At 65.9% G+C, this 55920-nt stretch carries 52 protein-coding genes (1 of these 52 only partly in view); 30 read left to right on the top strand and 22 right to left on the bottom strand.

From position 1 onward, the window contains the following. A protein-coding gene (locus tag AC1DW9_RS29385; protein ID WP_162768114.1) for an extracellular solute-binding protein crosses the window boundary here: on the bottom strand, positions 1 to 784 show its 5' portion. It extends 518 nt beyond the left edge of the window; only the first 784 of its 1302 coding nucleotides appear in the window; the start codon lies at positions 782 to 784; its stop codon lies beyond the left edge, outside the window. Positions 785 to 932: 148 nt separating this feature from the next. On the opposite strand from AC1DW9_RS29385, the gene AC1DW9_RS29380 reads away from it, so the two are divergent. Next, positions 933 to 1985, top strand: coding sequence for a LacI family DNA-binding transcriptional regulator (locus tag AC1DW9_RS29380; protein WP_476770766.1), 1053 nt, complete (start codon positions 933 to 935; stop codon positions 1983 to 1985). Positions 1986 to 2878: 893 nt separating this feature from the next. On the opposite strand, the gene AC1DW9_RS29375 is transcribed toward AC1DW9_RS29380, so the two are convergent. After that, entirely contained in the window at positions 2879 to 3085 is a 207-nt protein-coding gene (locus AC1DW9_RS29375) for a hypothetical protein (RefSeq protein ID WP_476776728.1), read from the bottom strand. Then, positions 3082 to 3858, bottom strand: coding sequence for a COG4280 domain-containing protein (locus AC1DW9_RS29370; protein WP_476776727.1), 777 nt, complete (start codon positions 3856 to 3858; stop codon positions 3082 to 3084). The genes AC1DW9_RS29375 and AC1DW9_RS29370 overlap by 4 nt, the downstream gene beginning before the upstream one ends. 133 nt (positions 3859 to 3991) lie before the next feature. On the opposite strand from AC1DW9_RS29370, the gene AC1DW9_RS29365 reads away from it, so the two are divergent. The 5 genes from AC1DW9_RS29365 to AC1DW9_RS29345 all read left to right on the top strand — a co-directional run bounded on the left by AC1DW9_RS29365 (position 3992) and on the right by AC1DW9_RS29345 (position 7240). Next, positions 3992 to 4579, top strand: coding sequence for a Chromate resistance protein ChrB (locus tag AC1DW9_RS29365; RefSeq protein ID WP_441493397.1), 588 nt, complete (start codon positions 3992 to 3994; stop codon positions 4577 to 4579). 139 nt (positions 4580 to 4718) lie between these two features. After that, positions 4719 to 4937 (top strand): hypothetical protein, encoded by a 219-nt coding sequence (locus AC1DW9_RS29360; protein WP_441493396.1) that lies wholly within the window; start codon positions 4719 to 4721, stop codon positions 4935 to 4937. A 320-nt stretch (positions 4938 to 5257) separates the two neighbouring features. Then, positions 5258 to 5926: a hypothetical protein gene (locus tag AC1DW9_RS29355; protein WP_476776726.1), complete on the top strand. Its 669-nt coding sequence runs from the start codon at positions 5258 to 5260 to the stop codon at positions 5924 to 5926. Between the two features lie 372 nt (positions 5927 to 6298). Next, positions 6299 to 6724: a GNAT family N-acetyltransferase gene (locus AC1DW9_RS29350; protein ID WP_441493394.1), complete on the top strand. Its 426-nt coding sequence runs from the start codon at positions 6299 to 6301 to the stop codon at positions 6722 to 6724. A gap of 138 nt (positions 6725 to 6862) precedes the next feature. Then, on the top strand, positions 6863 to 7240 hold the full coding sequence (locus AC1DW9_RS29345) for a hypothetical protein (protein ID WP_441507553.1): 378 nt from the start codon (positions 6863 to 6865) through the stop codon (positions 7238 to 7240). On the opposite strand, the gene AC1DW9_RS29340 is transcribed toward AC1DW9_RS29345, so the two are convergent. Beyond that, the gene (locus tag AC1DW9_RS29340) at positions 7234 to 8154 is read right to left on the bottom strand and encodes a LysR family transcriptional regulator (protein WP_476776725.1); all 921 of its coding nucleotides are present in this window, start codon (positions 8152 to 8154) and stop codon (positions 7234 to 7236) included. The genes AC1DW9_RS29345 and AC1DW9_RS29340 overlap by 7 nt on opposite strands. A 180-nt stretch (positions 8155 to 8334) precedes the next feature. Here AC1DW9_RS29340 and AC1DW9_RS29335 point away from each other — a divergent pair, with 180 nt between their 5' ends. Further along, positions 8335 to 9885: an MFS transporter gene (locus tag AC1DW9_RS29335; protein ID WP_476776724.1), complete on the top strand. Its 1551-nt coding sequence runs from the start codon at positions 8335 to 8337 to the stop codon at positions 9883 to 9885. 600 nt (positions 9886 to 10485) lie between these two features. On the opposite strand, the gene AC1DW9_RS29330 is transcribed toward AC1DW9_RS29335, so the two are convergent. Beyond that, complete coding sequence (locus AC1DW9_RS29330; protein WP_441507556.1) at positions 10486 to 11379, bottom strand: LysR family transcriptional regulator; 894 nt, start codon at positions 11377 to 11379, stop codon at positions 10486 to 10488. A gap of 236 nt (positions 11380 to 11615) precedes the next feature. On the opposite strand from AC1DW9_RS29330, the gene AC1DW9_RS29325 reads away from it, so the two are divergent. After that, the gene (locus AC1DW9_RS29325; protein WP_441507619.1) at positions 11616 to 12602 is read left to right on the top strand and encodes an aldo/keto reductase; all 987 of its coding nucleotides are present in this window, start codon (positions 11616 to 11618) and stop codon (positions 12600 to 12602) included. A 331-nt stretch (positions 12603 to 12933) separates the two neighbouring features. Here the strand turns inward: AC1DW9_RS29325 and AC1DW9_RS29320 are convergent, their stop codons facing one another. Both AC1DW9_RS29320 and AC1DW9_RS29315 read right to left on the bottom strand, forming a co-directional pair. Further along, positions 12934 to 13326 (bottom strand): type II toxin-antitoxin system VapC family toxin, encoded by a 393-nt coding sequence (locus tag AC1DW9_RS29320; RefSeq protein WP_476776723.1) that lies wholly within the window; start codon positions 13324 to 13326, stop codon positions 12934 to 12936. After that, entirely contained in the window at positions 13323 to 13556 is a 234-nt protein-coding gene (locus AC1DW9_RS29315; protein WP_476769268.1) for a type II toxin-antitoxin system Phd/YefM family antitoxin, read from the bottom strand. Before AC1DW9_RS29315 ends, AC1DW9_RS29320 begins: the two co-directional genes overlap by 4 nt. A 297-nt stretch (positions 13557 to 13853) precedes the next feature. On the opposite strand from AC1DW9_RS29315, the gene AC1DW9_RS29310 reads away from it, so the two are divergent. Genes AC1DW9_RS29310 through AC1DW9_RS29300 form a run of 3 tightly spaced genes read left to right on the top strand, consistent with a single transcriptional unit; the run spans position 13854 to position 16946 of the window. After that, complete coding sequence (locus AC1DW9_RS29310) at positions 13854 to 14906, top strand: type III polyketide synthase (protein WP_476776722.1); 1053 nt, start codon at positions 13854 to 13856, stop codon at positions 14904 to 14906. Beyond that, entirely contained in the window at positions 14903 to 15409 is a 507-nt protein-coding gene (locus AC1DW9_RS29305) for an isoprenylcysteine carboxyl methyltransferase family protein (protein WP_476776721.1), read from the top strand. Before AC1DW9_RS29310 ends, AC1DW9_RS29305 begins: the two co-directional genes overlap by 4 nt. Continuing rightward, positions 15393 to 16946 (top strand): DHA2 family efflux MFS transporter permease subunit, encoded by a 1554-nt coding sequence (locus AC1DW9_RS29300; protein WP_476776720.1) that lies wholly within the window; start codon positions 15393 to 15395, stop codon positions 16944 to 16946. The genes AC1DW9_RS29305 and AC1DW9_RS29300 overlap by 17 nt, the downstream gene beginning before the upstream one ends. A 40-nt stretch (positions 16947 to 16986) precedes the next feature. On the opposite strand, the gene AC1DW9_RS29295 is transcribed toward AC1DW9_RS29300, so the two are convergent. Continuing rightward, positions 16987 to 17961: a PhzF family phenazine biosynthesis protein gene (locus AC1DW9_RS29295; protein ID WP_476776719.1), complete on the bottom strand. Its 975-nt coding sequence runs from the start codon at positions 17959 to 17961 to the stop codon at positions 16987 to 16989. Positions 17962 to 18101: 140 nt separating this feature from the next. Between AC1DW9_RS29295 and AC1DW9_RS29290 the strand changes: the two genes are divergently transcribed. Then, entirely contained in the window at positions 18102 to 18965 is an 864-nt protein-coding gene (locus tag AC1DW9_RS29290; protein ID WP_476776718.1) for a polysaccharide deacetylase family protein, read from the top strand. Continuing rightward, a complete protein-coding gene (locus AC1DW9_RS29285; RefSeq protein WP_476776717.1) occupies positions 18962 to 19726 on the top strand; it encodes a polysaccharide deacetylase family protein in 765 nt (254 codons plus the stop codon). The genes AC1DW9_RS29290 and AC1DW9_RS29285 overlap by 4 nt, the downstream gene beginning before the upstream one ends. Positions 19727 to 19882: 156 nt before the next feature. Here the strand turns inward: AC1DW9_RS29285 and AC1DW9_RS29280 are convergent, their stop codons facing one another. Continuing rightward, complete coding sequence (locus tag AC1DW9_RS29280; protein ID WP_476776716.1) at positions 19883 to 20506, bottom strand: FMN-binding negative transcriptional regulator; 624 nt, start codon at positions 20504 to 20506, stop codon at positions 19883 to 19885. A gap of 76 nt (positions 20507 to 20582) precedes the next feature. Between AC1DW9_RS29280 and pdxR the strand changes: the two genes are divergently transcribed. Next, positions 20583 to 22004 (top strand): MocR-like pyridoxine biosynthesis transcription factor PdxR, encoded by a 1422-nt coding sequence (pdxR, locus tag AC1DW9_RS29275; protein WP_476776715.1) that lies wholly within the window; start codon positions 20583 to 20585, stop codon positions 22002 to 22004. Positions 22005 to 22185: 181 nt separating this feature from the next. Here the strand turns inward: pdxR and AC1DW9_RS29270 are convergent, their stop codons facing one another. Next, positions 22186 to 22611: a two pore domain potassium channel family protein gene (locus AC1DW9_RS29270; protein ID WP_476776714.1), complete on the bottom strand. Its 426-nt coding sequence runs from the start codon at positions 22609 to 22611 to the stop codon at positions 22186 to 22188. A gap of 248 nt (positions 22612 to 22859) precedes the next feature. Continuing rightward, positions 22860 to 24287 (bottom strand): MFS transporter, encoded by a 1428-nt coding sequence (locus AC1DW9_RS29265; RefSeq protein ID WP_476776713.1) that lies wholly within the window; start codon positions 24285 to 24287, stop codon positions 22860 to 22862. Between the two features lie 92 nt (positions 24288 to 24379). Between AC1DW9_RS29265 and AC1DW9_RS29260 the strand changes: the two genes are divergently transcribed. From AC1DW9_RS29260 to AC1DW9_RS29230, 7 genes are all read left to right on the top strand, one after another. After that, positions 24380 to 25042, top strand: a complete 663-nt coding sequence (locus tag AC1DW9_RS29260) for a helix-turn-helix transcriptional regulator (RefSeq protein ID WP_476776712.1) — start codon at positions 24380 to 24382, stop codon at positions 25040 to 25042. A gap of 251 nt (positions 25043 to 25293) precedes the next feature. Next, the gene (locus AC1DW9_RS29255) at positions 25294 to 26949 is read left to right on the top strand and encodes an arylsulfatase (RefSeq protein WP_476776711.1); all 1656 of its coding nucleotides are present in this window, start codon (positions 25294 to 25296) and stop codon (positions 26947 to 26949) included. Positions 26950 to 27452: 503 nt separating this feature from the next. Continuing rightward, positions 27453 to 28343, top strand: coding sequence for an NAD-dependent epimerase/dehydratase family protein (locus AC1DW9_RS29250; protein WP_476776710.1), 891 nt, complete (start codon positions 27453 to 27455; stop codon positions 28341 to 28343). A gap of 417 nt (positions 28344 to 28760) precedes the next feature. Further along, positions 28761 to 29861 (top strand): ATP-binding protein, encoded by a 1101-nt coding sequence (locus AC1DW9_RS29245; protein ID WP_476776735.1) that lies wholly within the window; start codon positions 28761 to 28763, stop codon positions 29859 to 29861. 109 nt (positions 29862 to 29970) lie between these two features. After that, positions 29971 to 30462: a MarR family winged helix-turn-helix transcriptional regulator gene (locus AC1DW9_RS29240; protein ID WP_476776709.1), complete on the top strand. Its 492-nt coding sequence runs from the start codon at positions 29971 to 29973 to the stop codon at positions 30460 to 30462. After that, positions 30455 to 31705: an HlyD family secretion protein gene (locus AC1DW9_RS29235; RefSeq protein WP_476776708.1), complete on the top strand. Its 1251-nt coding sequence runs from the start codon at positions 30455 to 30457 to the stop codon at positions 31703 to 31705. The genes AC1DW9_RS29240 and AC1DW9_RS29235 overlap by 8 nt, the downstream gene beginning before the upstream one ends. Beyond that, positions 31698 to 33251, top strand: a complete 1554-nt coding sequence (locus AC1DW9_RS29230) for a DHA2 family efflux MFS transporter permease subunit (RefSeq protein ID WP_476776707.1) — start codon at positions 31698 to 31700, stop codon at positions 33249 to 33251. The genes AC1DW9_RS29235 and AC1DW9_RS29230 overlap by 8 nt, the downstream gene beginning before the upstream one ends. Here AC1DW9_RS29230 and AC1DW9_RS29225 read toward each other — a convergent pair. Further along, positions 33241 to 34233 (bottom strand): Ldh family oxidoreductase, encoded by a 993-nt coding sequence (locus tag AC1DW9_RS29225; RefSeq protein WP_476776706.1) that lies wholly within the window; start codon positions 34231 to 34233, stop codon positions 33241 to 33243. The genes AC1DW9_RS29230 and AC1DW9_RS29225 overlap by 11 nt on opposite strands. A 481-nt stretch (positions 34234 to 34714) precedes the next feature. Between AC1DW9_RS29225 and AC1DW9_RS29220 the strand changes: the two genes are divergently transcribed. From AC1DW9_RS29220 to AC1DW9_RS29200, 5 genes are all read left to right on the top strand, one after another. Next, positions 34715 to 35455 (top strand): class I SAM-dependent methyltransferase, encoded by a 741-nt coding sequence (locus AC1DW9_RS29220; RefSeq protein ID WP_476776705.1) that lies wholly within the window; start codon positions 34715 to 34717, stop codon positions 35453 to 35455. Between the two features lie 230 nt (positions 35456 to 35685). Further along, positions 35686 to 36192 (top strand): DUF305 domain-containing protein, encoded by a 507-nt coding sequence (locus AC1DW9_RS29215; protein WP_476776704.1) that lies wholly within the window; start codon positions 35686 to 35688, stop codon positions 36190 to 36192. Positions 36193 to 36198: 6 nt separating this feature from the next. Then, the gene (locus AC1DW9_RS29210; protein ID WP_476855253.1) at positions 36199 to 37659 is read left to right on the top strand and encodes a YncE family protein; all 1461 of its coding nucleotides are present in this window, start codon (positions 36199 to 36201) and stop codon (positions 37657 to 37659) included. 118 nt (positions 37660 to 37777) lie between these two features. Then, positions 37778 to 38305, top strand: a complete 528-nt coding sequence (locus AC1DW9_RS29205; RefSeq protein WP_476776702.1) for an RNA polymerase sigma factor — start codon at positions 37778 to 37780, stop codon at positions 38303 to 38305. Next, entirely contained in the window at positions 38302 to 39081 is a 780-nt protein-coding gene (locus tag AC1DW9_RS29200) for an anti-sigma factor family protein (RefSeq protein ID WP_476776701.1), read from the top strand. Before AC1DW9_RS29205 ends, AC1DW9_RS29200 begins: the two co-directional genes overlap by 4 nt. A 226-nt stretch (positions 39082 to 39307) precedes the next feature. Here AC1DW9_RS29200 and AC1DW9_RS29195 read toward each other — a convergent pair whose 3' ends face one another. The 6 genes from AC1DW9_RS29195 to AC1DW9_RS29170 all read right to left on the bottom strand — a co-directional run bounded on the left by AC1DW9_RS29195 (position 39308) and on the right by AC1DW9_RS29170 (position 46901). Then, positions 39308 to 39808: a DsrE family protein gene (locus AC1DW9_RS29195; RefSeq protein WP_476776700.1), complete on the bottom strand. Its 501-nt coding sequence runs from the start codon at positions 39806 to 39808 to the stop codon at positions 39308 to 39310. A gap of 160 nt (positions 39809 to 39968) precedes the next feature. Beyond that, a complete protein-coding gene (locus AC1DW9_RS29190; protein ID WP_476776699.1) occupies positions 39969 to 40610 on the bottom strand; it encodes a hypothetical protein in 642 nt (213 codons plus the stop codon). Then, a complete protein-coding gene (locus AC1DW9_RS29185) occupies positions 40607 to 41647 on the bottom strand; it encodes a TAXI family TRAP transporter solute-binding subunit (protein WP_476776698.1) in 1041 nt (346 codons plus the stop codon). Before AC1DW9_RS29185 ends, AC1DW9_RS29190 begins: the two co-directional genes overlap by 4 nt. 64 nt (positions 41648 to 41711) lie before the next feature. After that, positions 41712 to 44510: a coiled-coil domain-containing protein gene (locus AC1DW9_RS29180; RefSeq protein ID WP_476776697.1), complete on the bottom strand. Its 2799-nt coding sequence runs from the start codon at positions 44508 to 44510 to the stop codon at positions 41712 to 41714. Positions 44511 to 45119: 609 nt separating this feature from the next. Further along, positions 45120 to 45512: a hypothetical protein gene (locus AC1DW9_RS29175; RefSeq protein WP_476776696.1), complete on the bottom strand. Its 393-nt coding sequence runs from the start codon at positions 45510 to 45512 to the stop codon at positions 45120 to 45122. A 204-nt stretch (positions 45513 to 45716) separates the two neighbouring features. Continuing rightward, positions 45717 to 46901, bottom strand: coding sequence for a MalY/PatB family protein (locus AC1DW9_RS29170; RefSeq protein WP_476776695.1), 1185 nt, complete (start codon positions 46899 to 46901; stop codon positions 45717 to 45719). A gap of 587 nt (positions 46902 to 47488) precedes the next feature. Between AC1DW9_RS29170 and AC1DW9_RS29165 the strand changes: the two genes are divergently transcribed. The 4 genes from AC1DW9_RS29165 (at position 47489) to AC1DW9_RS29150 (ending at position 53653) form a co-directional block, all read left to right on the top strand. Next, on the top strand, positions 47489 to 49048 hold the full coding sequence (locus tag AC1DW9_RS29165; RefSeq protein ID WP_476776694.1) for a beta strand repeat-containing protein: 1560 nt from the start codon (positions 47489 to 47491) through the stop codon (positions 49046 to 49048). Further along, a complete protein-coding gene (locus tag AC1DW9_RS29160) occupies positions 49045 to 51489 on the top strand; it encodes an autotransporter family protein (protein ID WP_476776693.1) in 2445 nt (814 codons plus the stop codon). Before AC1DW9_RS29165 ends, AC1DW9_RS29160 begins: the two co-directional genes overlap by 4 nt. Before the next feature lie 105 nt (positions 51490 to 51594). Next, positions 51595 to 52668 carry an NAD(P)-dependent alcohol dehydrogenase gene (locus AC1DW9_RS29155; protein WP_476776692.1) on the top strand — a complete coding sequence of 358 codons (1074 nt, stop codon included), beginning with the start codon at positions 51595 to 51597 and terminating at the stop codon, positions 52666 to 52668. 184 nt (positions 52669 to 52852) lie between these two features. Further along, positions 52853 to 53653, top strand: coding sequence for a class I SAM-dependent methyltransferase (locus AC1DW9_RS29150; RefSeq protein ID WP_476776691.1), 801 nt, complete (start codon positions 52853 to 52855; stop codon positions 53651 to 53653). A gap of 157 nt (positions 53654 to 53810) precedes the next feature. On the opposite strand, the gene AC1DW9_RS29145 is transcribed toward AC1DW9_RS29150, so the two are convergent. The 4 genes from AC1DW9_RS29145 to AC1DW9_RS29130 all read right to left on the bottom strand — a co-directional run. After that, complete coding sequence (locus AC1DW9_RS29145) at positions 53811 to 54083, bottom strand: hypothetical protein (RefSeq protein ID WP_476776690.1); 273 nt, start codon at positions 54081 to 54083, stop codon at positions 53811 to 53813. Then, entirely contained in the window at positions 54080 to 54280 is a 201-nt protein-coding gene (locus tag AC1DW9_RS29140; RefSeq protein WP_476776689.1) for a hypothetical protein, read from the bottom strand. The genes AC1DW9_RS29145 and AC1DW9_RS29140 overlap by 4 nt, the downstream gene beginning before the upstream one ends. Before the next feature lie 174 nt (positions 54281 to 54454). Beyond that, positions 54455 to 55102 (bottom strand): lysozyme, encoded by a 648-nt coding sequence (locus tag AC1DW9_RS29135; RefSeq protein WP_476776688.1) that lies wholly within the window; start codon positions 55100 to 55102, stop codon positions 54455 to 54457. A gap of 583 nt (positions 55103 to 55685) precedes the next feature. After that, positions 55686 to 55920: transposase domain-containing protein (locus AC1DW9_RS29130; RefSeq protein ID WP_476855252.1), on the bottom strand; the 235-nt coding region annotated here is incomplete at its 5' end.

Below are 55920 nucleotides of genomic sequence, written 5' to 3'. Positions count from 1 at the left end.
TGATCTTGTCGGTCGCTGCGAGATCGGCGGGAACGATGGCGCCCCTGCCCCGCATCTCGGCACAGAGCGCCAGCCAGGACTCGGCATCGTCGCGGGTGAAGCCAAGACGACCGTCCTTGTCATAGAGCGTGCGGCCGCGCGTCAGCACCCAGTATTCGAGCTCGGGCTCCATCACGCTGGGATCGGCCGAACCGAAATAGCCGCGCCGGTTCGCCTTCTTGGTGATGTTCTCGCCGAGCGTCGCGAATTCGGCCCAGCTCATCTCCGGGTTTGGCGCGGCAAGGCCGAGCTTCTCCAGCATCGTCTTGTCATAGAGCAGGACGTCGCTGTTCATGCCCATGGGGATGCCATAGAGCTTGCCGTCGATCTTGCCGGCCTCGAGCACCGAGGGGACATAGTCGCTGGGGTCGATGACCGAAGGGACGAGATCGTCGAGCGCCCGCAGCGCGCCGCGACGCGCATATTCAGGCAGGTAGCGGTAGTCCATCTGAATGATGTCGGGCGCATTGCCGCCGGCGACCTGGGTTGCCAGCTTGGTCCAATAGGCATCCCAACCCACGGTCTCAGGGGCAATCTCGAGCCCGGAACGCCCGAGCTTGAAGGCATCGATCGCGGCCTGCGTCCGGCGCGCCCGGTCGGTTCCGCCCCACCAGGCGATACGCAGGCGGCCCGGCTCCGCGGCAGCGGCCGGCGAGGACAGCGCGCCTGCGCCAGTCAGCTTCAGAATGGCCGGCGACGCGATCAGCGCCCCGAAACGCAACACATCACGCCGTGATGCCTTCATGCCCATTTCGCTCTCCCTTGCTACCCTGCTTCGGCCCTTGATTCTCGTTCGTCCACGAGAGGGCCGCACAGTTGTTGTCGCGATTTGTTGCACGGTTCCAGCATCGGTGCAACGATGCACCAACACCAAAAAGGGGAGAAACCAAGGGGTGGCGACCATTCTCGATGTGGCGCGGATAGCCGGCGTCTCGGCTTCAAGTGTCTCGAATTTCCTGAACGATCGCCATGCGAAGATGACCCCCGCCACGCTTGAGCGCATCCGCAGCGCCGTCGCGGAACTCGGATACAAGCCGAGTTCGGCCGCGCGTCAGCTGAAGACCGGGCACTCGGCCGTGATCGGGCTTCTGGTGCCCTCGGTCGCAAACCCGTTCTTCGGCGAAATCGCCACCGCCATCCAGCATGCCGCCCAGGCGCGGGGGCATCAGGTGATCCTTTGCAACACGTACCGGGACCCGCACCGGGAGACCGAGTTTGCCGAGGAACTGGCGGCTTTCGGCGTTCGCGGCATCATCACCGGTTCGTCCCTGCTGAACCCCCGGCATCTCTCCGGCCTTGCCGCCAAGGGGCTCGCCATCGTCGCTTTCGAGGGCAATGCCGCCTTGTCGGCAGCTCAGGGCATTACCGTCGTGTCGACGGACAACGCGCTGGCCACGACGCTCGCGGTGGATCATCTGGTTGGCCTCGGACATCGGCATATCGCCTATGTCACGGGACCGCTTCAAACGGCGGCGCGCGCGGCGCGTCTGAACGGCTTCAGGACGGCAGCGCAGAGACATGGCCTGGACGGGTCTGTCCATGAGATTTCGCTGCCGCCGAACGAGTATGGCGACGACATGATCGCGGAACTCGGGATCGATGCCGGACTCGCCATCGCAAGACTGCAGCAGCGCCCGACCGGCGTGATCGCGATGAACGACCTGCTGGCGATCGGCCTCGCGGCGGGCTTGCGCGAACAGGGCCTGGTGATTCCCGACGACATCTCGCTGGTCGGCATCGACGACCTGTTCCTGGCCCGGCTGATGAACCCGCCGATGACCAGCGTCAGGCAGCCGCTCTCGGCAATGGCACATGCGGCGATCGACTGCCTCCTCGATGCGATGGGACAAGCGCAGCCCGTCCAAAGCCGGATCTTCCCGCCGGAGCTGATCGTCAGGCAGTCGACCGCGCCAGCCATGCCGCGCAAGCCGAACGGACGCGGCTAGCCCGGGGAGCGCAGATCGAGCGCGAGGCGGCTTGTTCCCGGGCGCCGGGCCCACCATCGGATCCAGCGCGGGCCACCTGAGCGACCGTCGCGATGGAGCCCTTCGGGCTTCGCCCGCCTGCCCTGGAGCGCCGGACGATCAATTAGACGCATATCCGGCGGGGCTGAAGAGGTTTCGGCATTCTGCAGGGGTGACGAGATCGCAGATGTCGCCGACGGCAAGGAAGAGGATTTTCAGCCTTTCGTGGCGCTACGCGACGGGGATCAGTTCGAAGGTCGCATCCGCGATGGCGTCCACTATGCCGACACGGCCGACATGATGCGGCGCCTGACGAAGGAGGAGCTACTGCCCCTTGACGCCGTTCAATGTGAATTGCTTACTTTTGCTTCCCGTGACTGCTGGGGCACTTTTAGTGCTCAGCCAACCAGAGGCCGCGCCAATCTCCAATAGCGTCAACTGCAGCGAATTTTGCCTCCGCAAAAGGAGCCTGACATGCATTTCCACCTTGCGCTTTCCGTCGCAGTTTTGGCTGTCTTCGCATTGCCGACGCAAGCCAGGCAGAGCGGCGATAGCGCTCGCGAGGCGTGTCGCGAGGAAGCCCGCAAGGCTACCAAGCCAGGACACACGTCTCGGCTCGATCGGGAGCAATTGAAGGAAATGCGCCGCGAATACGCCCGCGATTGCCGCCGGAGATCAAAGGCGATTTGATTACTGGCCACGGCAGGGACGATCGCGCTGAACACCATCACGGGCAAAGCCAACCCTTAGCGGTACTCCCGAATGATCTCGATCTTGCCGACGATGGCGTCGTTGAAGGCGTTCATGTCCGCTGCCGGGATCCACTATTCGAGATGCGCGCGTCCACCAGCGTCCTGCACCCGATACTGGTCGAGCTAGCGCCTCGCGCCCTGGACGACGCTGGCGAACAGGACGCCGATGCAGCCGAAGAGCAGCAACAAGCCGACCGTGATGGAGGCGCCCTGCTGGTAGCGGACAAGCAGCCCGCACGCCCCGACCACGGCCAGGATGGCCAGCGCCAGCTTCTCGTCATCGACGAACAGGGCGACGAGTTCGCGAAATATCAGACGCAGCAGGTTCATCGGGTCATCTCCTGGGGTTCGATTTTCTGGGGCTCGATTGTCCGGGGACGACGGGCGACCGGGACCAGGCTGAGCCCGACCGCCAGGAACACGGCGGCAAGAGCCGGGATCGCCAGATCATGCCCGGGCCAGGCGACGCCGAGCCCCTCCCCGGTCCAGTAGACGCCGAAGGCCGACAGCATCACGCCGACGCCGAATTTGAGGGTGTTCTCGGGCACGCGCGACAGCGGCTTGTGAACGGCGAAACCGATGATCAGGACAAGGAGGCAGGCCGCGACCGCCCCCAGCGCCGCCGGCCAGAGCAGCCCGCGCCCGGCGCCGACGGCGATGACGATGAACACGACCTCGACGCCCTCCAGCACCACCGCCTTGAAGGCGGCGAGACCCGCGATCCAGTTGCGCTGCGTCGCGTCCCGGCGCGCTGCCTCGGTCAGGCTCGCCGTCTCCCTGGCGAAGGCGAGCTCCTCGTCATGCAAGGCGATGATGCCCGCGGCCCGAAGGATCGCCTTGCGCAGCCAGCGCAGGCCGAAGAGCAGCAACAGCACGCCGATGACGAGTTGAAGCCCCTGGAGCGGGATGCGGTCGATCACGGGCCCGAGCGCCAGGACGAGAAGGCCGAGAACCCCGAGCCCTGCCACTGTCCCCGTCAGGGCCGGTCGCCAGCCCTGCACCGTTGCGACCGCAAGCACGATGGTGAAGGCTTCGACCACCTCGACGAGCGAGGCGAGGAACGTCGCGGAAATGGCGGGGGCGGCTGTTGCCCATGAGATCATGGCTGTCGCTTTCGTTTCGCAGGCCGCGCAGCAGGATGAGATCTTCGTGCGCGACCGTGGTATGATAGATACGCGATATTCCGTTCAGTATGATTGTAACGACCGTAACATTCAATAGGTTCCGAGAGGTTCGATGTCTGCATTGGAATGGTTGCTGCTGACCTACAAGGTCCCCGCCGAGCCGGCGCGGAAGCGGGTCTCGATCTGGCGCAAGCTGAAGGGGATGGGCGCGGTCTATCTGCAGGGCGGCGTCTGCGTGCTGCCCAAGACCGATGACCATCTGCGGCGCCTCAAGATGCTGGAGAACGAGATCGCCGAGGCCGAGGGCGAAGCGCTGCTGCTGGCGACGGTCGGCCTGGACCAGAAGCAGCAGGACAAGATCATCGCCCGGTTCAATGCCGACCGCGACGACGAGTACAAGGAGTTCATCGAGAAGTGCATCGCCTTCGAGGAGGAGATTGCAGAAGAGACCCGCGTCAAGCACTTCACCTTCGCTGAGCTCGAGGAGAACGAGCAGGAACTGACCAAGTTCAAGACCTGGATCGCCAAGATCCAGAAGCTCGATTTCTACAAGGCCGATCGCGCCGAAGAGGCGGCGGGCCGCCTGATCAAGTCGGAAGCTATTCTCGACGCTTACGCGCATAATGTCTTTTCGGCGCAGGAGGAGAACATGTCTCCCGAGGCGTCGAAGGAGCAGAGCAATTCCAGCAAAACTGCGTAGCGGTTTTGCGTCCGGAATTGCGTGAAGACAGAGCCATTCCGGCAGGCGGAGCGGTCCGGCGTACGAAATCACGTGAAGACAAGGCGATAAGGCATTGCAGGGGATTCCATTTTCACCAACTCTCTAGCGGAGAAGCATCATGACGGCCGCCCCGCGCCATGCCGGCCCGATCCCGGCTTCAGACTGCCTCTGGAGCGGATGGTATGCGTGGCGGCCCGTCTTCCCGAGCGACGACACCGGGCCGTTCTGGCTGGAGACGCTCTGGCATCGGCGCCACCCCGTTACCGGACGCCATGAATATCGAACCTTCCGCTCCGAGGCCGAGAAGCTGCGTGAGATGAGCGAGCGGCTGTTCTGAAGCATCGGCCCGAAAAGTGGATTGCGGCTTTCGGGGCAAAGCCTATTCAACACAAAGACTTAGATCATCGAACCGGATACGATATCCGGTCCGATGATCTGGTGGATGGTGTCCGCGGCTCGCGGCCGTTCCAGGAGCGTCGGCCCGGCCCCCGGCAGCCTATGGCGGACCCGCACGGAACAGACCAGACGCTCCCGACCACGTTCGAGCTGGATGGAAAGCCAGGCCCTGTCCTGTTACGGCATGGCTAATCTGCAGGAGCGATCCGATCCTGCCGTCGGACGCAGGCAGACAGCATGGTGGTTTCGGAGTTTCATCGCATGGCGGCGCTCGACAACGCCGCGCTGTGCACCGCCATGTGGCGCGCGCACGGCCTTGGCGTGGAGCGTGCCGACGGTTGCGCCGCGTGCTCGGGAACGCCGCCGCGCTTCTACCCCCATCTCGTCACGGTCGACCCAAAAATCGATCCTCAGGTTCAGCTGCACGCCATCGCAAAACGGACAGCGCGGGCGTCTGAGGCCTTCTTCGTCAAGGACAGTTACCGGGCGCTCGCGCTGGACGGTCTCGGCTTCGAGCCGCTGTTCGATGCTCGCTGGATTCATCGGCCCGCCGGCCTGGCCGCGGGACGAACGCGGCTCAGTTGGCGCGCGATCATGGACGCCGAGGAGCTGGGCGCATGGGAGGCGGCCTGGAGTGGACGTGCAGGTGAGCCGCCGCTTTTCCTGCCGGCATTCCTGACGACGCCCGGGATCACGATGCTGGCCGGGCGGGCGGATGGCGCGATCGTGGCCGGGTGCATCGTCACGGAGACGGGCGCCGTGGCCGGTCTCAGCAACGTCTTCGGCGACACCTCGGAGGTGATCAGCGCCACGACAATGACGATCCCCGGTCGCGACCTGGTGGGCTACGAGAGCGGCGACGCACTGGCAGCCGCACTGGAGGCCGGGTTCCGGACGGTGGGCGATCTCGCGATCTGGAAACGCCCATAGGGCTTAAAGCTTCGGCCCGAAAAGTGGATTGCGGTTTTCGGGGCAAAGCCGACGCAAACACAAAGGGTTAGATCATGGGAGCGGATAGGGTTTCCGGTCCGATGACATAAGCGGTTGATCCTTGCCCTCGCGCACCGGGATCTGCGGACACTTGTCTGATCCGCAGGATCGTGGCGGCGAAACGTGACGACGGCAAGGTCGTGTCTGGCCGTCTTTAGCTTCCCGTTCAGAACACCGTGACGTCACGGGTGAAGACCTCGGCAGGGTTCCGACTTTGCCTTGACGGCCGATCGTCCAATACAGTCCCGCACGCCCCACGAGAGTAAGGTCAGCATGAAAGTCAGACCGGCCACATCCGCTGATGCGCAAGGTATGAGCAGCGCCCTGGACGAGATCTTCACTGCGGGCCTGCGCAAGAGCGCTGGTGATCCCCAATGGGTCCTGGCTCACTATATCGAGCAGGAGCAGCGCATCGAATGCTCGGTTGCGGAGGGCGAACTGGGGCGGATTCTCGGGTTCCAGTCTCTGCGCCATGCCTCGGCCGACAATCCCTACGGGGTAGCCGAAGGCTGGGGGATCATCGGAACCCATGTCAGCCCCCACGCCGCTCGCCAAGGCGTCGGCTCGGCGCTGTTTCAAGCCACAGTGCAAGCCGCCAGAGCCTTTGGCCTGCAGAATATCGATGCGACCATCGGCGAGGGCAACGCGATGGGCCTGGCCTATTACGAGGCGATGGGCTTTCGGACCTACCGCACGCAAGAGGGTGTCATCTGCAAGGTCTATCGGCTCGATCCCTAGCGCACCCCCCCGCAATCAGACCGGGCGCCAGGCCGAACCGCCCCGACATCGACGAGGGCCGGCTCGCCCCGAGTTCCGACTTCGACGTGAAACGGCTAAGGAGGCCCCTGAGATCAGCAAATCCAGGGAATGCAGGGAATGACAGAGCCCGCCACGATCCTCTTGAGCCAGGTCAATGGCCACGGCGCCTCCACGAGCGGGCAGACCAGCTGCCTCGATCTGACGGACAGCAATGGACGCCGCTTCATCCTTCACATTCCGCGGCTGCTCGAGGGGGATTTCCTGTCGCGGTTCGAAGCGGCAGCCATGCACGCCGCCGAGATGCGCGGCTCCCCGTCGAATGCCGACGTCGTCAACGCCGTGCTCGCCGAACAGACCAGTTTCGTGATGGCCGATGATGGAACCTTGATCCTGAGGACGAAAACCCGCTCCGGCGTCGATATCGATATCAACTTCGACGAGACCACCGTGCGCGGGCTTCGCGCCTTGCTGGACAAGCGGCCATCGCCTCACTGAGAGGGCTGGGGAAACGCCTCGCAGCGGGTTGAAAACAGGCGCTCCCCGATAAAATCGACGAAGACCCGGACCTTCGGCGAGAGGTTGCGGTTGGAGGGCCAGATCAGGCTGAAATGGCCGGGAGCATCGATCCGGTCATCGAGCAGGGTGAGCAGCTCGCCCTTCCCGAGCGGATCGCGCACCAGGAAATCCGGCATGCAGCCGATACCGAGACCGGCGACCGTGGCGCCGCGCAGCGCCTCCATATTGTTGCAGGTCAGGACCGTGCGCGTGCGCAGTTCCGGTTCGCCGGCCACGAGCGTCAGCGGCCAGGCCTGGATCTTGCCGCTGTTGGGATAGCGGAAGCGGATGCCGAGATGCCCGTCGAGGTCGCGCGGGCATTCCGGCTTGCCGTGGCGTTCCAGATAGGACGGTGCGGCGCAGAGCAGCATCTGGAATGGGCGCAGGGTCCGCGCCATCAGGCGCGAATCCGGGAGTTCGCCGCTGCGGATCGCGACATCGACGCCCTCGTCGATCAGATCGACGAGGCGGTCGTTGAAATCGAGATCGACCTCGATCTCGGGATAGCGCGCCATGAACTCCGGCAGGACCGGCAATAGCAGGTGGTAGCTGACGATCGGCGTGCTGACGCGCAGGCGCCCGCGCGGCACGTCCATCGTGCGGGCGAGCATGGCGCGGGCATCGTCGAGATCGTCGAGGATGCGCCGGCAGCGCTCGTGGAAGGCCCGCCCCTCCTCGGTCAGCCGCAGGCTGCGGGTGGAGCGCTGGAACAGCCGGATGCCGAGCTGCTGTTCGAGCCTGGTCACGGCCTTGCCAACCGCCGACGCAGACAGTCCGAGCACGCGCCCGGCCATGACGAAGCTGCCGAGATCGGCGGTCCGGACAAAGGCCATCAGGCCGCTCAGCGAATCCATTCCTGGCTCTCCCGAGACACGAGCATTCGAGCGTTTAATTCCGCCAAGATCGGAATGTGCGGCGCCTTGGCAGGTATTCCATCGAGATTATCCTGTTTCTCGGGAAAGGCGAGCTTTCCCGGGAAAGGCGAGCCCCGGCTGGGTCGCAGCTCCGCCGCCATCGAACAGGGCATTCAATCCATGACGCAAACCACCACGCGGCCGCGCACGGCCGAGCAGGCGCTCGTGCTCCTCTCCGTCTGCCTCGCCGCGGCCGCGATGCCGCTGACCTTTACCGGGCCGGCCGTGGCGCTTCCTGCCATCGGCAAGGCTTTGGGCGGCAGCCCGATCGCGCTCAACTGGGTCACCAACGCCTTCATGCTGACCTTCGGATCGAGCCTGATGGCAGCGGGCGGACTGGCCGATGCCTATGGCCGCAAGCGCGTCTTCCTCATCGGCGTCGGCGCGTTCGCGGTGCTCTCCATGGCGCTGGCCGTTGCACCCGATATCCTGTGGTTCGATCTGGGCCGCGCGGCCCAGGGCGTCGCGGCGGCAGCCGCCTTTTCCGGCGGCATGGCGGCGCTCGCACAGGAATTCGATGGCGCGTCGCGCATCCGCGCCTTCAGCATCGTCGGCACGAGCTTCGGCGTCGGCCTTGCCTTCGGGCCGATCGCTTCGGGCCTGATGATCGACGCTTTCGGCTGGCGCAGCATTTTTGGGATCGTGATCGTACTGGCGGTGCTCGCTTTGGCGCTGGGCGCGCGCGTCCTGCGGGAATCGCGCGATCCCGACGCCGCCGGGCTCGACTGGCCCGGCGCCGCCAGCTTCACGCTGGCCCTGGCGCTCTTCACCTATGGTGTCCTGCTGGCGCCGGAGCGCGGCTGGTCCGAGCCCACCGTGATGAGCCTGCTGGCGGGCTCCGTCCTGCTCTTCATCGCCTTCGTCGTGATCGAGGGCCGTGTCGCTCGGCCGATGCTCGACCTCACCCTGTTCCGCTACCCGCGGTTCGTCGGGGTGCAGTTGCTGGCCGCCGCGCCGGCCTATGCCTTCGTCGTGCTGCTGATCCTGCTGCCCGTGCGCTTCATCGGTATCGAGGGCCTGAGCGAGATCGCCGCCGGCCGGCTGATGATCGCACTGTCTGCGCCGCTGCTGGTCCTGCCGATCGCGGCTGGCCTGCTGACGCGCTGGTTCGCGCCGGCGACGATCTGCGGCGCAGGCTTGCTGATCTGCGCGGCCGGCCTGTTCTGGCTGAGCCGCGTTCCGCTCGGCGGCGAGACGATGGGCATCGCCTTGCCGATGGCGCTGATCGGCATCGGCATCAGCCTGCCCTGGGGGCTGATGGACGGGCTTGCAGTCAGCGTCGTGCCCAAGGAGCGCGCCGGCATGGCGACCGGCATCTTCAGCACCACGCGCGTGGCCGGCGAAGGCGTGGCGCTCGCCGTGGTCAGCGCCGTATTGTCTGCCCTGACGGCCGGCCATCTTGCGGCTGGCGCGACCGCAGCGCATGCGGGTCCGGCCGCCCAACGGCTCGTCACCGGCGACATCGCGAGCGCCGTGGCCGCCTTGCCGCAGATGAGCCGGACCGCGCTCGTCCAGAGCTATGGCGACGCCTTCGCGACATTGCTCGTGATGCTCTGCGCCATCACGGTCGTCACCGCGATCGTCGTCTTCGCCTTCCTCGGGCGCGGCACGGAGCAAAGGGCCGAGCCGGCGGCGGAGGCAGAAGAGCGTCTGCGCACCTCGGAAGCCTGATCGGGCTCACCCGGTCGAGGTCAGGCATCGGCGGCGGGGCATGGGCGTCAAGGCATGTCGGGATCCAGCCGGCAGCGAGGTCGCTCATCCGGTAGCGGCGCCAGATCATCGGACCGGAAATCGTATCCGGTCCGATGATCTAACCCTATGTGTTTGCATCGGTTTTGCCCCGAAAGCCGCAATCCACTTTTCGGGCCGATGCAATAAACCGGGCAGAGCGCGTGTCCCTGCCGTTCGAGGGCACAGCGTGCGATGCCTGCCTGCATGCCACGAGATCGACAACACGGCCGCCGAACGTGAGCGGATCGCCAAGCCTACCCTCAGCGTCGGAACGGCCAACATGGTCGTGTGCACTATGACGGTGCGCCAGCTCCCGCTACGGCTTCCAAAGGACGGCGAGCCGCTTCTCTGATCGTCGATGGCAGCCTCCCTCCCATCTCAGACGTTGCTGGCGGGCCGCCGCCACTTCCGAAATCGAACCCATTGTCGACGTCCGGGACGTCCGCTTTGCGGCAGATCCGCTCAACGATAGACGGCGGGGCCCGCTGGCTCCCTTTCGTGACGCTGCCAACGGCAGTCGGAAGGCTCAGTTGGACGAACTCAAGTGCGATAGCGCAGCGCTTCGATTAGAGCTGCCATGGCAGGCGGTGTTTGTCGCCGGCTTGGATAGTAGAGGAAGAACCCTGGATAGGGCGCGCACCAATCCTTCAGGACACGCATGAGTCGGCCGGAAGCGACGTGGCCCTCGGCTTGCGTTTCAAAGGTCGTGGCCAGCCCATGTCCGTCGAGCGCTGCCTGTAGAATGAGGTCGGCATCGCTGAACACAAGCGAGCCCGCCACGCGCACGGACAGCTCCTGCCCGTCCTTCTCGAATTCCCAGGCATAAAGGCCACCGGAGCCCGTCTGGCGGTAGTTGATGCAGTTGTGCTGCGTCAGATCGTGCGGCGAGACCGGGACAGGGTGTCTTGCGAAGTAGGCTGGCGATCCAACGATCGCCGAGCGCATCTCGGGTCCAATCCGGACCGCGATCATGTCGTTCTCAAGCCGCTCTCCCAGACGCACGCCAGCATCAAAATTCCCGGCGACGATGTCCATCAAGGCCTCGTCTGCCGATATTTCGATCGCAATATCGGGATGCTCGGCCATGAAAGTGCGGAGCTTCGGCAAAAGAACCGATACGGCCGCATGCTTCACCGTGGTGATGCGCAGCGTTCCGGCGGGCTTGTCGCGCAGTTCGCTCAAGCCCGCGATCTCGGCATAAATGTCCGTCAACGCGGGCTTCAACGTCCGCATCAGGCGCCGCCCGGCTTCCGTCGGCGAGACGCTGCGCGTCGTTCGCGCCAGCAACCGGATGCCCAACCTCTCTTCCAACTGCTGGATGGCGTGGCTCAGGGCCGACTGCGACATGTCGAGCTTGGCCGCCGCTCGCGTGAAGCTTCCCGCCTCCGCCACGGCCAGGAAAGCCGCAAGGTCGTTCAGTTCATCGCGCTTCATTGATGCACATCTTCGATAGACCCAAGCGAAGTGTGCAGCCTAATCGAAAGGCGCCGCCTGGGCTACGTATGGCCATCGACACGGCGGCTGATGCCGCCCCGCAAGCCAGAGGACGACCAATGGCCGAATACACCCCTCTCAGCCGCCGCACCTTCCTCGCCGGAGCCGCTGCCGCACAGATCGCCACCTGGTCGAATGCCAGTGCTCAGACGGTCCAGCCCCCAAGGATGATCACGATGAAGACCCGCAAGCTCGCCAATTTGGAAGTCTCGGAGCTTGGCTTCGGCTGCATGAACCAGAGCGGCAATTACAACGGGCCCGTCCCCAAGGACCAAGGCATCAAGACCATCCGCACAGCGTTCGAGAATGGCGTGACATTTTTCGACACGGCTGAGGTGTACGGCCCCTACATCAATGAGGAGCTCGTCGGCGAGGCGCTCCAGCCGTTCCGGGACAAGGTCAAGATCGCGACCAAATTCGGCTTCGCAATCAATGGGACCGTTGCGCTCGATAGCCGGCCGGAGCGCATCAAGCGCGTTGTCGAGGAGTCCCTGAAGCGTCTTCGGACCGATCACATCGATCTGTACTACCAGCACCGCGTCGATCCCGCGGTGCCGATCGAGGACGTCGCCGGCGCCGTGCAGGACCTCATCAAGCAGGGCAAGGTGTTGGGCTTCGGCCTTTCGGAGCCAAGCGCGAAAACCATCCGCCGCGCGCATGCCGTGCAGCCGGTCACGGCTGTTCAGAACGAATATTCGATGTGGACCCGCAACGTAGAGCTGAACGGCATCCTCGACACCTGCAACGAGCTGGGTATCGGCCTTGTGCCGTGGTCGCCCGTGGCGATGGGCTTCCTGACCGGCAAGTACGATCCGAGCACGACGTACGACGAGAAGACGGACTTCCGTGCGGGCTTCCCACGGTTCTCGAAGGAGTTCATGCCCCTCAACATGCCGATCGTCGAGTGGCTGAAGGACTACGCAGCCAAGAAGGGCGCGACGCCGTCACAAATCGCGCTCGCCTGGCTTATGGCGAAGAGCCCGAATATCGTCCCGATCCCGGGCACGCGCAGCAAAACCCATCTGCTGGAAAATCTGGGGGCGGGCCGCGTGCAGCTCAGCACCGCCGACGTTCATGCGATCGACACGTCTCTGACCAAGTTCCCGGTCTATGGCGACCGCATGGGCAAGGACCACATGCTCTCGATCGACTATTCGGTGTAGTCGTTCCTGCCTGGGGGCGCCGTCCAGGGGCCGCAAGGGCGAAGCCCAGCAGGCGCTTGGCAGCGTAGGGACGCCGTGAAGAAAGTCGTCGACAAGGGCTGAGCCTCCTCGACTTTATACGGAAACGGGCTGCCGGGGGCGGCCCATTTTTCGTTTGGCTTGAGGTTGTGAAAACGCGCCCTCAGCATCGAGATTGGGAGCGCATCATTGTCTGGAGCCCTATGACCGGTTTCGGACAAGGCGCCAACTTCGGCTCGCCACCCATCTCAGACGTTGCTGGCGGGCCGCCACCAGTTCCGGAACGCCCCACCCCCGACCCCGGGCATGTCTGCTAACCCGCTACCAAAGGCGTTTGATTGCGAAGCTGTCGAACAATGCTTCGTTCGAAATCAGCACCATGTCCTCGGATTGAGCCTGGGCAATGAGGAGGCGGTCGAACGGATCCTTGTGCGCAATGTTCATCTCGCCGGCCCGCAGCGTGGTGGACGGTGACCGCCAGCTCGGCAAAGCCCTGATCTGCGATGATCGCCTCGAAGTCCTGCGCGAGCAGCGCCGCGCGGGGGCACTTGCCAATGCGGAACTTGGTGGCGACCTCCATGGCCGAGGCGGCGCTGACGGCGATGCTGTTGCCCTCGTCCCCAATAGCCTCTCGGGCACGGGGGCTCAGCGCCTCGTCACCTGCCAGCCACCAGATCAGAGCATGGGTATCGAGCAGCAGCCTCACGTGAGATTCCAGCCGCCGAGTTCATTCTCGGGCAGCGGCTCGTCGAAGCGCGCATCGACGGCGATCTTTCCCTTGAGTACCCCAAAGCGCCGCTTGCCGCGTGGTCTGACCGGCACCAGGCGCACCACAGGCACGTTGCCTCGGGCAATGACCACATCTGCACCCTCCAGGGCGTCAGCGATCAGTTTGGACAGGTTGGTCTTGGCCTCGTGAACCGAGAACTGGGCCATGAGCATCTCCTTAGCTAAAAATATAGCTAAGGGCCCGCACTGAGCAAGAGCGATGCCGCTTTCCTGGCTGTTTCAGCGTCGGGTGCACGCGTCTCTCAGCGTGCACAATGTTCCGAGAGGCAAGGCTGAAAGGCCAGTCCAACGATCCACCGTCTCGTGCCTTCGTCGCATGGCGACGCACGCGGCGTAATACGCAAGCCTGCCTCTGGAACTTGCGGGCTCGCTGAAGCATAGTCGGCATGGCGTTGCAGGTCCGCCCGCATCGGGCGGCGCCGCGCGCCATGCCTGGAAGTGGCTATGGCTCACCCGGTCAAGCTCGTTTCCGTCGCGACGGCTGTTCCGCCCCATGAGTTTCGCCAGCGCGATGTGGCGGCAGCCGCCCATGGGAGCTTTGCCGGCCGCTATCCCGATTTCGAGCAACTTGCGCGCGTCTTCGAAAATTCGGGCATCAGCCGCCGCTATGCCGTCCGGCCGATCGAGTGGTATCTGCAGCCATTGGGATGGCCCGAGCGCAGCGGCGCCTATGTCGCTGGCGCGTGCGACCTGTTCGTGGATGCAACGACGCAGGCGCTGGGCGCCGCCAGGCTACAGGCGTCCGAGATCGACACGATCGTGACGGTCTCGTCGACGGGCATAGCGACTCCGAGCCTCGATGCCCGTGTCGCCGAAAGACTTGGCTTCAGAAGCGACGTCGAACGTGTCCCGGTGTTCGGCCTGGGATGTGCCGGCGGCGTATCGGGTTTCTCGATCGCCTCTCGCCTGGCCGCGTCCCGCCCGGGTTCGACAATCCTGCTCGTGGCTGTCGAAATCTGCACGCTGGCTTTCCGACTCGATGTTCTGACGAAGGCCAACATCGTTGCGACCGCCTTGTTCGGCGATGGCGCAGCAGCCTGCATCCTGAAAGCAGGGCCGGACGGCATCGCCACGGTCGAGATGACCGGGCAGCACATGTGGCCCGATACGCTGGATATCATGGGCTGGACGGTCGATCCCCAGGGCTTTGGCGTGATCTTCGACCGGGCGATCCCGCCCTTCGCGGAGGAGCGGATCAATCCAGCCATTGCAGGGATCCTGGAGCGTGAAGGGCTGTCGTTGTCCGACATCGATCTGTTTGCCTGTCATCCCGGCGGGAAGAAGGTGATCGAGGCCCTGGAAAGCGCGTTTTCACTCGCGCAAGGCGCGCTCGACCATGAACGCGTCGTCCTGTCCGACTATGGCAACATGTCAGCTCCGACCGCCCTCTTCGTCCTCCAGCGTGCGATCGCGGCAGGCCTGCCCTCGCGCACGTTGCTGATGGCGATGGGGCCGGGCTTCACCGTGAGCTGCGCCTCGCTGCGGCAAGGGACATGACACCGGCCATCGTCTTGCTGGCCCTGGTGACGGCCGAGCGGATCGGAGAACTCTGGCTCGCGCATAGAAACACGTCTGCCTTGCTCGCCAAAGGCGCCGTGGAGAAGGCTGCCGGCCACTATCCGCTGATCGTCCTGCTGCACGCAGCCTGGCTGATCGGACTTTGGCTGCTCGGTTGGGCACAAGCGCTCCATCTCGGCTGGCTCGCGGCTTTCCTCCTGCTTCAAGGGCTGCGCCTTTGGGTTCTGATGACGCTCGGCCGGCGTTGGACGACCCGCATCATCGTCGCACCCGGCGAGAGGCTCGTGGCACGGGGCCCTTATCGGTTCGTGTCGCACCCGAACTACATCGTCGTCATTGGCGAGATCGCTGTCCTGCCGCTGTGCCTTGGCCTGCCATGGTTCGCGCTTGCCTTTTCGATCGCCAACGGCCTCATCCTGACGATCCGCATCCGCGCCGAGAATGCTGCGCTTGAAGAGGCTCGCCATGCCGCCACCGGCTGATGCGATCGGCGAAAGGCGCGTCACCGCTGCGACATGGATCGGCTTTGCCGCCATGTGCATCGGCATGTTCATGGCGATCCTCGACGTGCAGGTCGTCGTCACGTCCCTGCCGACGATCCAGAGCGCACTGGACATTCCGCCCGACCAGATGAGCTGGGTCCAGACCGCCTATCTCATCGCCGAGGTCATCGCGATTCCGCTGACGGGTTTCCTGACGCGCGTTCTCTCGATGCGCTGGCTGTTCGTCGTGGCGCTCGCCGTCTTTACCGCGGCCTCCATCGGCTGTGCGGCAAGCCAGTCGTTCACCGCCCTGGTCGCCTGGCGCGTCCTCCAGGGGTTTTCAGGCGGCACCCTGATTCCCGCGGTTTTTTCGGCTGTCTTTCTGCTCTTCCCGCCGAGCAGGCAGGCCATCGCCACGACGTTGGCTGGCGTCTTTGCCGTGCTCGCGCCAACGGTCGGGCCGATCGTCGGCGGGTGGATCACGCAGACCTATTCCTGGCATTGGCTGTTTTTGATCAATGTCATTCCCGGCATCGTCTCGGCAGCACTTGCCGCTTTTCTCCTGCCACGTGACAAGCCGAGTCTCATCGAAGCGCGCAAGCTCGATGCCCTGTCCCTGGTGCTGATGGCGATCGCGCTGGCAGCGATCGAGATCGCATTGAAGGAGGCACCTCAGCACGGCTGGATCTCGGGCCTGATCCTGGGGCTGATCGCGCTGAGCCTGGCGAGCGGTCTCGGCTTCATCAGGCGGACTTTGCAAGCCGATGCTCCGATCGTCGAACTGAGAAGCTTTGCGGACCGGAATTTCATGATCGGCAGCATCCTCAGCTTCGTTCTCGGCATCGGGCTGTTTGGATCTGTCTATTTGATGCCGGTCTTCCTGGCCTTCGTGCGCGATCACAATGCGCTCGAGATCGGTGAGATCATGCTGGTGACCGGCGCCGCCCAACTTGCCATCGCGCCGGCCGCCGTCGCTCTGGAGCGTCGTGTCGATGTCCGCTTGTTGACCGGCATCGGCTTTACCCTCTTCGCCCTCGGCCTGGGACTGAGTGCCTTTCAGACCCCGCAGACCGACTATGACGCGATGTTCTGGCCGCAGGTGGTCCGTGGCCTGGCCATCATGTTTTGCCTTCTGCCACCAACGCGTCTGGCATTGGGACAGCTTCCCCCGATGCGCGTTCCCGACGCCAGCGGCCTGTTCAACCTGATGCGAAACCTGGGCGGTGCGATCGGTCTCGCCCTGATCGACACCGTGATCTACAGCCGCTCGCCCGTGCACGGCACGGCGATCATGGAGCGGCTGCAAAGAGGCGATGTCGAGACGGCGAAGTTCATCGGTGTGCCCCTCGAACTCATGGCGATGCGGCCGCCCGGGCCGCTCGACGCCCAGACCCAGGCGCTGCTTCAGCCACTGGCCGAGAAGGCAGCCCTGGTCCTGTCGATCAACGAGGCCTGGGGACTGGTTGCCGTCCTCACGATCGCAGCCATGGCGTTCGTTCCCTTCGCCAGGAAGGTGCCGATCGGCGTCCGGGCTTAGGCGATGCGACAGCGAGCGAAAGCCCTCATAGCAAAAGCCCTCAGAGCAGAAGCGAGCCGTTGACGGTGGTGACGCAGGCTCCGCCGACCTGGACCTTGCCGTCGGCATCCACCGAGATGGCGATCGTGCCGTCGCGCCCGACGCAGCGGCCCTGGGCCGCCTCGTAGCGCGTGCCCCCAGCGGGCAAGAGCCCGCGCGCGGCCCGGAACACCGCGACGCTGCCATTGCCGCTGCCGCAGACCGGGTCCTCGTTCACGCCGCAGGAGGGCGCGAAGGACCGGACCTCGATCTCCGGCCCGCTGCCCTCGCGCCTGGCGAAGACCGTGATGCCGGTGACGCCCAGGCGGCGCTCGAAGGCAGCCGAGCGCGCAAAATCGGGTTTCAGCGCCAGCAGCGCCTCTGCGCCGGCGATCTCGGCAATGAGCCAGACCGCCCCGACATTGACGATGGCCGGGCTCGCCTCGCGGACGATCTCATGGCCGAGGATTGCCTCCAGCTCGACGAGTTCAGCCGTCGGCAGGGTTGTGACGGTCGCCGGCGGCAGCGCAAGGATCAGCCGGCGCGCCGCGCCCTCCCCTTCGACCGTGATCGCGACGAGGCCGACCCCGCATTCCTGCACCAGCCTGCCGCCGCGCGGGGCAACCAGCCCGGCCTCGATGACCGCATGCGCGCTGCCGAGCGTCGGGTGACCGGCAAAGGGCAGCTCGCTTCCGGGCGTAAAAATCCGCAGCCGGTAATCGGCATCTCCGCGTGTCGGCGGCAGCACGAAGGTGGTCTCGGACAGATTGGTCCACTGCGCGATCGCCTGCATCGCAGCGTCGCTGAGGCCCGCACCGTCGAGAATGACCGCCACCGGATTGCCGAGCAGCGGCTTGGCGGAAAACGCATCGACGACCTTGTAGGCCCGGGCCATGGCATGTCCTCGCATCGAGACGGCAGGACTGGGATAGCCGATCGACAGGGCACTGGCGAGGCCCGAACTCGGGCGCCTGGCGGTCACCGCCGGCTCGGTCATTGCCCCTCGAAAGTGCACATCCCCCTCCGACTTCATTTCGACAGGACATCCGCAGGCGCACCAGGGATGGCGGGCCTTGCCGGTTGCTCGCGCCATTGGGCTGTGACGCAGATTGGCGCCAATATTTGCGGATATTTCAGATGACGGGAATCGGCATGCAGGACGGATGGGATGCTCGCCCCTCGGGGGCGCTGTGGCCGGATGGCGCGCGAGCCGTCATCTGCGTGACGATCCATGTCGATGGACCGTCCGTCGAAGCCGGGCGCGGCCAGAATCCGCTCGGCATCAACAGCCGCGGCAACTATGCCCTGCGCCGCGGCGTCGGCCGCTATCTCGACATGCTGGAGCGTCACGCCATCAAGGCGACCTTCTTCTGCTGCGGCTATGATGCCGAGCATTGGCCGGAGCCTTTTCTCAGGATGCATCGTGCCGGCCACGAGATCGCGGCCCATGGCTATCAGCATGAGGGCTTCGATCTCGGCGAGCGCGAGCCGGAGCTTCTGGAAAAGACGCATCGCATCCTGACGGAGCTCGTCGGCGAGGCGCCTGTCGGCTGGTGCTCGCCCTCGGGACGCAAGACCGGGCTCACCCTGCCGACCTTGCGCCGCCTCGGCTACCGCTACGATGCGAGCGAAAAGGACGAGGACCTGCCCTATCTGCTCGATGACAGCTTCGCGATCGTGCCCAACAACACCGTCTCGCTCGACGATTTCCCGCTCTATCACAGCGGCGGCGCGCTCGCATCGGAAGTCGAACGCAACTTCATCCAGGAGTTCGACGCGATCCTCGACCGCGACGGCTATGTCCACCTGACGATCCATCCCAAGGCCGGCGGCGGCTCGGGGACACCGGCCCGCGCGGCTGCGGTCGATCGCTTCCTCGCCTATGCCAGGGCCGTGCCGGGCGTGCGCTTCATGACCTGCAGGGAGATCGCCGAGCATTGCCTCGCCGATCCCGCAACCTGGCGCGAGCCGCGCGCGACCGGGCGGGAGGCGCGTTCATGAGCCTTCTCCTCACCGTCAACGTCCACGGCATCGGGCCGGAGGCGGCAACGCTTCCGGAAGCCGAACTGTTCGGCCGCGATGCGCATGGCCGCTACACCTATCGCATCGGCCTGACGCGCGTGCTCGATGCGCTCAGCGATTTCGGCCTGCCAGCGACCTTCTTCTGGCCCTCGAGCGAGGCCCTGCGCATGCCGACGCTGCTGGAGCGCTGCATGAACGACGGGCACGAAATCGCCTGCAACGGCCGCGCCTTCGAGGAGCATGCCAGACTGGGGCCTGAGGAGGATGCCGTCATCGAGGAGGCCCATGTCATCCTGACCCGGCTGACTGGCACGGCACCCATCGGCTTCCGCTCGCCGACAGGGACCCTGTCGCAACGCACGATCCCGATCCTGCAACGGCTCGGCTACCTCTACGATTCAAGCTTCCTCGACGACGATGCGCCGTATTCGCTGGCCGAGCATGGCGGCGCCGGCATGATCGAACTGCCGATCTCGGAGGGGCTGACCGACGCGACGCATTTCCGCCGCCGCGTCACCCAGGACCGGGCCGAGGCGCTGCTCAACGAGGAACTGACGGCCTTGCTGGCCGTCGAAGGCTATGCCTGCCTCACCTTCCATCCGCGCGCCGATATCGGCATCGGGCGCGCCGCGCGCCTGCCCATGCTGAAACGCCTCGCGGATCTTGCCGCCGAGCATGGCGCGCGCCCCGTCCGATGCGGCGAGCTGGCAGAGCGCATGCTGCAGGAAGGGGCCGGTTGAAGCCGGCGGTCAGGGAGACAGGACGGCCCGGGAGACCTGAACGCTGCGGATAAGCGGCGCCTCAGCCTGAAGGTGGCATGATGGCCGCAGCCCGGCTGCGATGGCTCAGCCGCGCCCTGTCGTAGCCGCCTGCTCGAACGTCAGCGCAAGCCATCGTCAAAGCGGGATCAGCGCTCCGACCTCGCGGTCCGTGGCGCGATCGCTCGCCGCCAGACCTGCCGCCACATTGGCGCGGTCGGCCGGGCTGCGGTTCTGGCTGAGCTTGCGCTTGCCCTCCAGCCGGGTGATCGGCAGGCGCAGGCCGATGATGCCGCGCAGCTGCGCCTGCACGAAATCGGGCGGGGCCTCGGACACCGTCCAGGGCTTGGCGCGCTCGCCCTCGTGCAGGTTGGTCAGGCGGGTCACGACGTCGAGAAGGCGCGTCGCGTCGTCGAAGAACTCGATCGGGCCATAGGCATGGACCGCGACATAGTTCCAGGTCGGCACGACCTTCCCGGTCTCCTGCTTGGTCTCGTACCAGGAGGGCGTGACATAGGCGTCCGGGCCCATGAAGATCGCGAGCGCCTCGCCCAGCGCCGTGGTCCGGCCTTGGGGGTTGGCCTTGGCGAGATGGCCATAGAGCACGCCATGCTCGCCCTCGTTCTCCTCGAGGAAGAGCGGCAAGGGCGTCGCCAGCACGCCATCGACGGTGCCGGTGATCAAAGTGGCGAGCCTGCAGGCGCGGATCGTCGCCCTCACGCTGTCCCTGTCATCGTCACGGAAGGCTGGCGGGGTATACATTGCGGAACTCCTTGTGCTGCCAAGAGAGATGCGCCCAATCTGGCTTTCTGGAAACGGCCAGTTCCGAAGGTTTGATGTGGTCCAGTTCACTGACGGCGTCGCGCGCCGGATCATCGCGGCAATCAAGGAACAGATCCATGCCGGCGCCTACCAGCCTGGCGACCGCCTGCCCTCCACCCGGATCTTTGCAGCCGAATGGGGAGCGTCCCGCACGACGGTGACACTCGCCTATGGCCAGTTGATCGCCGAAGGCTACCTGATCAGCCGGGCCGGCGCGCGACCGATCGTGGCCAAGGGGCTCGGTGCGGCAGCGCCTGTACCGGCGCAGCTCTCCCAGCCCCGGCATCTTTCGGATTTCGCACAGCGATTGCTCGCCCTGCCCCGGCCGGCCGCGACGCAGCCGGCCCCGATTGCGGATTTTCGCAATGGCGATCTCTCCGGCGCCGATTTTCCCGTGCTCGCCTGGCGCCGCGCCCTGAACAGGGTCAGCCTGCGACGTAGCCTGCGGCTGCGCTATGGCGATCCGCAAGGAGCGCCTGCGCTTCGCGCCGCGCTGCAAGGCTATCTCTGGCGGGCCCGCGGCATCACCTGCTCGGCCGAGCAGATCATCATCGTCAACGGGTCGCAGCAGGGGCTCGATCTCTGCGCGCGGCTGCTGCTCGACCCCGGCGACGCCTTCGTGATCGAGAACCCCGGCTATCTGCTCGCCCGCCACGCCTTCGCGGCAGCCGGCGGCATCGCCCGCCCGGTTCCGGTCGACCGGGATGGGCTGGTGACCGATGCCCTGCCCCCGGCTCGGCTCGCCTACGTCACGCCCTCGCACCAGTTTCCGCTCGGCAGCGTTCTCTCGGCGACGCGCAGGCGCGCGCTGCTGGCCTGGGCTGCAGACAGCGGCGCCTCGATCATCGAGGATGATTATGACGGCGAGTATCGCCATGACGTCGCGCCGATCCCGCCCTTGCAGGCGCTCGAGCCCGACGCGGTGATCTATGCCGGGACATTCTCCAAGACGCTCTCGCCGGCGCTGCGCCTCGGCTATCTCGTCGTCCCGCCGTCGCTTACCCCCGCCTTTGTCGAGGCGAAGCGCCTGACCGACCGGCACACGCCTCTCCTGGAGCAGGAGGCGCTGGCCGATCTCCTGAGCGAGGGCGCCTATGAGCGCCATGTCCGGAGCATCCGCCGGAGCAATGCCGAGCGACGGGCCGTGCTGCTCCAGGCCCTGGCCGAGGAGCTTGGGCCGATCGTGACCATCGAAGGCGCCGATACGGGCCTGCATGTCGTCGCCTGGCTCACGGATGTCGCGGCCGAGCGCGAGCCCGGGATCGTATCGGCCGCACGCGCCGCCGGCGTCGGGCTCTATCCGGTCTCGCCGCTCTATGATCCAGCCGGGCCCCGGCCACGCGAAGCCGGGTTCATTCTCGGCTATGCCGGCCTCGACCTCGACGCCGTGAAGAAGGGCATCGCGCTGCTGGCGCCTCTCCTGGCCGGACAGCGCTGAGACGCGGGACCGGCGAGCGCGCCCGGCAAGGCCGCCAGGCCCGCTCCTGACCTCGCCCAGCCGGACCGGATGTCAGGTATCACGCGAATCAGGCCATCCAAGCCATTGCCAGGATGAGACTTTCCAGATCTGATCTGGCCTCCGCCTCATCGCCCTTGCCGGCCAGGCGACACGATCGGCCTCAGTGGTCGTTCCAGTACTGCGTCATGCACCAATAGGTGAAGGCCGAGGTCCAGCCGATCACCACCAGCCCCGACAGACCCTCGACGCCGATGAAAATCCGCAAGGGGCCGAAGGGCAGCGCGTTGCTGCTGCCGAGAGAGGCGTAGGATTCAAAGGAAACATAGAGCGATTGCTGGAACGACACGGGAATGCCGATCCCGAACACCTCTTCATTCACGGCAACGGAGAGCAGCCAAAGCAACAGCGCAAAGATCAGGATCTGAATGAGATGACTGATCATGCTTCCGGCAACAACGAAGACAATTCTCTGCCTTGGCGCGACGGAAAGATGCGCCGCGCTGCCCGATATCAAACGCAGGAACTCGTAATGGACAAGTATACACCCGATGGCGCAGACAGCCGCTGCTAACGAGAACAAGTACATAGCGATGTCCTGACCTGGCACGTACGCTTGCGCATCGGGTTGTGTTGACCAAATGCGGCTCCAGCGTGACCTCCCGGCGGCGGTGCTCAAGCATCGGCAGGCGCGATGGATTGCAGCTCTTGGGAAAGCCGATGCAATCACAGCCGCTTAGATCATCGCAGCGGATACCGAATCGGGTCCGATGAGTGAAGCCTTGAGCCGTTATGTCGCTTCAACTTAGCGAGAGCAGCTGCGCGCTTGGGACTGCTCTACGTCCCGGCTCCCGAGCCGGGACTGGCGCGCCGCTGCCGGTAGAGCCGGACGCTCGCCAGCCATGCCAGGCCGGCGGCGATGGCGAAACAGGCCGGAACCCAGAAGGCCGCATTCCCGATCTCGGCGTCGGTGACGGCCGAGGCAAAGCCGCTGGCATTCGCGACCACGCCCGCCAACGCCGCGCCAAGGGCCAGGCCGGTCTGCTGGATGGTCGGGACGGCGGAGGCGGCCGCCGCCTCGTCCCCGGGCTTTGCGCCGTTCATGATCGTCGGGCCGACAAAGGGCCAGGCCTGCCCGATCCCGATGCCGAGCACGACGACGGCGGGGATCAGGGCGTAGCTCGGCGCCGGGCTCTGCAGGAGCAGGCCCAGCGCGATCAGGCCGCCGGCCATAAGGACGGGGCCCGAGAGCAGCAGGCGCCTCGGCCAGGGACCGGTCAGGCCGGAGACCAGCACGGACGCGATCGTCCAGGCCAGCGAACCGCTAGCAACCATGAACCCGGCCTCGAGCGGATCGAGGCCCCGCAGCCTTTGCAGGAAGACGGGCAGATAGATGTGCAGCGGGCTGAAGGCGATGCAGAGCAGCAGGATGAGCCAGAGGCCGATGCCGGTCTCGGTCCTGAACGAGAACGCATCGCTCGGCAGCAGGCGCACCGGTGCTCCGCGGTCGAACCGCAGCATCAGGGCGAGCGCTGCGACCGCCACAAGGATGAGGCCTGCCTTGGCGCTGGCCGCCTGGACGAGCGATGCCGCCGACATCGCCGTAATTGCCAGGCAGATCAACCCGATCCGACCGGCCGGAAGGCGCGACGCACTGGTGCGCTCTGCCGATCGGTTCGCAGGCAGCACGAGCGCGGCAGCCACCGCCAGGATGGCCGAGAGGATCACGGTCACGATGAGGGCGCCGCGCCAATGGCCGGCGCGTGCGAACAGGCCGCCAACGAGCGGCCCGGCGAAGACGGAAATCGTCCAGCTCGTCGCCATCAATGCGATGACCCGCGGCCAGAGTCTCGGGGGGAAGATCGCCCGCACCGCGGTATAGGCCGCCCCCACTTCGAGACCGCCGCCGAAACCCTGGACAAGGCGCGCGGCTATGACCCATTCCATGCTCGCCGCGAACGAACAGACCAGCGCGCCCAGGCCAAAGATCACCACCCCGACGCATAAGGTGTCCCGGACGCCGTATCGGGTCGTCAGCAGGCCAGCCCCGCTGGCCGCCACGATCGAGGCGCCGACATAGGCGGTCGCGGGCAGGCTCAGCATGCCCGCGCCGCCGAGTTCGGCGGCGATCGAAGGCAGCACCGTCGTCAGCAGCAGGGAGTTCATCGACTGCAGCAGCACGCCGCTCATCAGGATCGCGAGAGTCGGCAGCCAGGTCCAGTCCAGAAGATCCCGCCATTGCGTGGCAGACGCGTCCCGATCCATGTCCGTCTGTCCCCGCCCGCGGCGCGCCATGCCTTGCATCGACTCGCAAGGTGATTTAATTTAGAAACCAATCGCTATCTAAATTGAGAGCCATGAGTCAAGACAACGACAGCCAAGGCCAGGGCGACGAGCGCAGCCGGGAGCGGATGCTGTTCCATCTGAAGACGCGCGGCGCGCAGATGGCGGCGGCGATCGCGGCGCGGCTCGACATGACGCCGGCTGGCGCAAGGCAGCATCTGCTCAAGCTCGAAGCCGACGGCCTGGTGACGAGCCATGACCGGCAGGAAGGGCGTGGCCGGCCGAAGAAATACTGGGCGCTCTCGCGGCAGGGACATGACCGGTTCCCCGACCGTCATTCCGACCTGACGCTCGACCTGCTGCAGTCCGTCCGGACTGTCTTTGGCGAGCCCGGGCTGCAGCAGCTGATCGCACACCGCGAACAGGCCTGCCTCTCCGCCTATCGCGCGCATGTCGGTGAAGGCGCCCCCCTTCGGCGCAAACTGGCCGCGCTCGCCGAAATCCGCAGCCGCGAAGGCTATATGGCCGGGATTGTCGAGGAGGAGCCCGGCCGCTTTCTGTTCATCGAGAACCATTGCCCGATCTGCGCGGCGGCGACCGCCTGCCAGGGCCTGTGCCGTTCGGAGCTGGCGATCTTCCGGGCCGTTCTCGGGGCAGATGTCGAGGTCGAGCGCATCGAGCATATCCCGGCGGGCGCGCGCCGCTGTGCCTATCGGGTCCGTTCGCTCCCGGCCTGAATCCGCTGGGGCGCCAAATCGAGACAAGCCGGCACTCCTCTTGCGGCGGCCATTGCCCCAAATGACTGAGGCATCCAGTAGCGTCCGGTCGAACGGCCGCGCTCACGCCCGTAGCAGCGCTGGCATTCGCCCTCTGCAGGACGAGCAAAGGCTCCCCTTCTTGCGCATGAAGTAGCCAGCGGGCACAGTGCCTCTGCTTGGACCACGCTATCTCCTTCCGCCGTTTCTGCTGCATATGAAGGGATTTTGCTATGAATCCGAAGGCTACGCCGGCTGAACTCCCGGGTAATACTGAAAAAATCGTCGATCGCCGCAGCATCCTGCTCGGAGGCACAGCGCTCGCCGCGGCGGGGCTGTCGGGCTCGGCCGCGATCGCCCAGGCGCAGCCCGCGCCCGCGGCACCGGCGGGCTCCGCAGGGCGCAAGCCCAACATCGTCGTGATCTTCGGCGACGATATCGGCATTCCCCAGATCAGCGCCTACACCATGGGTATGATGGGCTACCGCACGCCCAATATCGACCGCATCGCGCAGGAAGGTGCGATCTTCACCGACAGCTATGGCCAGCAGAGCTGCACCGCCGGCCGCGCCTCCTTCATCCTCGGCCAGGAGCCGTTCCGCACCGGTCTTCTGACCATCGGCATGCCGGGCGACCCGCACGGCATCCAGGACTGGATGCCGACCATTGCCGACGTCATGAAGACGCAAGGCTATGCGACCGGACAGTTCGGCAAGAACCATCTCGGCGACCGCGACGAGCACCTGCCGACGCGGCATGGATTCGACGAGTTCTTCGGCAATCTCTACCACCTGAATGCCGAGGAAGAGCCCGAGGGCTACTTCTATCCGAAGGACCCGGAGTTCAAGCGCAAGTTCGGCCCGCGCGGCGTGATCAAGTCCTCGGCCGACGGCAAGATCGAAGATACCGGGCCGCTCAACACCAAGCGCATGGAAACGGTCGACGAGGAGTTTTTGGCCGGCGCCAAGGATTTCGTCGACCGGCAGGTGAAGGCGAACCGCCCCTTCTTCCTCTGGTTCAACTCGACCCGCATGCATGTCTTCACCCATCTGAAGAAGGAATCGATGGGCAAGACCGGCAAGGGCATTCATGCCGACGGCATGGTCGAGCATGACGGCATGGTCGGCGAACTCCTGAAGCAGCTCGACGATCTGCGCATCGCCGACAATACGATCGTGATCTACACGACCGATAACGGCGCCGAGCTCGCGCTCTGGCCGGACGGCGCGATGACGCCGTTCAAGAGCGAAAAGGGCACGACCTGGGAAGGCGGCATGCGCATTCCCATGATGGTGCGCTGGCCGGGCGTGATCAAACCCGGCACGCAGTTCAACGACACGATCTCGCTGATCGACTGGTTCCCGACGCTCTGCGCCGCCGCCGGGGCGGGAGACATCAAGGAGAAGATGAAGGCCGGCTTCACCGCGGGAACCAAGACCTTCAAGGTCCATCTCGATGGCTTTGATTTCGGGCCCTATTTCAGGGGCGAGGTCAAAACCGCGCCCCGGGACGCGTTGATGTATTTCGATCAGGCCGGAAATCTCAACGCGATCCGCTGGAACGACTGGAAGCTCAGCTTTGCCCAGGCCAAGGGCAATATCGCGACCGGCACACGCGAGGTCACGGCCTGGGCGATGATCACCAACCTGCGCATGGACCCCTACGAGCGCGGCCTCGAAGAAGGCGGCGAAGCCATGAAGTTCCTGGCCCAGAACATGTGGCTGCTCGTGCCCATACAGGGGAAGATCAAGGAGTTCTTCTCCGACTTCGACCAGTATCCCTACCAGTCCGGCAGTTCGCTCAATGCCGGCGGCATCAACTACGGGCTGCTCAACCAGCAGGCCGCGATGAAGCGCCTCAAGGAGCTGGAATCGCTCCGGCCTCGCTGAGAAACCAATGGTTCGCGCTGTCCCGGCGTCTTTTCGCCGGGGCAGCGCGAGCCGCCCATGGATGCCGGCATTCCCACAGGGCCGAGCACGAAAGCACGGATGTCAGCCCGCTCGGAGCGCCTGCCCCATCGGCCGAGACGATGCGTCGGCGCATCAAGCCGTGACGATCGCGACTTCAGAGGTAACGGACTTCCCGTAAGCTTCTACAGCCTGCTCCCACCGGGCCGCCACTCAATCGGCGACCAGGAACGCATTGCGGCACGGACGGGCGCGATCTGATCCGGGAGAGGACACGCGCCGGGCTGCAAGCCGCTGAGGAACGCGGTCGGCGCGGCGGGCGCCAAGCCGTCGTACCCCCCGAAAAGCTCGTCAAAGCTCGCCAGCATCTGGCGGCCGGGCTTAATGTCCCGGAGGCTGCCGCACGCGTCAGAATTGGGAAGACCGCGCTCTATGAAGCGCTCAAGGCCGAGAAGCCATCGAAACGAGATCTTTGAAAGCCGTCCATGCGTATAGTTCTTACAGGTAGTTCCGGGCGAATTGGCCGAGCCATTTTTGGTGCCTTGTGTGGACAACACGAGATCATTGGAATTGATCGCTCTCCCTTTTCGACTAGCCATGTTGTCGGCGACTTCGCCAACGAGATGCTGCTGCGCCCGGTTCTTCGGAGGGCAGACGCGGTAATTCACACCGCCGCACTCCATGCCCCCTATGTTGATACAGTGCCGAATGAAGAGTTTCAGCGCATCCACGTGGAGGGAACGCGGCTCATCTCAAGGGAGGCAATCGCCGCAGGCGTGAAACGGTTCGTTTTCACCAGCACGACGGCCCTCTATGGGTACGCCGTTTCGGTCGGTTCCTGCACATGGATAGACGAAGATGCGGCCCCCCTGCCGAAGAGCATCTATCATCGGACGAAGATTGAGGCTGAAAATGTACTGGAAGAAATGGCTGGTCCAGAATTTGCCGTGCGGGTTCTACGCATGTCGCGGAGCTTCCCGGAGCCAGGCGACGTAATGGCCGCTCACAGGCTGCATCGTGGCATCGATGCGCGTGACGTCGCTGACGCCCACGCTGCAGCTTTGTCGAATACCGGGGCGCATTTCCAGCGTTACATCGTGTCGGCGGCCAGCCCCTTCATAATGCAAGACTGCGAATCTCTTTCGATAGATGCGGCTTCAGCCATTAGACGTAGGGCGCCCGATCTTGCTGCCAAGTTTGAGCAGAGAGGATGGAGCCTGCCACGAACCATTGATCGTGTTTATGATCCAAGCCGGGCTAAGAACGGGCTTGGTTGGCAATCCCTCTTCAGCTTTGATGAAGTGCTGGCGCAGATGGATCGTCGCAGCCTCGAAGTGTTACCTCCCGGTTCGCGCAGCAGCACGAAATCGGAATAGTATGTCGGTGCGGAGGCCAAGCTCAATTTGGATCAGGCTTTCACCAACCTAAACCGCTAGCCACCGCAACTTGCCGGACGTGATCACCTTCTGGTCTCAGATGTCGGTCAGATCGAGCACTTTCGTGTCATGACGCCATGTCGTCCCGATGAAGCTCCGAAACAGCACTGGTCATGAGGCCATGACGCTGGCTTCCCGCCGTACAACGCCAAGGCCGCGCAAACCCGGAGCGCGGTTACTCTGCTCGCTGCGTCGCAGAAAGATTGAACGAACCCTGACAGTCGCCTTCGCAGCACGCACCCAGTAGGTGCCAGATTACCTTGCAAATCGGGAGTTCTCCTCCATAATTGCGAGGATGATACCGCGTCGCATTGCTTCGGAACTAACCCATCTGATCGACAGCTATCCGGCGGTCGCATTGCTGGGGCCACGGCAGGTCGGAAAAACAACCTGGCCCACGAAATAGGTGAGACGCGCCCCTCGATCTATCTTGACCTGGAATCGGATGCCGATCGCGCCAAGCTGACCGAGCCCGAGCTCTATCTTGCAGGCCACGAAGACAAGCTGGTGATCCTTGACGAGGTGCATCGCCTGCCCGGCCTCTTTCAGAACCTGCGAGGATTGATCGACCGTGGTCGACGTGCCGGCCACCGGACAGGGCGCTTCCTGCTGCTGGGCTCGGCCTCGATCGAGCTTCTGAAGCAATCAGGCGAGAGCCTTGCGGGCCGGATTTCGTATCTTGAACTCGGGCCGATCAACGGTCTTGAGGTCCCTCGGGAGGATCTGAACAGGTTATGGCTGCGAGGTGGCTTTCCAGACAGCTTCCTGGCCGCCAGCGCTCGCGTGAGCCAGCGCTGGAGACAGGATTTCGTTCGTACCTATCTTGAGCGTGACATTCCGCAGTTGGGTCCTCGGATCCCGGCTGCGACTTTGCGGCGTTTCTGGACGATGCTCGCGCATCATCAGTCGGGCCTGCTGAATGGAGCGGAGCTGGCACGTTCGCTTGGCGTCGACGGCAAGACGGTCGCGTCCTATCTCGATCTCCTGGTCGATCTGCTTCTCGTCCGTCGCCTTGAGCCTTGGCACGCCAACGCCGGAAAGCGCTTGGTCAAATCACCCCGTGTATACGTCCGGGACATTGGGATCACGCATACGCTCCTCGGCCTGGAAACGCTGGAGGACGTCCTCGGACATCCCATCGCCGGCGCCAGTTGGGAAGGTTTTGCGATCGAGACTCTTATCGCCGCCGTGCCACCTGGCACTCAGGCAAACTTCTATCGCACAGCTGCGGGCGCAGAAATCGATCTCGTGCTGACCCTGCCCGGACGGCGGCCCTGGGCGATCGAGATCAAGCGCAGCCTCACGCCGAAGGTGGAGCGAGGATTTCATCACGCTTGCGAGGATATCGCCCCCGAGCGACGCATCGTGGTCTATCCGGGCGTCGAGCCATACCCACTCCGGGACGGAATCGACGTGATGCCGCTCGACCATGCCGCCCGAGCGTTGAGCGGGGGCTGAGCCGCATATCGATGCCCCGGCGAGGCGAACGCGACATTGAAACTGGCCAGACGGGTCGGGCGCATTGCAGAACCTAAGCTAAAATAATATATGGATGCTTATGAACAGCATGCCTAAAGCCCTGACCAAAGAGCAGCCCTCGCGCACTGTCGGTTTCCTCCTGCACGATGTCGCGCGACTGCTGCGCAAGCGCTTCGAGCAGAATGCCCGCGGGTTCGGGTTGGAGCTGACCCGGTCGCAATGGCAGGTGCTGGCCTATCTCGACAAGAATGAAGGCATCCGGCAGGGCGGCCTTGCCGAGTTGCTCGAGGTCGAGCCGATCACGCTCGGCCGCATCCTCGACAAGCTCGAAAGCTGCGGACTGATCGAACGCCGGCACGACGCCACGGACCGGCGCGTCTGGCGGCTCTCCCTCACCGAAAAGGCCGGGCCGACCCTCGCGACCATGCGCGAGCTCGGCGAGATCACCCGCGCCGAGGCCTTCGCCGACATCTCCGAAGCCGAGCGCGAGGCGCTCCTCGCCCTGCTCACGACGATGCGTGGGAACCTCTCGGCGGCCTGTGCGATGCCGCCAGCCGTAGGACCGAAGACCGATGGATGACACAGCGAGACAACCCGACCCCGTCCGGAACGACGGCTCGGATCCTTCTGCGGCCAGCAACGTGACCGAAATCCGCCGCCCCGAGCCGAGGCTGCCTTCGGCTCAGCCCGCACCTGCCGCCAAGGCTCCCGAGACCGCAGCGCAGGCTCCGATTGCCCCTGCCGGCTCCGCTCCCGCCGCCAAGCCGCGCAATCTGAAGCGCTCCATCCTGTTCGCGTTGCTGCCCGTCGCGCTTGCCGCGGGCGGCTACTGGTATGTCGTCGGCGGGCAGGTCATGTCGACCGACAACGCCTATGTGCAAGCCGACATCGTCGGCATCTCGACCGACGTCGCCGGCATCGTTGGCGAAATCGACGTGCGCGACAACCAGCAGGTCAAGGCCGGGGACGTTCTGTTCAAGCTCGACGACGCGCAGTTCCGCTTCGCCCTCGACCGGGCGAACGCGCAGATTGGGGTGGTCCGCAACGATCTTGAAGCGCAGAAGGCGAACTACAAGGCGATGCAGAGCCAAATCGCCCAGGCCAGAACCGATATCGATTACTACACCACCGCTTTCAAGCGGCAGCAGGACCTCGCGACCAAGGCGGTCGCCTCGCAGGTGACCTATGATTCAGCCAAGCACGATCTCGATGGCGCCGTGCAGAAGCTCGCGCAACTCCAGAGCCAGCTCATCGGTATCGCCGCCAGCCTGAACGGCAATCCCGATGCGCCGATCGAGGACCACCCTCGCTACAAGGACAGCGTCGCAGCCCGGGCCGAGGCTGCCCGCCAGCTCGATCACACCGTGGTCAAGGCGCCGATGGACGGCATCGTCACCAATGTGCCCTCGCTGCAGAAGGGGCAGTACCTTGCCGACGCGACAGTCGGCTTCAGCCTGGTCTCGGCCGACCGTGTCTGGATCCAGGCGAACCCCAAGGAGACCGAGTTGACCTGGGTCCGCCCGGGACAGAAGGCGCGGGTCTATGTCGACACCTATCCCGGCGCCGAATGGACCGGCACGGTCGACAGCATCAGCCCGGCCTCGGCCGCAAGCTTTTCGCTGCTGCCGGCCCAGAACACCAGCGGCAACTGGGTCAAGGTCGTCCAGCGCATCGCCATGCGCGTCAAAATCGACACGCCCGCCGGCAAGCCGCTGTTGCGGGCTGGCATGAGCGTCGTGCTCGATGTCGATACCGGCCGCGCCCGCGGCCTGCCCAGCTTCGTCTCGGACCTCTTCGGCAAGACCGAGACTCACAATGGCTGATGGTGTCGCCACGGCGGCGACCCCCGTGGTCGCCAATCGCGGCGCCATCACCGTCTGCGTGATCCTCGCCGTGATCATGCAGGCTCTCGACACGACGATCGCGAATGTCGCGCTGCCCTATATCCAGGGCAGCGTCTCGGCCAGCGCCGATCAGATCAACTGGGTCCTGACCTCCTATATCGTCGCGGCCGCGATCATGACGCCGCCATCGGGTTTCCTTGCCGCCCGCTTCGGCAGGAAGCGCGTGCTCTCGGTCGCGATCATCGGCTTCGTCGTCGCCTCGATGCTGTGCGGCGCCGCGCAGTCGCTGACTCAGATCGTCGGCTTCCGCCTGCTCCAAGGCTTCTTCGGCGCGGCGCTGGTACCGGTGTCCCAGAGCATCCTGCTCGACATCTACACGCCGGAGGAGCGCGGCTCGGCGATGGCGCTGTTCGGCGTCTCGGTCATGGTCGGCCCGGTGCTCGGCCCCGTCATCGGCGGCTGGCTGACCGAGAACATCTCCTGGCGCTGGGTCTTCTATATCAACCTGCCGCTCGGCGCATTGGCCCTGGCGGGCGTCGGGATCTTCGTCACCGAGACGAAATCGAACGTCTTGGCCAGGCTCGACTGGATCGGCTTCGGCGCGCTCAGCCTCGCCATCGCCTCGCTCCAGCTCTTCCTCGACCGCGGCGCCCAGCTCGACTGGTTCTCGTCGCTCGAGATCATCGTCGAGGCGACAGTCTGCGTCGCGGCGATCTACATCCTCGTGGTCCACACCCTCACGGCAGAGAACTCCTTCATCAAGCCGCGCCTGTTCCTCGACCGCAACTTCAGCGTCGGCATGATCTTCATCTTCATCGTCGGCATCACCTATCTCGCCTCTCTGGCGTTGATGACGCCCTATTTGCAGACGCTGATGGGCTATCCCGTCGTCACCGCCGGCATCGTCATGGGCCCGCGCGGCATGGGCACGATGCTCTGCATGTTCCTGGTCGGACGGCTGATCGGCAAGGTCGACATCCGCATCCTGCTCGGCGCCGGCCTGGCCGTCAGCGCCTGGGCGATGTACGACATGGCCGGCTGGACCCCGGACGTCTCGCAGCAGACGATCATCGTCACCGGCTTCATCCAGGGTGCGGGCCTGGGCCTGCTCTTCGTGCCGCTGACCACCGTGACCTTCTCCACGCTGCAGCCGCAGGATCGCGGCGACGCCACCGGCCTTTACAACCTGTCGCGCAATATCGGCTCCAGCGTCGGGATCTCGATCGTCAGCTATCTGCTCACCCGCAACGTCCAGGTGAACCACGCCGAGATCGCGACTTACGTCACGCCCTTCAACCGCATCTTCGAGATGCCGGCGATCAAGGAGGCCTGGGATCCGCTGACGCTGGCCGGGCGTGCCGCGCTCGACGAGGTCATCACCCGGCAGGCGATGATCATCGCCTATATCGACGATTTCAAGCTGCTGATGATCCTGTGCCTCGCGGCCATGCCGTTCCTCGCCCTGCTGGTCACCTCGAAGCAGAAGAAGGCGCCGTCGGATGACCATCCGATGGTCATGGAGTAGCGCGCCGCTGGCCCCGCCCGAGGGAGTATCGCGCGATCGCCGCGACCAGCGCGTCGGGCAGCTCGATCTCCTGGCGAGCCGGCCTTTGTCCGGGAATATGGACGCCCTTGCCCACCAGGCGCGCGAGATGCGCAGCCAGCCGGGCTGAAAAATCCGGAGCAAAGAGCTCCGGCTTCAGCGCGACGACCAGGAGCCCGACGCCGGGCGACCGGCTGCCGCCAGCGAAGGACGGCGCATCGAGCGACCAGTTCGCGCCGGTCACGCCGGCCGCCAGGGTTTCCACGATCAGCGCGATATTGGCGCCGCGTTCGCCCCCAAAAGCGAGGAGCGCTCCGGTGAGCGCCGCGCGCGGATCGGTGGTGGGCTGGCCGCTCGCATCCACGGCCCAGCCCGGCGGTATCGCCTCGCCGGTCTCGGCGGACTGCCTGATATTGACGAAGGCCGTCGCGCTCGTGGCCTGGTCGATGACCAAAGGCTCGCCGCCCGCGACAGGAGCGGCGAAGGAGAGCGGGTTGGTGCCGTAGACCGCCTCCTGGCTCTTGCCCGCCGCCACCAGCGCCGGCCCATTGGCAAGGGCAAGCCCGATCAATCCTGCTTCGGCGAGACGGCGGGTGTAGTAGCCGAGTTCGCCGACCGTGTAGCTGTTCGCCTGGATCAGCAGCGCGAGGCCGTAGAGCCCGGCGCGCGCCTGCAATTCAGCAAAGGCGAGATCGAAACCGAGCTGGGCGATGCCTCCCCCGGCCTCGATCCGGATCGAGGCCGGGGTCGGAAAGCTGACCTCCGGGGTGACGGAGCCCGCGATCCGCCCGGCCGCGAGGCTATCGAGATAGTCCAGGAGATGCGCGAACCCGACAGAGGGACGACCCGACACTTCCGCAGCGATCGTCGCATCCGCGAGCGCTGCTGCGACAGCATCGCTGCCTCCAGCGGCCAGCACGGCGTGACGCGCCATCTCGTGCGCGCCGTCTATCGTCATTCGCATCGCTGCCCCCGCCCCCGCAAAAGCTGTGGCCCCATACCGGGGAAGAGCGGGGTTAAATCCAGCCTTGCGTTACGTCAACGACTGGAGCGGACGATCTGCGGACTGAAATGGCTGCCGCAAAATGCGCCGCATGACGCACCCGGTTTTCGGACATCCCTTGAAACGCGCTGCGACGTTGACAGGAATCGTGCCGTTCCCGATAAATCCGGCATGGTCGAGACGGATACGCATATCGTTGCCCGTGCTGCCGGCATCCCAACAGGCGGGATGCGGGACAGCCGATCGCCGCGTTAACACACGCGTATCGCGCCCCTGCAGCCTCGCCGGAAACGGACGGGGCCTTTCTCACGCCTGTGCCTCGTCCCATCGGCTTGGATCATCGCATTCCCATCGATGATCCAAGCTTCTGTGATCGCATCGGCTTTGCCCCGAAAACCGCAATCCACTATTCGGGCCGATGCCTTGGGATGGAGTGAATGAGTTGGCACAGAACATCTATGACGATCCAAAATTCTTCGCCGGCTACAGCCAGTTGCCCCGGCAGGTTCATGGTCTGGCCGGAGCGCCGGAATGGCCCGCGATCCGCGCCATGTTGCCCGGCCTGACGGGCAAGCGCGTCCTCGATCTCGGCTGCGGCTTCGGCTGGTTTTCCCGTTGGGCGCGCGAGCACGGGGCCGGGTCCGTGGTCGGACTGGACGTCTCGGAGAAAATGATCGCGCGGGCGATCGCGGATACCTCCGACGCGGGCGTCGCGTACGCAATCGCCGATCTCGAGTTGCTGGACCTGCCCCCGGCTGCGTTCGACTTCGCCTTCAGCGCGCTCACCTTCCACTATATCGCGGATTTCGGGCGCCTGCTGAGCATGGTGCATCGCTCGCTTGCGCCAGGCTCGCAGTTCGTGTTCACGATCGAACACCCGATCTACATGGCAGCGACGCATCCGCGCTGGTGGACCGACGAGGACGGCCGCAAGACCTGGCCGGTGAACCGCTATGCGATCGAAGGCGAGCGCCGGACCAACTGGTTCACCGACGGCGTGCTCAAATATCACCGGATGTTAGCCACGACCCTCAACACATTGATCGCAACGGGATTTTCGATCCGCCAGGTCGAGGAATTTGCTCCCACAGCCGATCAGATCAGCGAGAACCCGGGCCTGGCAGAGGAATGCGAGCGGCCGATGATGCTGCTGATCTCGGCAGAGCGATCAGCGACCGACTGATCGGCCGCGGCCGTTCGCCAAAACCACGTCCGCAATGGGGGCAGTCCGTTGCGGACGGGTTTGGCCGGGTGCCGCGAGAGGGAATTCCGGGCGGGAGCCTGGGCATGCCCCCAAGGGCAGGCTCGGCCCGCTTCCGGGTTGCGGCAAAGAAATTTTCCAGCGGTCGGGAATAATCGCGCCTCGCCTGAGTCCACCTCTGAAGGATCGGTTTTCTTCAGAGGAGCAGGACCATGCAGCACCACGCCTTTCCGCGGTTGGCGGCCTGCGCCGTCGCGGCGGCACTCAGCCTCGCTGCGCCACCGACTGTGCGCGCGCACGACCAGAGTCACGGCCATCCCGGCGCGGCCGCCGCCTATCCCCAGGAGGCCCCCTTCCTCGCCGAGAACGCCGCGGCCATGGACAAGATGATGGCGGAGATGGAGGTGAGGCCGACAGGCGATGTCGATGCCGATTTCGTCGCGATGATGGTCCCGCATCATCAGGGGGCGATCGACATGGCGCTCGCCGTGCTACGCTACGGCAGGAATGAGCAGATCCGGCGCCTGGCGCAGGAGATCATCGTCACCCAGCAGCAGGAAATCGCCGCAATGCGCCTGGCGCTCGGCCAGCCGCTGCCACCCTCGACCGCCGCCCCGACGCAGGTTCCGACGAACCCCGCGGAACGCGCGGCCCATGCGCACGGCCCGTCGGCGACGGCGCACGGGGCGGCCCCCGCCATGCAGATGAAGCAGGAGTAAACCATCATGACGCGCAGTCTTTTCGCCGGCCTCATGGCCAGCACCATGCTCGCGTGCACGCTCCCGGCCATGGCGGGACAGGCGCCGGCTCCGGCCGCAGCGCCGGACATCCCCCTGAGCAGCCGCGACCGGGTCTATGCGGCCGAGCAATTCTCCAACACGGTCTCGGTCACCGATCCGGCCTCCAACAGGCTCGTCGGGGTGATCCGGCTCGGCGATCCGCAGCCGGGCAATTTCAGCCCGCTCTACAAGGGGCAGGTTCTGGTCCACGGCATGGGCTTTTCGCCCGACCGCAAGACGATCGCCGTCGTCTCGATCGGCTCGAACTCGGTCACCTTCATCGACACCGCAACCAACATGGTGAAGCACACAACCTATGTCGGGCGTTCGCCGCACGAGGCCTTCTTCACCCCGGACGGCAAGGAGGTCTGGGTCACGGTACGCGGCGAGGATTATGTCGCGGTGCTCGACGGCGCGAGCTTCGAGGAGAAGGCGCGGATCAAGGTTCCTGCCGCACCGGGCATGCAGATCTTCTCGCCGGACGGCAAATACGGCTACATCTGCTCGTCCTTCAATCCCGAGACAGTGGTCGTCACCGTCGCCGACCACCAGATCGTCGGACGCGTGAAGCAGGATAGTCCCTTCTGCCCGAACATCGCCGCAACGCCCGACGGGCAGCAGGTCTGGTTCACCCTGAAGGATATCGGCAAGACGCAGGTCTTCAACGCCTTGCCGCCCTTCGATCTGATCAAGACGCTCGATACCGGGCCGATCACCAACCACGTCAATTTCGCGCGTAATGCCAACGGCACCTTCGCCTATGTCACCATCGGCGGCCTGAACGAGGTCAAGGTCTACCGCACCGACACGTTCGAGCAGGTCGCGACCATACCGGTCGGCAAGCTGCCGCACGGAATCTGGCCGTCGGGAGACGGCACGCGCCTCTATGTCGGGCTTGAGAATGCCGACGCGCTCGCCGCCATCGACACGCTCACCAACACGGTCATCGCCTCGATCCCGATCGGGCAGGCGCCGCAGGCGGTGAATTATGTGCCCAATGCCGTACCGGAGGGCGACGGCTCCGCAGGCCTGCAGCCGCTCGGCCTCGCCGGGCAGACGGCACAGCTTGCGCTCGCCCCGTCCAAGCCCGGCGGTGCGGTGCGTCAGGCCCCGACCAGCGTCACGCTGTTCGACCAGGGCCTGATCCAGATCCTCCAGGCCTCGGTCACCGGCCTGGAGCCGCGCAAGCCCTATCTACTCGCTTTCGCCCAGAGCCCCGATGGGCGCGGGCCGCTGCAGCCGCTGTCTGCCTTCATGACGAACCCGGCCGGTTCGGCCATCGTCAATGCGAGCGGACCGATCCGGCAGATCGTGCAGAGCGACGCGAGCAGCGAGCGGCGCTATCTTGTGATCGCCGAGGGCACCGCGACCCAGCCCGGCGCCGTCGTCCAGGTCCAGGCCCRCTGAGCCCAAGTCCTGAGTCCAAGTCCTGAGCCCAAGCGCCGAGCCCGGACCATGGCGCCGCCGACGGAAACGGCGGCGCCTTACTCTGGGCCGAGCGGCCAGTCGCTCCCGGGAGTCCGTGATGGAGGATATGGTTCGCCTGATCGAGCCGCTGGTACCGGCCCTGCGACGGTATGCGCGCGGGCTGCTGCGCGATCGCGCGGCAGCTGACGATCTGGTTCAGGACTGCCTCGAGCGAGCCATCGGCCGCTGGCACCAGCGCCGCGCCGATGGCGACCCTCGTACCTGGATCTTCGCCATCCTGCACAATCTGGCGATGACCCGGCTGCAGCGCTCGGCAACCCGGCCGCGCCATATCGGGCTCGACGAGGCGGACGCAAGCGGGCTTGCGGTGTCCGCACGACAGGAGGACGGCCTGCGCTACCGCGAGCTGTTGGCGAAGCTGGCGCAATTGCCGGACGAGCAGCGGACGGTGCTGCTGCTGGTCACGGTGGAGGAGCTCTCCTATGGCGAGACGGCCAAGGTGCTCGACATTCCGGTCGGCACCGTGATGTCACGCCTGTCGCGTGCGCGCGAAAGGCTCCTGAAGATGATGTCCGACGAGGCGGCGCCGCAGTCAGGCCGCCCGTATCTGCGGAGCGTGAAATGAGCCACCGGCCCATCACCGAAGACGACCTGAACGGCTTCATCGACGAGACGCTCGATGCCCGGCGTCAGGCGGAGATCGTCGCCTATCTCGCAGCGCACCCCGATGTGGCGAAACGCGTCGCGGGGATGTGCGAACAGCGCGACATGTTGCGCGCTGCGCTGGCCCCGGTCGCCGAAGAACCGCTGCCGCCGGAGCTTGATCTCGCTCGTCTGGTCGAGACGTGGCGGCGGCCGGCGCGGCTTCCGAGATGGGCTTCGGCAGCAGCGGCCATTGCGCTCGTCATCCTCGGCGGCGCCGGCGGGTGGGCGCTGCGCGGCCTCTCGCAGTCCCCGCTCGAAGGTGTGGCGGCGCTCGCCCACGAAGCCGTCGCAAGCTACGCCGTCTATGCGCCGGACCGGGTTCGCCCGGTCGAGATTCGGGCGGATGATCGCGCGCAGCTCGTTGACTGGGTCTCGCAGCGGCTCGGCCGGCCGATCACCGTGCCCGATCTTTCAGGTTCGGATTTTCGCTTCATGGGCGGGCGGATCGTGGCGACCGCGCATGGCCCGGCAGCCCTGTTCATGTACGACGACGACAAGGGCAGCCGCCTCGTGATGCTCGCGCGACCGATGACGGTCGACGCGAATGCCGCCATGGCTCGCCACACGGTGGATGGCGTGAGCGGCTTCAGCTGGTCCGACAATGGGCTCGGCTACAGCCTCGTCGGAGCCAGGCCGGCAGAGGCGCTGCACCCGCTCGCCGATGCCGCGCGCCGACAGATCCGCGACAATGCCTGATTGTCACGCAATCCAGGGAAAGCTCCAATCAAACCTCACGTCTCCCCTGGCCTCCCGCGGTTCGATGGTGGCCCCCGGCTCCCGGACCAAAGCATCGGCCCGAAAAGTGGATTGCGATTTTCGGGGCAGAGCCGATGCAAGCACAAGAGGTCAGGTCATCGGGCCGGATACGACGTCCGGTCCGATGATCTGGCGGCCAGGACGACGGCAGCCTTCATCGCATTCGCTACGGCCTGACATAGGTCCAGCCCTTCTCCTGCAGTTCCATGACGCGCACGACGCCGGATTTGACCAGCGTCGCCTCGGGGATCAGGCCGATCTCCTTGTTCTCCGTCTTGCTCATGTTCTCCTGGGTGTTGCCGCAGGCCTTGAATGAGATCGACGGCGTGCTCGCCGTGATCGCCTTGATCCGTGCCTTCACCGGCGAGGTATCCTCACGCAGCATGTGCAGGCCGGGACCGAAGGTGACGATCTCGATCTCCACCTTCTCGCCGAGGTCCTTGTAGTATTGCGCCACGTTCGTCGCGTTGTTGAGCGCGAGATTCATCGTCGCCGGCTCGTTGGTGTTGACCTGCAGGATGAGCTGGTGCGGCTTCTTTTCCGCCGCGGGTTTTGCGGTCTGCGCCGTCACCTGCTTCTTCGGCTGCGCCAGTGCCGGCGGCAGGACGATCAGCAACGCTGCGAGGCCGGCCAGCGAGACCCTCATGGCCTTGGCATATCCAGTCATGGTCTTCATCTCCCGTGGTTTGCGACGACGTGGGCAATGGCTTGGGCGACGGCTCGGACGAGGACGACTTGAGCGCGGACGTTGGTCGCGGACGACTTGGGCAAGGAGCTTGGGCAAGGAGCTTGGGCAAGAAGGCCTGAGCAAGAAGGCTTGGCGAAGACTACGGGTTCCGCGGCCTGGCGATGGCGCCCGGCCAGTTGCAGGCTGAGGCGACCTTCTCCCTCACCCGCTTCAGCCCGCTGAGCGCAAAGGCGCCGTCATGGGCAGCGCCGACACGCGGAGCGAGACGAATGGCGAGGTCGCCCTCGTCCGGCAGCGCCAGCAGGAGCTGCGCGACATCGCCCTTGAAGGCGACGCCGGTGCCGAACGAGGGCTGCGCGGCCGCCGCTTGCACCGACTGGCCGTCGTTGACGCGGTAGGAGATGGTGTAGTCCGTGCCGCCCTTGGCGAGCGCGGGGCCTGTGACGACGAGTTCGGTGCGGCCGCCACGGCAATGGATGGCGAGCTGGCTCAGCGCGCCGTCGGAACCGGCCCGGGCCGGGGCTGTGGCGGTGACTAGCGGGCTATAATTCACCGGCGAGGTGGTTTCACTGATGATCCAGTTCTCGCCCCCGCGCGCCTGAGGCGCCGCTGGCTCCAGGCGTTGCGAGAGCGTGTCCAGGCATTTCAGCCGCTCGGCCTGCGCCATCTGGGAGCAGGCTCGCAGATGCGCCATCGGGTCGGGCGCCGCATTGGGTGCGCCTTGCGCGAGCGCGATCCCGCTTGCGGCGGCGAAGGCGACGGAGAGCGCGAAGGCCTTCATTGCAGCGCCCGCGGGGCGCGCGCCTGACGATCGAGCCATTGCTGCGCCGCCGAGAACCGCTCGAGCCCGGGCACGGTCGCGGCCAGGTTGATCGACTTCCATTTGGGGTCGAAGCCCGGCGCCTGGAGCTGGTCGATCCGGTTGAACAGCGTGTCGACGAAACGGGCGACGCGCTGATAGCGGTTGGTCTGGGGCTGCCAGTTGAAGGCGACGAGCGCAGTCGGCACCGAGATGGTCGGGACGCGCTCGCCGGCCTTGATCAGCCCGGGATATTCGCCCGCCTCCAGCACGGCCGGCAGATAATAATCCTCGAACTTGCTGTCATAGGGAACGGGGAGGAACTTGAATCCCGGCTCGAAACGGCCGCGCACGAAGGCATCGACCGGCTTGGAGGTGATGAAGACGACCGCCGCCATCTCGCCCTTGCGCATCTGCTCCAGCGCGATCGGGTGGGGGATGAAGGTCTTCTCGGCGTTGATGCCGAGGCGGCTGAAGATCAGCGGGCCGGAATAGGCGGCAGCCGTGCCCAGCGTGTTGAAATTCACCTTCTTGCCGGCGAGGTCCTGCAGGCTCTGGATCTCCGGCCGGACAAAGATGTGCAGCTCCGAGGGGAAGAGATTGAGCACATAGGTGATCTGCCGCCGGATCTGCGGCATCTGGTTCCTGTATTCGTCCAGCGCGTCGGAATTGATGATCGCGGTGTCGATCCCGCGCAGATAGAGCAGCGAATTCAGGTTCTCGGTGGGCCCCCTGGTCACGATCGGCAAAACATGCAGGTTCGGCCCGTCATCGACGACGCGCGCCATCTCGGCCGCGAAGCGCAGCGGCGCCCCCTCGATCAGGCCGCCGGCGAGACCGACGGTCCAGGCATTCATCCGCTCCTTTTCCGCCTCAAAGGTCGGCGCGCGCCGCGGCGCAGCCCCGCGCACGGCCTCCAGCCGTGTCGTCTGCGCCTGCAGATCGCCTGGCGGGAGCGCCGGGACAAACAGGGTCAAGGCGGCGAGCAGGCACAGGCATCGTCCTGGAAACAGCGTCATTCCCGAACTCCCCTTTGGCATCCCCATTCGGCCATTCGGCCGTCTCCGCCCCCGCCCGAGCGTTTTACTGACGCAAGCCGTTCAAGCGCTCCTTCGCCTCCGGGATGCCGCCGGCCTGCGCCTTCGCATAAAGCTCGCGCGCCCTCGCCGCCTCGCCCCGTGTGCCATAGGTCCGCCAGGTCGAGAGGATGGCGGGGTCATAGGTTTCCGCGAGCATGAAGAACGCCCGGGCGCTGCCGGTTTCCGCGGCGCGCTCGAGCACGATCCGCGCCGAGGCGATATCGCCCTGCCCGATCAGGACGCTGGCGCGCGCAATCAGCCGCGTCGCCTCTGCCTCGCTGGCGACCGGCGGCGGCGCTGGCGGTGCAACGGGCTCGGCCAACGCGGCCGGCCTGGTGATCTGGTTCGCGGCCTGGCTGGAGGCCTGGTTGGCCGGCGCAGGCTCGGGCGTGGCGCGCGCCACCGCCGTGCGCCGCGCCGCCTCGAGTTCCCGCGCCAGCGCAGCCGCCCTGCCGCGCTCGTCCTGCAGAGCCTGGCGCAGTTCCGCCGCGGTGCTCTCCGCCGCCTGCCTGAGCTTTCCCGCCTCCTCGCCCGCCTTGCGCAGGTCCGAGACCTGCACCCCGGCGTCGCGCCGCGCCTTCGCCAATTCGTCCGCGAGTGCGGCGCCGCGGGCGCGCTCCTCCTCGAGCCCCTGGCGCTGTTGCGCCGCGCTCGTGGCCTGGGCCTCGCGCGCTGCTGCAATCTCCCGCGCCAGCCCGGCGGCTTTCTCCTGCTCCTGCCTGAGCGCGTCTGCGGTCTTCGCCAGTTCCCCCTGCTTCAGCTGCGTCGTATCCTCGCCGGCCTTGCGCAACGCTGCAGCTTGCGTCCCCGCTTCACGCTGCACCTTCGCCAGCTCGGCGGCGAGCGCAACGCTATGGGCGCGCTCATCGTTGAGCGCCTGACGCTGCTGCGCCGTGCTCGCGGCCAATGTCTCGCGCGCCGCCGTGACCTGAAGCGCGAGCGCTGCCGCCCTTTCGTGCTCCTGCCTCAGCGCGTCCGCAGTCTTGGAGGCGTCTGCCGTCCTGGCGGCCTCCGCCTGCCTGAGCCCTGCGGCCTCCTCGTTCGCCTTGCGCAGTTCCGCCAGCTGCAATCCGGCTTCGCGTTGCGCCTTCGCCAGTTCGCCGGCGAGTGCCGCGCTGCGGGAGCGCTCCTCCTCGAGCGCCTGGCGCTGCTGCGCCGTGCCCGTCGCCAGCGCCTCGCGCGTGGCTGAAACCTCGGCGGCAAGGGCCGCCGCCTGCCCGCGCTCCTGCCCCTGCGCATCCGCATTGGTTTCGGACTGTGCCTGCCTGAGCCCTGCGGCATCCGCATTCGCCTTGCTCAGCTGCGCCGCCTGCGTTTCGATTTCGCGCTGCGCCTTCGCCAGAGCGCCGGCGAGCGCGGCGCTGCGGGCGCGTTCCTCGTCGAGCGCCTGGCGCTGCTGCGCCGTGCCGGCAGAAAGCTCCTGCCGCGCCGCCGCCACCTGCTGTACGAGAGCGGCGGCCTGCTCACGCTCCTGCTTCAACGCGTCCGCAGCCTTGGCGGCGTCTGCGGTCCCGGCGACCTCTGCCTGCCTGAGCCTCGCCGCCTCGTCGCTCGCCTTGCTCAGCTCTGCGATCTGCAGCTGCCTCTCGCGCTGCGCCTTCGCCAATTCGCCCGCGAGCGCCGCGCTGCGGGCGCGCTCCTCGTCGAGCGCCTGGCGCTGCTGCGCCGTGCCGGCAGCGAACTCCTGCCGCACCGAGGCAACCTCACCTGCGAGCGCGGCCGCCCGTTCGCGCTCCAGCTTCAGCTGCTCGTCCTCTTCGCCCGCCTTGCGCAGTTGTGCCGCCTGCATCTCCAGATCGCGCTGCGCCGACGCCAGCTCGTCGGCCAAGGCGCGGCTGCGGGCATGTTCCGCCTCGAGCGCCTGGCGCTGCTGCTCGGTGTCCGCGCTCAGTGCCTCCCGCGCTGCGGCAACCTCGCGCGCCAGCGCAGTCGCCTGCTCGCGCTCCTGTCCAAGCGAGGCCGCGGCCCTTGCGACCTCCTCCTGCTTCAGTTGCGCGGCGTCTTCGCCGGCCTTGCGCATGTGCTCGGCCTGCATCCCGGCGTCGCGCTGCGCCTTCGCCAGTTCGCCAGCCAGTGCGGCGCTGCGGGCCCGTTCGCCTTCGAGGGCCTGGCGATATTGCGCAGTGCTGTCAGTGAGCTCCTGCCGCGCAGCAGCGACCTGTTGCGTCAGATTTGCAGCCTGTTCGCGCTCCCGTCGGAGCGCTTCCGCGGATTTCGCGGCCTGCGCCCGCAATTGCAGCACGTCCAGCTGTTCGAGGGTGCGCCCGGCCTCGACCGGATCTTCCGCCCGGGTTTCGGGCGGCCGGGAATTCGGGGATTTCTGCGCATCGGGCGCCGGCGCCGTGGTCAGCTGCCGGATGTCCGCCGGCGCGTTGGCCCGGCTGGATTCGCCCGTTCGCGGCGCTGGAGGCGGGCTCTTCGCGTTCCGGTCCGGCGACGGGGCGCGCATCGCGACCTGCGGCCCGGCCTTGCCGCCATCGTCGCGCTGAACCAGGCCGCCGATCCAATAGAAAAACAGCAGCGCCGCAGCGACGAGCGCGGCGGCGGCGATCGGCAGATAGAGGCGTCGCCTCGAGCGGCGCTCCGTGGCGCGATCATCCGGTCCTTCGCCCTCGAGAAGGAAGTAATTGTCATGAGCCAATGGGTGCCAATGCGTCGGCGTGATCGTGATCGGCTCATCGTTCTTGCCGATCCACTGGCCTGTCGCCGCCTTCCAGTGAGCAACGTCATAGATGCCACTCGAATCATCCTCGAGGATGACGAATGTCCCGTCCTTCGGTGCGGTTTCGATCTCGTTGCGCATTTAATAGACGCCTGTTCAGGCGGTCTTAGCGGACCATTACGTCTCCACTTCACCTGCAAGGGAACGCCAATCCACCCCGGCAGGTTGCGCAAAGGTTACACATTATTGTGGAGCTAGGCCACAACGTCCCGGCACTGGGGGAAATCCGACAGTATCCGCACGTATTGCGCGTAAAAAACTCTTCCGCGCTTGCGCATCATCAGGGCCGCATAACCGAGCGCGGCCGTCGCGATGCGCCCCCGCCGGAGCGGACGCTGCAGCACGTCCCAGCCATGGCGCGGGCCGCGGGGCGGGATCGGACGGAGGGGCCAGCATCCCGGAGCCTGCCCTTTCCCGCAGGGGCAGCAGTGCCTGATTGCAGCGCGGGGCGAGCCCGCGCCACGATTTCGGTCAGCGACTGGGTGGCACGGAGATCGGCGCCCTCGCCCTCAGCTCATCGGACCGTCCCGAAAACCGTAATCCAGTTTTCGGGACGATGAGCTAAGCATCTGTGTTTGCATCGGCTTGCCCGAAAACCGCAATCCAGTTTTCGGGCCGATGAGCTAAGCATCTGTGTTTGCATCGGCTTGGCCCGAAAACCGCAATCCAGTTTTCGGGCCGATGCTTGGCTCAGAACATGAAGCTCGGGCCGCCCCAGGGCCCGAAATCGAAGGCATCCTGCGCCATCGCCGCCGTCATCTGGCGTTCGTCGGCCAGCTTCTTGGCGAACACCATCTGCCGGAACTGGGCATAGGCCGTCTGGTCGCCGAAATAGACGCATTGGCAGACGATCGGGTCGGCATAGACATAGACCATCTGGTTGTTCTTGACCTGCTGGACGAACTTGTTGGGCGGGAACTTGCGCAAGGTCGCCAGGCGTTCCGGCGTATTGGCGGGCTGGGGAACGAAGCCCGCCGCCGACAGCATGTCTTCCTTGTTCTGAACGGCGTCAGTGGTCGACTGGCACCCGGCCAGCGCCAGGCCGATGGACACCACCAGCCCCGCCAAAGAACATTGCTTCATCGATTATTCCTCCGCCCCGGAATGGGAATGCGCGCCCGGACGTTCCCCAACGCGAGGCGGACCATGGACCGGACGTTGCGGCTTTCAAAGCGCGACTGGCGCAACCCCACCGCCCCGGCCCGCAGGACGACCAGCGCGGCTGCGCCGCGATGACCGGCCGGGACATCGCGACGTCATTCATCGGGAGGCGGTGGAAGGCCGCTCCTACTGCATGTCGGCGAAGGCATCCTTCAGGCGCGAGACGGCCTCGGCGACATTGGCGCGCTGCGTCGCCAGGTTGAAGCGCAGGAAATTGTCGCCGCCGGAGCCGAAGGTCGCGCCATGGCTGGCTGCGATCTTCGCCTGTTTCTCGACCCTTGCGATGAACTCCGTCGACTCCATGCCGGTGCCGGAGAAATCGACCCAGGCGAGATAGGTCGCCTCCAGCGGCATTGAGCGCAGGCCGGGAATGCTGTCGATGCCCTCGTCGAAGAGCCGGCGATTGCCGTCGAGATAGGCGACGAGCTCGTCGACCCAGGCCGCGCCCTCGGGGCTGTAGGCGGCGGTCGCCATCGCCATGCCAAACGAGTTCGGCGAGATGCCGAGCGCGTTCATCCGCGCCCGGAACGGAGCCCGCAGCGCCTCATCGGGGATGATGACATTGCCGGAATGGCAGCCGGCGATGTTGAAGGTCTTGGTCGTCGCGGTCATCATCACCAGGCGGTCGATGATCGCGGGCGCCGCCACGGGCATCGCGATGTGCTTGTGGCCGGGCATGACGAGATCATGGTGGATCTCGTCAGAGACCAGGATCAGGTCGTGACGCACGCAGAACTGTGCGATCTCGCGCAGCTCGTCGCGGGTCCAGACCCGCCCGCCGGGATTATGCGGCGAGCAGAGCAGCAGCATGCGCTCGTTGCCGGTCATCTGCGCATCCCAGCCGGCGATATCGAGGAGGTAGCGACCGCCCTCGTTCACGAGCTTGCATTCGACGACCTGCCGCCCCGCCGCCTTAATGATGCGGGCGAAGGCGTGGTAGACCGGGGTCATCACGATGACGCCCTCGCCCGGCTTGGCATAGGCATCGACGCAGAGCGCCGTGCCGTTCACCAGCCCATGCGTGGTGAAGATCGCCTTCTCATCGACTTCCCAGCCATGGCGCGCCTTCATCCACCAGCGGATGGCGTCGTTGCTCGCCCGCTCATCGCCGAAATAGCCGTAGATGCCGTGCGCCGCCATGGCCTCGACCGCAGCTTGCACGCAGGCCGGCGGCCGGAAATCCATGTCGGCCACCCACATGGCCAGCCCACCGGAGGGCGAAACCCCGTAATGGGTCTCCATCGTGTCCCATTTCGCGCAATGCGTGCCGCGGCGGTCGATCCACTGGTCGAATGTCTGAGCGATGGTCATCAGGGTCCTCAGGTGAAGGGCCGTTTCGGAGAGGCCGTCTTGGGGAGAAGCAATGCCGCGTCGGAGGCTCGCGCGCCAGCAGAACACACGCAATCCATGCCAGCGCGGCGCGCGTACGTGCTGCGGCAAAGATCCCGGAAGCGGCCCGGCTTCGACATCTTGGACGTGGAGCGCTTCAGCCAGTATCGGCAGATTTGCGTGAAGTCATCGGGTAAATTCTGAGCGCTTTGCTTGTAATTTTTTAGACACGATCGTCATCGAATTCAGAAACTTAGCCACAGAACCTCGACAGGAACATCGAAGCGGGCGAAATATGACGCGGTGGCGCCAAGCAGCGCCTGACGTCTGTATTCACGGTCCCTGGCGGAGGGTGTGGATGGCGACGACGACTGCGATGGCCTCCTGCCGCGAGGCGGCAGCATCTTTTCCTTTTGATACCGCGTCTCGGGACGCATTGCGGCATGGCTGCGGGCCTTCACGGCCTTCTCCAGGCCCGAACCGATTCGACCACTGATCTGAGTCCTGCCGCGCCCGAAACCGGGCGCCATGAGGCGGCCGTCGAACGGCCGCGGTGACGGGAGGGGGCGATGGCGGCACGCAAAGCGAGGCTTTCCCAATCCTGGCCCTGGGGCGCGCGCCTGCTCCTCGGTAGCTGCGGGCTGCCCTTGCTCGGGGCTGGCGCGGCCCAGGCACAAGCCTGCCCGCCTGGGCCGGTCGCGGTGAACGGCACGAGTTGTGTCGTGCCATTGGGCTCGACGATCACGGTGATTTCGGCCGCGACGCCAGGACTGCGGGCGACAAATCCCGGTGGGCAGATCAGTGCAAACAGCGTGACGATCAATCTCGGACCGGGTGCGGCCCCGAGAAACTATATCGGCGCCGAAGCCGTCGATGGCGGCGTGATCAACTTCGATGGCAGCACCCTGGCGACCGTACAGGCCGCCACCGGCCAGCGCGGGCTCGTCTCATCCGGCGCGGGAAGCCATATCTCTGCGAACGGCGCGAACATAACGCTCGGCACCGGGGCGGTCGCGGTCACCGACAATCTCGCGATCCTTGCCAGCGGCGGCGGAACTGTCTTTGCGCTCGCCGCCAATGTTGCAACGCTTGGCGGAGGCAACGGCAGTTCCAACCACGCGGTGGTTGCCACAGGCACCGGCAGCCGGATCGACCTCGTTGGCGGCACCGTCAGCACGGCCTCCCGGGGCTCGTTCGGCGTGCTCGCGCAAGGCGGCGGCACGATAGTCCTGGCCGACACGACCCAGGTCACCACCAGCGGCGCTCAGATCGTTGCCGGAAACATCGGCAGTCATGCCCTGCTCTCCACCGGCGCGGGGAGCACGATCATCGGGACCGGTATTACGCTGTCCACGACCGGCGCATTTGCGAGCGCCGCCCGGGCCGAGATCGGCGGCTCGATTTCGCTCGCCGGCAGCACGCTCACCACGAGCGGCACCTCCAGCGCAGACACTGATCCCGCGTCAGCCATACGCGTACTCTCCGGAGGCTCGGCCCAGGTGGTGAACAGCACGATCATCACGACAGGCCAGCGCGGCACCGGCATCTCGGTCGAGGGCGCGGGATCGCAGGCCACCGTCTCCGGCACGACCGTCACGGCGGCAGGAACCCGCGCCAACGCGATTTTCCTCTTCACCGGCGGCACCGGCAGTTTCAGCAACAGTTCGCTGAGTTCCGCCGGCCCGAACGCCGTGCTGGTCCAGGATGCCGGCTCTGCCATCACGCTGACCAACACGCAGATCCAGGGCACGGGCGGCGCCGCCGTGATCAGCTACGGGCTGCGGGTGATCAATGGCGCGACCGCGACCATGACCGGCGGCTCCTCCTCGACGAACGGACGCGACAGCCCCGGCATCACGGCGGCCGGGGGCGGCACGGTGACGGCAACCAATGTCGCCGTCCGGACCTCGGGCAACGACAATGCCATGGGTGTGATCGCCGATCTCAACGGCTCGATCACCCTGAATGGCGGCAGCGTCGAGACGACCGGCGGCGAGGTCAGGGCAGGCGCGCGCCCGCATGGCCTTGTCGGACGCAACCCGGGCGGCGTGCTGACCGCGACCGGGACCAGCGTGACGACATCGGGCTTCATTGCCTGGGCGTCGTCGCCGATGACGGCGGCACCGTGACGATCTCCAACAACCGGATTACGACCAGCGGCGTCAGCGGCATCGGCCTGTTCTCGGTCACCGAGCAGACCGGGGCGGAATTCGTCGCAAACCTGACCGCAAGCAACCTTGTCCTGGAGACCTCCGGCAACCTGGCCCATGGCGTCACCGCGCAGTCGCGCAACGATATCTCCGCGCCGAAGGCAACCGCCACCGTGAACGATGCGGCGATCACCACCAGAGGCAACAACGCGGTTGGCCTGCGCGCCGTGCTCGGCGATTACGGCACGCGGCCGATCATCGGGCGCGGCGAAGCGGCGGTGATCGCCAACCGCACGACCGTGCTCACGGTCGGCGAAGGCTCGCATGGCGCGCTCTCGCGCGACAATCCGACCTCGGTGACGATGAACCAGACCTCGGTGCTGGCGACGGGCGCGACCGCGCATGGCTCCGTCGCAGAAGCCGGCGGCCTGATCATCGGCAACCAGGCGAGTGTGACGGCGACGGGCGCGCAATCGGCGGCGCTCTTCGTCATCGGTGCGCCCGGAGCCGTCTCGAACGCGCAGTTCACCGACAGCGCGCTGACGAATGTCAGCGGCCCGACGATCGGTGTTGCCGGCAACGGCAATGTCAGCCTGACCGGCTCGACCGCGGGTGGCAGCGGCGAGTGGCTGCGCGTCGGCAGCAGCCTCGCGTTCCCGCCGCTGACCCAGCTCCCTCCGCTCGGCGGCGTTCCCGACCTGCCGGATCCTGATCCCGACCTGCCGCTTCCCGGCGCCCTGCCCGGGTTGCCGCCGCCGACCGCGCTCCCGGTGGTGCCGGGCCTCGCCAACGTCACGGTGACGCGCTCGACCGTCACCGGCTCGGCCTTCACCGCGCCCGGCAGCGTCTCGAACGTGACCCTGGTCGACAGCACCTGGATCATGACCGGCAATTCGAACCTGACCAATCTCGTCAATGACCCGAGCCTGATCCAGTACACCCCGCCCGGCGGCGACCCGACCCTGCTTGCGAGCTACAAGACGCTGACGGTGGTGAACTATCTCGGCGAAGGCGGCCAGCTTGGCCTGAACACCTTCCTCGGCAATGACAGCGCCCCCTCCGACCGCCTGATCATCGATGGCGGCCGCGCCACGGGCTCCTCGCCGCTGCTGATCGCCAATACGACCGGCGCCGGCGACCTGACGCGCAGCAACGGCATCCTGGTCGTCGACGCGATCAATGGCGGCACGACCGCGACTGGCGCCTTCACGCTGGGGCGGCCCGTCGTCGCCGGCCCCTATGAATACCTGCTCTTCCGCAGCAGCGTCGATGCCTCGGGCCCCGACAACTGGTACCTGCGCTCGCGTATCAACCCGGGACCGGAGGACCCCGTGCCGAATTTCCGGCAGGAGACCTCGCTCTATGCGGCCCTGCCCGCGATGCAGCTGATCTATGGCCGCACCCTGATCGACAGCCTGCATGAGCGTGTCGGCGAATTGCGCCCGCTGGAGGCGCCTGCAGTGACCGAGGAGCGCACGATCTGGTGCAAGAACCCCGAGAAGAATTTTCGCTGCACGACCGTGGTGCAGTTGCCGGCGATCGCCACCGCGCCCGGCCGCTCCTATGCCTCTTCAGGCTGGGCCAGGATCATCGGCCAGCACGGCAATCAGGATGGCGTCCCCTGGGGCATCTTTCGCAACGGCCCGAATTACGATTACGACCTCTACGCCTTCCAGGCCGGGCTCGACCTTTATCGCGGGTTCAATGCCGACGGCAGCAGAGACCATGCCGGCATCTATGGCGCGATCGGCCGGATCGAAGGCGACGTCACGCATTTCAACGGCATCAAGGCCGGGACCAATAGCAGCGACGCCTATTCGCTCGGCGCCTACTGGACGCATTTCGGGCCCCCGGGCTGGTATCTCGACGGCGTCCTCCAGGGCACCTGGTATGATGCCAAGGCCGATTCCAAGCGCGGCTTCGTGCTCAACCGCGACACGTTCGGCTTCGCCGCCTCGCTCGAGGGCGGCTATCCCCTCCAGCTCGGCAACGGCTTCATCCTCGAACCGCAGGCGCAGATCGTCTACCAGACGGTGGCAGGCGGCTCGGCTTTGGACACCGCGGCGCTGGTGCGCTTCTCCGATGCGGAGTCGCTGGCCGGGCGCATCGGCGCGCGCCTCGCCAAAAGCTGGACGCTCGAGGAGGCCACACCCGGCGCGAGGCCGCGCTTGCTGACGGCCTGGCTCAAGGCCAGCCTGTGGAACGAGTTCCTGGGCAATCCCCAGACCTCGTTCTCCTCGGCGACCGGCTTCGTTCCCTTCCGCTCCGATCTCGGCGGCGCCTGGGCCGAGCTGAAGGCCGGCATCGATGCGCAGCTCACCCGCAACACCGCGCTCTACGCCACCGCCGGCTACTCGATCGGTTTCGACGGGCGCTCCCACGCCTATGACGGCCGGCTCGGGATCAAAGTGAGCTGGTAAAGGTTATCTCCGGGGCATTGGCCGGAACGGCCGAGGGCCGAACGAGCATCGTCGCCGATCCGACCTCTGACCCTCTGTCCTGCGGAATATGGAAGGAGCCGAGCCATGGCCAAGATGAAGGCTGCAGTGTTCGTGGAGAAGAACCGGATCGTCCTCGAGGACAAAACGATTCCCGATGTGGGGCCGACAGACGCGCTCGTCAGGATCACGACCACGACCATCTGCGGCACCGATATCCATATCCTGAAGGGCGAGTATCCGGTCGAGAAGGGCCTGATCGTCGGTCATGAACCGGTCGGCGTCATCGAGAAGCTCGGATCCGGCGTCGAGGGCTATTCCGAGGGGCAGCGCGTGATCGCCGGCGCCATCACCCCGAGTGGGCACAGCTACGCATGCCTCTGCGGTTGCGGCTCGCAGGACGGGCCGGGAACGCGCCACGGCTTCAAGGCCGCGGGCGGCTGGAAATTCGGCAACTCCATCGATGGCTGTCAGGCGGAATACGTGCTCGTCAGGGACGCCATCGCCAATCTGGCGCCTGTCCCCGACGAATTGACCGACGAGCAGGTCCTGATGTGCCCCGACATCATGTCGACGGGTTTCTCGGGGGCGGAGCGCGGCGGCGTCAGGATCGGCGATACCGTGGCCGTCTTCGCGCTCGGCCCGATCGGCCTCTGCGCTGTCGCCGGCGCCAGGCTGATGGGCGCGAGCACGATCATCGGCGTCGACACGGTTGCGGCCCGCATCGCGGTCGCGCGTGAGCTCGGCGCCGATCACGTGGTCGACTTCAAGGCTGGCGACCCGGCCGAGCAGATCATGACACTGACGGACGGGCGTGGCGTCGACGTCGCGATCGAGGCGCTCGGCACGCAGCAGACCTTCGAGGCCGCGATGCGCGTCCTGCGACCGGGCGGGACGCTGTCGAGCCTCGGCGTCTATTCCCGCGATCTCGCCATCCCGCTCGACGCCTTCGCGGCTGGCCTCGGCGATCTCAGCATCGTCTCGACGCTCTGCCCGGGCGGCAAGGAGCGGATGCGCCGCCTGATGAGCATCGTCGCCTCGGGCCGTGTCGATCTCAAGCCCCTTGTGACCCATCGCTTCACGCTCGACGAGATCGAAGCCGCCTACGAGCTCTTCGGCCACCAGCGCGACGGCGTCCTGAAGGTGGCGATCACGCCCTGAGCGCCGGCGCCCGGGCCTTGCCGCAGGTCCAGGGAGTGTTCCGAGCGGCGCTTGCGTGGCGGGAGGCCGATCCAATCCTCCTCCTCCGCACGAAACCGGCGGGCTTCGCCCTGTAGCGGCCGTTGCCGGCGCTGCCTATGCTCGCGCCGGATACGCAGATCACGCGAGGGAGCGGGAACGCCGCATGACAGCGATCATCACCGACAATGCCGAGCAATACCGCGATAACCGCAAGCTTGCGGCGCGAGCCCGGCTGCACAGCCAGTACAGCATCTCCGAGGCGGGCTGGTTTCCATGGGTGGCCGGGCAATTGCCGCTGCGTCCCGGCGACCATGTCCTCGATATCGGCTGCGGCCCGGGCTGGTTCTGGGCCGGGGCAGTCGACGAGCTGCCGCAGCCGATCAACCTGACGCTCGCCGATCTGTCGCCCGGCATGGTCCAAGAGGCGGTCGGGCGCTGCCAGGCCCTGTCGCTCGGATCGGTCCGCGGAGAAGCGGCCGACGCCACAGCGCTTCCCTTCGCGGACAACGTGTTCGATGCCGTCATCGCCATGCATATGCTCTACCATCTGCCCGATCCCGCCGCGGCCATCGCCGAGATGGCGCGCGTCCTGAAGCCCGGCGGCTGTCTCGCGGTCACGACCAACGATATCGGCAATCTGCGCGCGCTCTACGAACTCACCACGGTGTTCGGCAGCGACCCGGTCGATCCGTCCGGGGCAAGTTTCGGCTTTGAGACCGCCGAAAAATTGCTGCGGGCGCGCTTCGGCGAGGTGAGCTTTGCCCGGCAGCCGGCGCGGCTGCAGATCACCGATCCGGAGGACGTCTTTTTGGCGCTGACCTCCTATCCGCCGGGAGACAGGGCGACAGAGGCCGAGCTCGGCCGGTTTCGCGACGCGATCGAGGCCACCTTCGCGCGGGGGAACGGCGTGCTCGAAGCCGAGAAGCAGATCGGGCTGTTCCTCGCCCGGAAGGCGCAGGGATAGGCGAGCCTCTCTCGGGGGAGCGTAGTCTGCTTCGCCCCCTGCCCTTGCCGGCGCCGCCGGCAAGGGCAGGATTCACAGAGCCAAACGCAAAAAATGCGCCCGCCGGCCCCATGACGGGACCGGCGGGCGAAATGAATGGGGCTGATGGCTGTTGCGCCTATCGCGGCGGCGGGCGCACGCCTTCGAGGATCTGGCGGATCACGCGGATATCGCCCTCGATGGTCGAGAGGCGGTTGTTCGCCGCCTGCTCCGCATTTTCGCGCTTGGCGAGCTGGGCCTCGACGATGGCGATCCGCATGTCGTGGACATCGTCCTTGGCGCGCAACTGGCCATAGGACAGGCTGACGGTCACGATCACCGCCACGAGCGAGACGATTGTCATCCCGATCGAGAGGATGTTGCCGAGGCCGAGATCGAGACGCTGTTTCACGGCGTCCATCCGCATTGCCTTTCGCCATGCTCGTTATGCTTCACGACATCCGCCTTCTCGCGATCGCTCATCGCCGCCGCGGCCTGGGCCGAGGGCCGGAACGGGCGCGCGGTGTCGCAGAAATCACCTTCCATCCCGGCGCAGCCAGCGATGAAGGCGCTGCTCGAGAGCAGCAGGGCCAAGACTGTCGATCTCATCGTCACGCTTCCCTTTGTCTGTAATGGCCTTTCGGCGAGCGCGCTCCTGCTCGGCCTGAAGGGTTGCTTTCCCCTCGCGCCGGCCCTTCGCGTAGGCTACGATCAGGATTGCGAGTGCTGCGCCAAGCGCGGCGATGGCCCCGGCAAAGCGGCTCCAGAGGGCGGAAAGCGCGCTCACGCCGCCGCCTCCTGCTGTGCGCGATGCCAGCGCCAGAGCAGGAAGGCGCCGCCACACACGAAGGCGAGCGCCAGCACGAGCTGCGCCGGCCCGCTGGTGAAGGACTGGAGCAGGCCCGAGAGCGGCGTCGCGACCTTGATGGCATTGTCTACAGTCACGACCGGGGGTTTTGCGGGGCGCGCCGCAACCGTATTGCTGGCGACATGCGAGCCGCGCGCCCAGAGGCCGGCCTCGGCCGAGCGGCGGTTGACCAGGCCGTCCAGCCTTCGCCCGCCGGCATGGACCCATTTCATCAGCTCGCCGGGCACGGCCGCGACTTGGCCGCCATTCAGCGCCTTCAGCAGCGTCGAGCGGGCGAGCGCCCCCTCGCCGACATTGAAGGCAAAGGAGACGAGCGCCGCGAACTGCCCCTCATTCAGCGGCACCTTGACCAGGCTCGCGACCGCGCGCTCGAACCGGGCGAGATCCTTGATCAGAAGCTGTTCCGCTTCCCGCTGCGTGATCTTCAGGCCCGGCCGGACATGGGCCCCCGTCGAGCCGTAGCCGATCGTCAGGACGCCGGCGATGTCCCGATAGGCGGTCAGCCGGCATCCTTCCCAGCGCTTGACCAGCGCCAGGCCTTCATCGCTGATGCGACGCGTCATGTCTGTGCTCCAGGCAAAAGAAAAGGGCCGCCGGCAAGGGCGACCCTGGGGGGTGAATCGTTTGGGTGTTTGGGTGCTCTAAAGGAGGTTATTGCTCAATATTTTCAGAACTTTAGGCGAGTGCATCAGGATGCCGGGGCCGTGAACGCCTTGGTGATACGACCGACCTCGTGGACTTGCGCCCTGCCCTGCGGCAGGATTGACGCATGATCCGTATCTCTCCTGCTACTCGTCGCTGTCGTCCTGTACGCCGTTGCCAATTTCCCGCCGATGGATCGTCAGTTTGAACGCTGCCGGACGGATTGGTTATCGTCGTTCAAGCCGACCTTTGAGCGACCGATCTCAGAGTTGACGCCGGTTACCTGTTCGTCCGGTCGTGCATGGCATCCAAGGGATACAACGTTCGCCCCGATGACCCTTGCCCCGCCGGGCAGGCTCTAACCTATTCCGCGTGCTACGTTAGACGGCTGCCGTGGCAATGAGCCCCCCAGCGCAAGATGATCTCGCCTAGCCAGTGACGAACCGGCTGGCGTTTGACAGCACCAAGGCCCTGCGCTTGACGCGACGAGCGTAACCGCTGTTTTCAGGCCACGGCCTTGAGCGGCTGGGGTGCGTAGGCCCAGGGCAGCAAGCCGTCGATCTGGCTTTGCGGATGGCCGGCGACGATGCGGGCGATGACGTCGCCGAGATAGGCTTGCGGGTCGACGGCGTTGAGCTTGCAGGTCTCCACGAGCGAGGCGATGACGGCCCAGTGCTCGCCGCCGCCGTCGGAGCCGGCAAAGAGCGCATTCTTGCGATTGAGCGCGATCGGCCGGATT

The sequence above is a fragment of the Allobosea sp. P4_E12 genome, assembly GCF_056401655.1.
The sequence above is the reverse complement of the archived record's forward strand: the minus strand, read 5'-3'. Positions and strand labels throughout refer to the sequence as shown.

What these genes read in the sequence shown, in the direction of transcription:
- AC1DW9_RS29375 (WP_476776728.1), bottom strand. Translation starts at nt 3,085, where the DNA reads ATGAACCTGCTGCGTCTGATATTTCGCGAACTCGTCGCCCTGTTCGTC.
- AC1DW9_RS29370 (WP_476776727.1), bottom strand. Translation starts at nt 3,858, where the DNA reads ATGATCTCATGGGCAACAGCCGCCCCCGCCATTTCCGCGACGTTCCTC.
- AC1DW9_RS29365 (WP_441493397.1), top strand. Translation starts at nt 3,992, where the DNA reads ATGTCTGCATTGGAATGGTTGCTGCTGACCTACAAGGTCCCCGCCGAG.
- AC1DW9_RS29360 (WP_441493396.1), top strand. Translation starts at nt 4,719, where the DNA reads ATGACGGCCGCCCCGCGCCATGCCGGCCCGATCCCGGCTTCAGACTGC.
- AC1DW9_RS29355 (WP_476776726.1), top strand. Translation starts at nt 5,258, where the DNA reads ATGGCGGCGCTCGACAACGCCGCGCTGTGCACCGCCATGTGGCGCGCG.
- AC1DW9_RS29350 (WP_441493394.1), top strand. Translation starts at nt 6,299, where the DNA reads ATGAGCAGCGCCCTGGACGAGATCTTCACTGCGGGCCTGCGCAAGAGC.
- AC1DW9_RS29345 (WP_441507553.1), top strand. Translation starts at nt 6,863, where the DNA reads ATGACAGAGCCCGCCACGATCCTCTTGAGCCAGGTCAATGGCCACGGC.
- AC1DW9_RS29340 (WP_476776725.1), bottom strand. Translation starts at nt 8,154, where the DNA reads ATGGATTCGCTGAGCGGCCTGATGGCCTTTGTCCGGACCGCCGATCTC.
- AC1DW9_RS29335 (WP_476776724.1), top strand. Translation starts at nt 8,335, where the DNA reads ATGACGCAAACCACCACGCGGCCGCGCACGGCCGAGCAGGCGCTCGTG.
- AC1DW9_RS29330 (WP_441507556.1), bottom strand. Translation starts at nt 11,379, where the DNA reads ATGAAGCGCGATGAACTGAACGACCTTGCGGCTTTCCTGGCCGTGGCG.
- AC1DW9_RS29325 (WP_441507619.1), top strand. Translation starts at nt 11,616, where the DNA reads ATGAAGACCCGCAAGCTCGCCAATTTGGAAGTCTCGGAGCTTGGCTTC.
- AC1DW9_RS29315 (WP_476769268.1), bottom strand. Translation starts at nt 13,556, where the DNA reads ATGGCCCAGTTCTCGGTTCACGAGGCCAAGACCAACCTGTCCAAACTG.
- AC1DW9_RS29310 (WP_476776722.1), top strand. Translation starts at nt 13,854, where the DNA reads ATGGCTCACCCGGTCAAGCTCGTTTCCGTCGCGACGGCTGTTCCGCCC.
- AC1DW9_RS29305 (WP_476776721.1), top strand. Translation starts at nt 14,903, where the DNA reads ATGACACCGGCCATCGTCTTGCTGGCCCTGGTGACGGCCGAGCGGATC.
- AC1DW9_RS29300 (WP_476776720.1), top strand. Translation starts at nt 15,393, where the DNA reads ATGCCGCCACCGGCTGATGCGATCGGCGAAAGGCGCGTCACCGCTGCG.
- AC1DW9_RS29295 (WP_476776719.1), bottom strand. Translation starts at nt 17,961, where the DNA reads ATGACCGAGCCGGCGGTGACCGCCAGGCGCCCGAGTTCGGGCCTCGCC.
- AC1DW9_RS29290 (WP_476776718.1), top strand. Translation starts at nt 18,102, where the DNA reads ATGACGGGAATCGGCATGCAGGACGGATGGGATGCTCGCCCCTCGGGG.
- AC1DW9_RS29285 (WP_476776717.1), top strand. Translation starts at nt 18,962, where the DNA reads ATGAGCCTTCTCCTCACCGTCAACGTCCACGGCATCGGGCCGGAGGCG.
- AC1DW9_RS29280 (WP_476776716.1), bottom strand. Translation starts at nt 20,506, where the DNA reads ATGTATACCCCGCCAGCCTTCCGTGACGATGACAGGGACAGCGTGAGG.
- AC1DW9_RS29270 (WP_476776714.1), bottom strand. Translation starts at nt 22,611, where the DNA reads ATGTACTTGTTCTCGTTAGCAGCGGCTGTCTGCGCCATCGGGTGTATA.
- AC1DW9_RS29265 (WP_476776713.1), bottom strand. Translation starts at nt 24,287, where the DNA reads ATGGATCGGGACGCGTCTGCCACGCAATGGCGGGATCTTCTGGACTGG.
- AC1DW9_RS29260 (WP_476776712.1), top strand. Translation starts at nt 24,380, where the DNA reads ATGAGTCAAGACAACGACAGCCAAGGCCAGGGCGACGAGCGCAGCCGG.
- AC1DW9_RS29255 (WP_476776711.1), top strand. Translation starts at nt 25,294, where the DNA reads ATGAATCCGAAGGCTACGCCGGCTGAACTCCCGGGTAATACTGAAAAA.
- AC1DW9_RS29250 (WP_476776710.1), top strand. Translation starts at nt 27,453, where the DNA reads ATGCGTATAGTTCTTACAGGTAGTTCCGGGCGAATTGGCCGAGCCATT.
- AC1DW9_RS29240 (WP_476776709.1), top strand. Translation starts at nt 29,971, where the DNA reads ATGCCTAAAGCCCTGACCAAAGAGCAGCCCTCGCGCACTGTCGGTTTC.
- AC1DW9_RS29235 (WP_476776708.1), top strand. Translation starts at nt 30,455, where the DNA reads ATGGATGACACAGCGAGACAACCCGACCCCGTCCGGAACGACGGCTCG.
- AC1DW9_RS29230 (WP_476776707.1), top strand. Translation starts at nt 31,698, where the DNA reads ATGGCTGATGGTGTCGCCACGGCGGCGACCCCCGTGGTCGCCAATCGC.
- AC1DW9_RS29225 (WP_476776706.1), bottom strand. Translation starts at nt 34,233, where the DNA reads ATGCGAATGACGATAGACGGCGCGCACGAGATGGCGCGTCACGCCGTG.
- AC1DW9_RS29215 (WP_476776704.1), top strand. Translation starts at nt 35,686, where the DNA reads ATGCAGCACCACGCCTTTCCGCGGTTGGCGGCCTGCGCCGTCGCGGCG.
- AC1DW9_RS29205 (WP_476776702.1), top strand. Translation starts at nt 37,778, where the DNA reads ATGGAGGATATGGTTCGCCTGATCGAGCCGCTGGTACCGGCCCTGCGA.
- AC1DW9_RS29200 (WP_476776701.1), top strand. Translation starts at nt 38,302, where the DNA reads ATGAGCCACCGGCCCATCACCGAAGACGACCTGAACGGCTTCATCGAC.
- AC1DW9_RS29195 (WP_476776700.1), bottom strand. Translation starts at nt 39,808, where the DNA reads ATGACTGGATATGCCAAGGCCATGAGGGTCTCGCTGGCCGGCCTCGCA.
- AC1DW9_RS29190 (WP_476776699.1), bottom strand. Translation starts at nt 40,610, where the DNA reads ATGAAGGCCTTCGCGCTCTCCGTCGCCTTCGCCGCCGCAAGCGGGATC.
- AC1DW9_RS29185 (WP_476776698.1), bottom strand. Translation starts at nt 41,647, where the DNA reads ATGACGCTGTTTCCAGGACGATGCCTGTGCCTGCTCGCCGCCTTGACC.
- AC1DW9_RS29180 (WP_476776697.1), bottom strand. Translation starts at nt 44,510, where the DNA reads ATGCGCAACGAGATCGAAACCGCACCGAAGGACGGGACATTCGTCATC.
- AC1DW9_RS29175 (WP_476776696.1), bottom strand. Translation starts at nt 45,512, where the DNA reads ATGAAGCAATGTTCTTTGGCGGGGCTGGTGGTGTCCATCGGCCTGGCG.
- AC1DW9_RS29170 (WP_476776695.1), bottom strand. Translation starts at nt 46,901, where the DNA reads ATGACCATCGCTCAGACATTCGACCAGTGGATCGACCGCCGCGGCACG.
- AC1DW9_RS29165 (WP_476776694.1), top strand. Translation starts at nt 47,489, where the DNA reads ATGGCGGCACGCAAAGCGAGGCTTTCCCAATCCTGGCCCTGGGGCGCG.
- AC1DW9_RS29155 (WP_476776692.1), top strand. Translation starts at nt 51,595, where the DNA reads ATGGCCAAGATGAAGGCTGCAGTGTTCGTGGAGAAGAACCGGATCGTC.
- AC1DW9_RS29150 (WP_476776691.1), top strand. Translation starts at nt 52,853, where the DNA reads ATGACAGCGATCATCACCGACAATGCCGAGCAATACCGCGATAACCGC.
- AC1DW9_RS29140 (WP_476776689.1), bottom strand. Translation starts at nt 54,280, where the DNA reads ATGAGATCGACAGTCTTGGCCCTGCTGCTCTCGAGCAGCGCCTTCATC.
- AC1DW9_RS29135 (WP_476776688.1), bottom strand. Translation starts at nt 55,102, where the DNA reads ATGACGCGTCGCATCAGCGATGAAGGCCTGGCGCTGGTCAAGCGCTGG.